The sequence below is a fragment of the Neisseria elongata subsp. elongata genome, from assembly GCF_900113545.1.
Lineage (GTDB): Bacteria > Pseudomonadota > Gammaproteobacteria > Burkholderiales > Neisseriaceae > Neisseria > Neisseria elongata.
In genome coordinates this window covers 57,672-112,950 of record NZ_FOPS01000007.1, presented here as the reverse complement: position 1 = coordinate 112,950, position 55,279 = coordinate 57,672, and the positions used below count along the sequence as shown (strand labels likewise).

The 55,279-nt window shown below is 56.8% G+C and carries 50 protein-coding genes and 1 pseudogene (1 of these 51 running past the window's edge); 25 read left to right on the top strand and 26 right to left on the bottom strand.

What is annotated here, in order from left to right; all coding sequences use genetic code 11:
• Positions 1–771, bottom strand: a pseudogene (locus tag BM261_RS08300) (transposase); the annotation flags it as partial.
• Positions 772–887: 116 nt separating this feature from the next.
• Here BM261_RS08300 and BM261_RS08290 point away from each other — a divergent pair.
• Positions 888–1,310, top strand: coding sequence for a DUF4279 domain-containing protein (locus BM261_RS08290; protein WP_074897328.1), 423 nt, complete (start codon positions 888–890; stop codon positions 1,308–1,310).
• Between the two features lie 211 nt (positions 1,311–1,521).
• Here BM261_RS08290 and rplS read toward each other — a convergent pair whose 3' ends face one another.
• The 14 genes from rplS to BM261_RS08220 form a co-directional block, all read right to left on the bottom strand.
• Complete coding sequence (rplS, locus tag BM261_RS08285) at positions 1,522–1,887, bottom strand: 50S ribosomal protein L19 (protein ID WP_003772301.1); 366 nt, start codon at positions 1,885–1,887, stop codon at positions 1,522–1,524.
• Entirely contained in the window at positions 1,884–2,654 is a 771-nt protein-coding gene (trmD, locus tag BM261_RS08280) for a tRNA (guanosine(37)-N1)-methyltransferase TrmD (RefSeq protein WP_074897326.1), read from the bottom strand. The genes rplS and trmD overlap by 4 nt, the downstream gene beginning before the upstream one ends.
• Complete coding sequence (gene rimM, locus BM261_RS08275) at positions 2,654–3,163, bottom strand: ribosome maturation factor RimM (protein ID WP_074897324.1); 510 nt, start codon at positions 3,161–3,163, stop codon at positions 2,654–2,656. Before rimM ends, trmD begins: the two co-directional genes overlap by 1 nt.
• Before the next feature lie 6 nt (positions 3,164–3,169).
• Entirely contained in the window at positions 3,170–3,418 is a 249-nt protein-coding gene (gene rpsP / locus BM261_RS08270) for a 30S ribosomal protein S16 (RefSeq protein ID WP_049253942.1), read from the bottom strand.
• A gap of 78 nt (positions 3,419–3,496) precedes the next feature.
• On the bottom strand, positions 3,497–5,683 hold the full coding sequence (locus tag BM261_RS08265) for a bifunctional acetate--CoA ligase family protein/GNAT family N-acetyltransferase (RefSeq protein ID WP_074897322.1): 2,187 nt from the start codon (positions 5,681–5,683) through the stop codon (positions 3,497–3,499).
• Positions 5,684–5,836: 153 nt separating this feature from the next.
• Positions 5,837–6,376, bottom strand: coding sequence for a hypothetical protein (locus tag BM261_RS12075; RefSeq protein ID WP_143095760.1), 540 nt, complete (start codon positions 6,374–6,376; stop codon positions 5,837–5,839).
• A 56-nt stretch (positions 6,377–6,432) separates the two neighbouring features.
• Positions 6,433–7,518, bottom strand: coding sequence for a 3-dehydroquinate synthase (aroB, locus tag BM261_RS08255; RefSeq protein WP_074897320.1), 1,086 nt, complete (start codon positions 7,516–7,518; stop codon positions 6,433–6,435).
• Positions 7,519–7,521: 3 nt separating this feature from the next.
• Complete coding sequence (locus BM261_RS08250) at positions 7,522–8,040, bottom strand: shikimate kinase (RefSeq protein WP_049253936.1); 519 nt, start codon at positions 8,038–8,040, stop codon at positions 7,522–7,524.
• Between the two features lie 201 nt (positions 8,041–8,241).
• Positions 8,242–8,808, bottom strand: a complete 567-nt coding sequence (locus tag BM261_RS08245) for a hypothetical protein (RefSeq protein ID WP_074897319.1) — start codon at positions 8,806–8,808, stop codon at positions 8,242–8,244.
• Positions 8,809–8,962: 154 nt separating this feature from the next.
• A complete protein-coding gene (locus tag BM261_RS08240; protein WP_074897316.1) occupies positions 8,963–9,616 on the bottom strand; it encodes a DedA family protein in 654 nt (217 codons plus the stop codon).
• Positions 9,617–9,761: 145 nt separating this feature from the next.
• Positions 9,762–11,102 (bottom strand): phosphoglucosamine mutase, encoded by a 1,341-nt coding sequence (gene glmM, locus BM261_RS08235; RefSeq protein ID WP_074897313.1) that lies wholly within the window; start codon positions 11,100–11,102, stop codon positions 9,762–9,764.
• A gap of 92 nt (positions 11,103–11,194) precedes the next feature.
• Positions 11,195–12,052 carry a dihydropteroate synthase gene (gene folP / locus BM261_RS08230; RefSeq protein ID WP_074897311.1) on the bottom strand — a complete coding sequence of 286 codons (858 nt, stop codon included), beginning with the start codon at positions 12,050–12,052 and terminating at the stop codon, positions 11,195–11,197.
• Between the two features lie 205 nt (positions 12,053–12,257).
• Positions 12,258–14,219: an ATP-dependent zinc metalloprotease FtsH gene (gene ftsH / locus BM261_RS08225; protein ID WP_370446640.1), complete on the bottom strand. Its 1,962-nt coding sequence runs from the start codon at positions 14,217–14,219 to the stop codon at positions 12,258–12,260.
• Positions 14,220–14,339: 120 nt separating this feature from the next.
• Positions 14,340–14,960 (bottom strand): RlmE family RNA methyltransferase, encoded by a 621-nt coding sequence (locus tag BM261_RS08220; protein WP_074897306.1) that lies wholly within the window; start codon positions 14,958–14,960, stop codon positions 14,340–14,342.
• Between the two features lie 125 nt (positions 14,961–15,085).
• On the opposite strand from BM261_RS08220, the gene yhbY reads away from it, so the two are divergent.
• Positions 15,086–15,370 (top strand): ribosome assembly RNA-binding protein YhbY, encoded by a 285-nt coding sequence (gene yhbY, locus BM261_RS08215; protein ID WP_107854064.1) that lies wholly within the window; start codon positions 15,086–15,088, stop codon positions 15,368–15,370.
• 60 nt (positions 15,371–15,430) lie between these two features.
• Here the strand turns inward: yhbY and BM261_RS08210 are convergent, their stop codons facing one another.
• Together BM261_RS08210 and BM261_RS08205 are read right to left on the bottom strand one after the other, a co-directional pair.
• Positions 15,431–16,090 (bottom strand): MarC family protein, encoded by a 660-nt coding sequence (locus tag BM261_RS08210; RefSeq protein WP_074897304.1) that lies wholly within the window; start codon positions 16,088–16,090, stop codon positions 15,431–15,433.
• A gap of 117 nt (positions 16,091–16,207) precedes the next feature.
• The gene (locus tag BM261_RS08205; RefSeq protein ID WP_074897302.1) at positions 16,208–17,728 is read right to left on the bottom strand and encodes an acetyl-CoA hydrolase/transferase family protein; all 1,521 of its coding nucleotides are present in this window, start codon (positions 17,726–17,728) and stop codon (positions 16,208–16,210) included.
• Between the two features lie 261 nt (positions 17,729–17,989).
• Here BM261_RS08205 and BM261_RS08200 point away from each other — a divergent pair, with 261 nt between their 5' ends.
• Together BM261_RS08200 and BM261_RS08195 are read left to right on the top strand one after the other, a co-directional pair.
• Positions 17,990–18,811, top strand: coding sequence for an FKBP-type peptidyl-prolyl cis-trans isomerase (locus BM261_RS08200; RefSeq protein ID WP_074897340.1), 822 nt, complete (start codon positions 17,990–17,992; stop codon positions 18,809–18,811).
• Positions 18,812–18,970: 159 nt separating this feature from the next.
• Entirely contained in the window at positions 18,971–19,981 is a 1,011-nt protein-coding gene (locus BM261_RS08195; protein WP_074897300.1) for a 2Fe-2S iron-sulfur cluster-binding protein, read from the top strand.
• 222 nt (positions 19,982–20,203) lie between these two features.
• On the opposite strand, the gene BM261_RS08190 is transcribed toward BM261_RS08195, so the two are convergent.
• Positions 20,204–22,174 carry a TonB-dependent copper receptor gene (locus BM261_RS08190; protein ID WP_074897298.1) on the bottom strand — a complete coding sequence of 657 codons (1,971 nt, stop codon included), beginning with the start codon at positions 22,172–22,174 and terminating at the stop codon, positions 20,204–20,206.
• A 471-nt stretch (positions 22,175–22,645) separates the two neighbouring features.
• On the opposite strand from BM261_RS08190, the gene BM261_RS08185 reads away from it, so the two are divergent.
• The 4 genes from BM261_RS08185 (at position 22,646) to rpoD (ending at position 28,102) form a co-directional block, all read left to right on the top strand.
• On the top strand, positions 22,646–24,181 hold the full coding sequence (locus BM261_RS08185; protein WP_074897295.1) for a helicase HerA-like domain-containing protein: 1,536 nt from the start codon (positions 22,646–22,648) through the stop codon (positions 24,179–24,181).
• A gap of 59 nt (positions 24,182–24,240) precedes the next feature.
• Positions 24,241–24,882 (top strand): DMP19 family protein, encoded by a 642-nt coding sequence (locus BM261_RS08180; RefSeq protein ID WP_074897293.1) that lies wholly within the window; start codon positions 24,241–24,243, stop codon positions 24,880–24,882.
• Between the two features lie 125 nt (positions 24,883–25,007).
• Complete coding sequence (gene serB / locus BM261_RS08175; RefSeq protein ID WP_074897291.1) at positions 25,008–25,847, top strand: phosphoserine phosphatase SerB; 840 nt, start codon at positions 25,008–25,010, stop codon at positions 25,845–25,847.
• A 317-nt stretch (positions 25,848–26,164) separates the two neighbouring features.
• The gene (gene rpoD, locus BM261_RS08170) at positions 26,165–28,102 is read left to right on the top strand and encodes an RNA polymerase sigma factor RpoD (protein WP_074897290.1); all 1,938 of its coding nucleotides are present in this window, start codon (positions 26,165–26,167) and stop codon (positions 28,100–28,102) included.
• Positions 28,103–28,641: 539 nt separating this feature from the next.
• Here rpoD and mutL read toward each other — a convergent pair.
• Positions 28,642–30,558 (bottom strand): DNA mismatch repair endonuclease MutL, encoded by a 1,917-nt coding sequence (gene mutL, locus BM261_RS08165; RefSeq protein ID WP_074897288.1) that lies wholly within the window; start codon positions 30,556–30,558, stop codon positions 28,642–28,644.
• Positions 30,559–30,657: 99 nt separating this feature from the next.
• Positions 30,658–31,284, bottom strand: coding sequence for a uracil phosphoribosyltransferase (gene upp / locus BM261_RS08160; protein ID WP_074897285.1), 627 nt, complete (start codon positions 31,282–31,284; stop codon positions 30,658–30,660).
• 96 nt (positions 31,285–31,380) lie between these two features.
• Here upp and BM261_RS08155 point away from each other — a divergent pair, with 96 nt between their 5' ends.
• The 3 genes from BM261_RS08155 to BM261_RS08145 all read left to right on the top strand — a co-directional run bounded on the left by BM261_RS08155 (position 31,381) and on the right by BM261_RS08145 (position 33,361).
• Positions 31,381–31,914, top strand: a complete 534-nt coding sequence (locus BM261_RS08155) for a GbsR/MarR family transcriptional regulator (protein WP_074897283.1) — start codon at positions 31,381–31,383, stop codon at positions 31,912–31,914.
• Positions 31,915–32,039: 125 nt separating this feature from the next.
• The gene (locus BM261_RS08150) at positions 32,040–32,654 is read left to right on the top strand and encodes a lytic transglycosylase domain-containing protein (RefSeq protein WP_074897281.1); all 615 of its coding nucleotides are present in this window, start codon (positions 32,040–32,042) and stop codon (positions 32,652–32,654) included.
• A gap of 29 nt (positions 32,655–32,683) precedes the next feature.
• On the top strand, positions 32,684–33,361 hold the full coding sequence (locus BM261_RS08145) for a DUF4190 domain-containing protein (RefSeq protein ID WP_074897279.1): 678 nt from the start codon (positions 32,684–32,686) through the stop codon (positions 33,359–33,361).
• Between the two features lie 91 nt (positions 33,362–33,452).
• On the opposite strand, the gene glcE is transcribed toward BM261_RS08145, so the two are convergent.
• Together glcE and BM261_RS08135 are read right to left on the bottom strand one after the other, a co-directional pair.
• Positions 33,453–34,535, bottom strand: a complete 1,083-nt coding sequence (gene glcE, locus BM261_RS08140; RefSeq protein WP_074897276.1) for a glycolate oxidase subunit GlcE — start codon at positions 34,533–34,535, stop codon at positions 33,453–33,455.
• A 420-nt stretch (positions 34,536–34,955) separates the two neighbouring features.
• Positions 34,956–38,381, bottom strand: a complete 3,426-nt coding sequence (locus tag BM261_RS08135) for a DNA translocase FtsK (RefSeq protein WP_240317868.1) — start codon at positions 38,379–38,381, stop codon at positions 34,956–34,958.
• Positions 38,382–38,406: 25 nt separating this feature from the next.
• Here BM261_RS08135 and BM261_RS08130 point away from each other — a divergent pair, with 25 nt between their 5' ends.
• The 6 genes from BM261_RS08130 to BM261_RS08105 all read left to right on the top strand — a co-directional run bounded on the left by BM261_RS08130 (position 38,407) and on the right by BM261_RS08105 (position 42,275).
• Positions 38,407–39,204 (top strand): energy-coupling factor ABC transporter permease, encoded by a 798-nt coding sequence (locus tag BM261_RS08130; RefSeq protein ID WP_240317867.1) that lies wholly within the window; start codon positions 38,407–38,409, stop codon positions 39,202–39,204.
• Entirely contained in the window at positions 39,201–39,602 is a 402-nt protein-coding gene (gene crcB / locus BM261_RS08125; protein ID WP_074897272.1) for a fluoride efflux transporter CrcB, read from the top strand. Before BM261_RS08130 ends, crcB begins: the two co-directional genes overlap by 4 nt.
• Before the next feature lie 117 nt (positions 39,603–39,719).
• Complete coding sequence (locus tag BM261_RS08120) at positions 39,720–39,926, top strand: (2Fe-2S)-binding protein (RefSeq protein WP_003772222.1); 207 nt, start codon at positions 39,720–39,722, stop codon at positions 39,924–39,926.
• 132 nt (positions 39,927–40,058) lie between these two features.
• A complete protein-coding gene (holB, locus tag BM261_RS08115) occupies positions 40,059–41,036 on the top strand; it encodes a DNA polymerase III subunit delta' (RefSeq protein ID WP_074897271.1) in 978 nt (325 codons plus the stop codon).
• A gap of 11 nt (positions 41,037–41,047) precedes the next feature.
• Positions 41,048–41,434, top strand: coding sequence for a PilZ domain-containing protein (locus BM261_RS08110; protein ID WP_074897269.1), 387 nt, complete (start codon positions 41,048–41,050; stop codon positions 41,432–41,434).
• 67 nt (positions 41,435–41,501) lie between these two features.
• Positions 41,502–42,275, top strand: coding sequence for a TatD family hydrolase (locus tag BM261_RS08105; protein WP_074897267.1), 774 nt, complete (start codon positions 41,502–41,504; stop codon positions 42,273–42,275).
• A 187-nt stretch (positions 42,276–42,462) separates the two neighbouring features.
• Here BM261_RS08105 and BM261_RS08100 read toward each other — a convergent pair whose 3' ends face one another.
• Both BM261_RS08100 and argS read right to left on the bottom strand, forming a co-directional pair.
• Positions 42,463–42,942, bottom strand: a complete 480-nt coding sequence (locus BM261_RS08100) for a hypothetical protein (RefSeq protein ID WP_074897265.1) — start codon at positions 42,940–42,942, stop codon at positions 42,463–42,465.
• 97 nt (positions 42,943–43,039) lie between these two features.
• Positions 43,040–44,758, bottom strand: a complete 1,719-nt coding sequence (argS, locus tag BM261_RS08095; protein ID WP_074897263.1) for an arginine--tRNA ligase — start codon at positions 44,756–44,758, stop codon at positions 43,040–43,042.
• A 194-nt stretch (positions 44,759–44,952) separates the two neighbouring features.
• Between argS and hemF the strand changes: the two genes are divergently transcribed.
• Positions 44,953–45,864 carry an oxygen-dependent coproporphyrinogen oxidase gene (gene hemF / locus BM261_RS08090; protein ID WP_074897260.1) on the top strand — a complete coding sequence of 304 codons (912 nt, stop codon included), beginning with the start codon at positions 44,953–44,955 and terminating at the stop codon, positions 45,862–45,864.
• Between the two features lie 208 nt (positions 45,865–46,072).
• Here the strand turns inward: hemF and BM261_RS08085 are convergent, their stop codons facing one another.
• The gene (locus BM261_RS08085; protein ID WP_074897258.1) at positions 46,073–47,626 is read right to left on the bottom strand and encodes a YdgA family protein; all 1,554 of its coding nucleotides are present in this window, start codon (positions 47,624–47,626) and stop codon (positions 46,073–46,075) included.
• Positions 47,627–47,776: 150 nt separating this feature from the next.
• Between BM261_RS08085 and BM261_RS08080 the strand changes: the two genes are divergently transcribed.
• Genes BM261_RS08080 through BM261_RS08070 form a run of 3 tightly spaced genes read left to right on the top strand, consistent with a single transcriptional unit; the run spans position 47,777 to position 49,360 of the window.
• The gene (locus BM261_RS08080) at positions 47,777–47,968 is read left to right on the top strand and encodes a DUF3460 family protein (protein WP_049249118.1); all 192 of its coding nucleotides are present in this window, start codon (positions 47,777–47,779) and stop codon (positions 47,966–47,968) included.
• 9 nt (positions 47,969–47,977) lie between these two features.
• Positions 47,978–48,646 carry a class I SAM-dependent methyltransferase gene (locus tag BM261_RS08075; RefSeq protein WP_074897256.1) on the top strand — a complete coding sequence of 223 codons (669 nt, stop codon included), beginning with the start codon at positions 47,978–47,980 and terminating at the stop codon, positions 48,644–48,646.
• A 36-nt stretch (positions 48,647–48,682) separates the two neighbouring features.
• On the top strand, positions 48,683–49,360 hold the full coding sequence (locus tag BM261_RS08070; protein WP_074897254.1) for a tetratricopeptide repeat protein: 678 nt from the start codon (positions 48,683–48,685) through the stop codon (positions 49,358–49,360).
• An 85-nt stretch (positions 49,361–49,445) separates the two neighbouring features.
• Here the strand turns inward: BM261_RS08070 and BM261_RS12680 are convergent, their stop codons facing one another.
• Entirely contained in the window at positions 49,446–49,592 is a 147-nt protein-coding gene (locus tag BM261_RS12680) for a hypothetical protein (RefSeq protein ID WP_167659715.1), read from the bottom strand.
• A gap of 197 nt (positions 49,593–49,789) precedes the next feature.
• Here BM261_RS12680 and glnD point away from each other — a divergent pair, with 197 nt between their 5' ends.
• From glnD to BM261_RS08045, 4 genes are all read left to right on the top strand, one after another.
• Complete coding sequence (glnD, locus tag BM261_RS08065) at positions 49,790–52,351, top strand: [protein-PII] uridylyltransferase (RefSeq protein WP_074897336.1); 2,562 nt, start codon at positions 49,790–49,792, stop codon at positions 52,349–52,351.
• Positions 52,352–52,431: 80 nt separating this feature from the next.
• Positions 52,432–53,385 carry a tetratricopeptide repeat protein gene (locus BM261_RS08060; protein ID WP_074897252.1) on the top strand — a complete coding sequence of 318 codons (954 nt, stop codon included), beginning with the start codon at positions 52,432–52,434 and terminating at the stop codon, positions 53,383–53,385.
• A gap of 434 nt (positions 53,386–53,819) precedes the next feature.
• Complete coding sequence (locus tag BM261_RS08050; protein WP_074897247.1) at positions 53,820–54,242, top strand: hypothetical protein; 423 nt, start codon at positions 53,820–53,822, stop codon at positions 54,240–54,242.
• A 154-nt stretch (positions 54,243–54,396) separates the two neighbouring features.
• Positions 54,397–55,279: the 5' portion of a potassium/proton antiporter gene (locus BM261_RS08045; RefSeq protein WP_074897245.1), read on the top strand. Its footprint extends 833 nt past the window's final position; the window shows 883 of its 1,716 coding nt (coding positions 1–883); it begins with the start codon at positions 54,397–54,399; its stop codon lies off the right edge, out of view.

Here is a 55,279-nt window from a genome sequence, read left to right as displayed (position 1 = left end):
TCACTTTAATCAGCCCGAAATAGGCTGCCCGGGCATAGCGGAATTTACGGTGCAGCGTACCGAAGCTTTGTTCGATCACATAACGGGTCTTCGACAAATATCGGTTGCGTTTGGTTTGCACTTCCGTCAGCGGACGGTTGCGGTGGGCTTTGCGCATAATGCCGTCTAACAACTGATGCTCTTTCAGATGTTGCCGATTTTCCTTACTGTCGTAGCCTTTGTCGGCATAGACGGTTGTGTCTTTGGCAATGCCTTCCGGCAAAGGCGACAGGTGGTTGCACTCATGGGTATTGGCGGGAGTGATGTGCAGTTTCCCGATATAGCCTTCCTCAATGGCGGCGTCGATGACGGCGGCGGATGCTTTCTCTATTTTTAGGCCTTTTTCGGTCAGTTGGCGGTTAATCAGTTTTAGCAGTTCGGACAGGGTGTCGTCTTGCGCCGCCGGTTGCGGTAGCGGCATAAGGTGCTGTAATCGGGGATGCTCAACTCGTCAAAACGGCAAAACAGGTTGAAATCGATGCAGGTGATGAGGCTGTGTTCGAGTTCGGGATCGGAGAGGCTGTGCCATTGTCCGGGCAGGACGGCTTTGAACATGGACAACAGGGGATAGGCGGGACGGCCGCGGTGGTCTCGGAGGTAACGGGTTCTTTGACGATTCAGGTATTGCTCGATCGGCTGCCAATCAATCACTTGATCCAACTTCAATAGTGGGAAGCGGTCGATGTGTTTGGCAATCATGGCTTGGGCGGTTTGTTGGAAGAAGATGCTCATGGGAAATCCCCTAAATGTCTTGGTGGGAATTTAGGGGATTTTTGGGGGATTTTGCAAAGGTCTCGGCCTGATTGATAATCAGCCAAGCAGCCGCTTTATCCCGAAACGACAGATAGATGGAAACAACCAATTTAAACGAATGCTACATTTACTTCGCACTGACAGGAAACGGCTTCGATCCCGATAAAATCAGCACCGCCCTCAACCTGAAGGCCACTAAAATCGTGCGTGAGGGCAGCCGCATTCCGGGAAAAATACCGGTATGCTCAAGCTGGAAATATGGCACACTCCTCTTAAGGAATGGCGATGTTTTCCGTTTGGGAGAAATTGCAGAAGAACTCATCATTCCTTTATTGCCATTACAGAAAAAAATAACGGAACTGATTAAAATCCATAACCTGTCGGCAATTTTCATGGTTGTCCTAACCATCAGCACCGATGAACAGGATTCCACCCCTGCCCTATGTTTCTCACCCGCCGTTATCGAATTTTGCCATTCGGTCGGCGCAAGCATCGAATTGGATTTATACCGCAGTTAGCCCGAAAACAAACATTGCATACCGATGAGCCGCACTTCATCGCAGATAGCTGCTTTTTCAAAGCAATATACGGCGTCATTCCTACACCGCATCAAAAGCATGTATCCATTTGCATAGAATAAATTTATACAAATCAATATCTCGAAAAGTTTAAATTTCTCAATACAAAAAAAACCTGCCGTTTAAACGGCAGGTTTTTACAGAAAAATCCTTAACCTTTACGGGCAGGCAGTTTTTCTTTAATACGGGCTGCTTTACCAGTCAGGCCACGCAGGTAGTACAGTTTCGCACGGCGTACATCACCACGGCGTTTCACTTCGATTTTTTCCACAGCCGGAGAATACAGTTGGAAAGTACGTTCCACACCTTCGCCGCTGGAAATTTTGCGCACGATAAAGTTGCTGTTCAAACCACGGTTGCGGCGGGAGATGACTACACCTTCATAAGCCTGCAAACGGCTGCGGTTGCCCTCAACTACACGGACATGCACGACAACGGTGTCGCCTGGCGCGAATTCAGGGATGGTTTTACCCAGGCGGGCAATTTCTTCTTGTTCCAATTGTTGAATCAGATTCATTGTTTATTTCCTAAGTCTAATGGGATTGCCTGTTGCTCTTGCTCTATCTCCTGCAAGAGGCGGGCTTCCTGTGGGATTAAACTGCGCCTGGCCAGCAAATCGGGCCGGCGCGCCAAAGTGCGTTGCAACGACTGTTTCAGCCGCCACCGCGCAATCAAACCATGATTTCCGGAACGTAACACCTCCGGAACAACCATGCCTTGAAATTCCAATGGTTTGGTGTAATGAGGACAATCCAGCAGGCCGTCTGAAAAAGAATCCTGCTCGGCAGACTGCATATCGCCCAACACACCCGGAACCAATCTTAATACTGCATCCATCAGCATCATGGCAGGCAATTCGCCGCCGGATACGACAAAATCGCCGATGCTGATTTCTTCATCTACGCTGCTTTGCAGCAAACGTTCGTCTATACCTTCATAACGGCCGCACAACAAAATCAAATCATCCAGACGAGCCAGTTCGGATACTTTGCCATGTGTCAGCGGGCTACCTTGCGGACTGAGATAAATCACCCGGCCGCGGCCGGATATGGTTTCAGCCTGTGCGGCATCAATCGCTGCCTTTAAGGGCGGCGCCATCATAATCATTCCGGGCCCGCCGCCGAAAGGCCGGTCGTCTATGTAGCCGAGTTTGTTATCTGCAAAACGGCGAGGATTGATGGCGGAAAATTGCCACACCCCCTGCTTGGCCGCCCTGCCGGTTACACCATAACCGGTAATGCTGTCGAACATTTCAGGGAACAGGGTAATCGCTTGGATTTTCATCAATAATCCAAGCCCCAATCGGCAATAATCGTTTTACTTTCCCGATTGACATCGTCAATAAACTGCCCGACGAAGGGAATCAGTTTCTGACCGTATTCACCCCGCACCACCAAAATATCGTGGGCACCGGTTTCCATCATATTATCGACAACGCCGAGGACGTTGCCTTCACGGTTGGTTACGGTCATGCCGACCAAATCGGCCCAGTAATATTCGTCTTCATCGGCGGGGGCAAAATCTTCCCGGCTGATTTCCACCGTATAGCCGCGCAACAGATGCGCCGCATCACGATCGTCTATTCCTGAGAATTTGACTTGGAGGCCGTCACCGTTCAGTTTGCCGCTTTCGACGGCAACGGTACGGACATCTTTGTCTTTACGCAAACGCCACTCCGGGTAGTCCAGCAGGCTGTCGCTGTATTCGGTATCTGCGGCTACTTTTACCCAGCCTTTTACGCCGAATGCGCCTTTGATGTAGCCCATGGCTACCCATTGAGTTTCGGGTTTCATAGGGAATTAAGCGGCTGCCTGTTGCTCTTTAACCAGTTTGGCAACGGATTCGCTCAACTGTGCGCCCTGCGCGATCCAGTGGTTCAGACGCTCGGCATCCAAGCGCACGCGTTCCTGTTTTTCGTTTGCAACAGGATTGTAAAAACCTACGCGTTCGATGAAACGGCCGTCGCGGCGGTTGCGGCGGTCAGTTGCCACAATGTTGTAAAAAGGACGTTTTTTTGAGCCGCCACGGGCCAAACGGATAACTACCATGTTCGATTTCCTTGATTAAAATTCGGATATACAGAAAACGGGCGATTTTAGGCCATTTTCCGCTAAGGATGCAAGTATTTATTTCGGCAGCCTGCGACGGCTTTCTTTTTGCCATGTCAGCACGGAAGTAAAAAGTTGATTGTCTTCCGCGGAAGGTTCGGATTGAAAGCCCAATTTGGCCGCCAAACCGAGCATGGCCGTGTTTTCTGCAAGGATTTCGGCACACATTGACCGGTAGCCCTGCTTTTTGGCGCAGGCAATCAATTCTTCCATCAGGTGTACCGCCAACCACTGCCCTTTCATGCTTTCCGACACGGTAATCGAAAATTCGCATGCATCGGGGAAACGGAGGCAGCCGTATTGCGCCCAGCCGACGATTTCCCCGCTGCCCGAACAGGCGGCCAAAGCGGTTTCCCGCGTGTAATCCGTCCGGCTGAACTGCGCCAGTTGGGCGGCGGACAATTCCTTAACCGCATTCATAAACCGGCTTTTCCGATCCGCATCGCTCAGGCTGCGGACAAATTGCTGCAATGCATCGGCATCTTCCGGCAGCAAGTGGCGGATCAGGAGGATTTCGCCGTTGCGCGCACTGAAAAAACGGCCGTCTGAAAACGGTGCTTCGGGCAGCAGCGGCAGGGGTTGGCTGGCACCGCCTTCACCCTCATTCCAAACGAAATCCTTGGTTTGCATTACCGCATTTTCGGAATCGACGCCGATACGCACAGCCCGCAAAGGCAACAACCGATAAGCGGTGTGGCTAAAGGAATACAGCACCTGTTCCAACGCCGCCGCCAATTTCCGCTGTCCGAACAGGCGGCACAAACGGCGCGCGTCGGCGGTATCGAAAGGCGGCAACAGTACCGACTGCTTGCTTCCGCATTCGGCATGCAATACCGCGCCGTAATGCGGTTCGACGGTGTAAGTCAGCAGACCGTCTGAAAAAAGGTTTTGCCCTTCTTGCGGCGGCAGGTGCAGTACGGCAAGGAAGTCGCGGCCGTTGCCCGCATACTGCCGCGCCTGCGGCAGATTCGGCGGAACAGGCGGAGAATGGGGCGGTTTGGCTGCGGTTTGCTGCCGCCGCCTCAGCCGTTGCCAGCTGTTTTGCGCCGCAACGGCGGCCAAGGCCTGTTGCGGACTTTTGAAACCGAAGAGGCCGTCTGAAAACGGGGAAACCAGATACAGCGGTGTTTCGCCCTGCTGCAACTGCATCAGCTGGGAAACGGTGTCGCGCCCGCCATCGGTCTGTACCAATAGGGCACGGCAATTTTCCTGCTGCAACGCGGCGGCGGCAGTGTCGCGCCACACCAAGGCGTTGGATTGTCGGCCGACGGCGGGAAGGCGGTGCACCTTCAGGCCGCTTTCCTCAGCCGCGTCGCACAGCCAACCTGCCTCGCTGTCCGACAGCACATGCAGGCTGCCGGAACGGAGTTTGCGCGGTATTTGCGCCGCCCAAACGGCTGCACGGAGTTCGTCGGGGGTAAACGCAGGCAAGGCACCGCTGCGCTCGGCCAAGTGGCGCGCAATCTGTTTCTCGCGTCCGCACATGCTCCGCCCCGTGTACAGAATGACGTTTTTCCGTTGCGCCGCCTGCCGCAAGGTGCTGAAAAAGGCGGCATCGGGTTGGGCCGGGTATTGGACAATCAAAATATGGCTGCCCGCATCTTCGCGAAACCAGTCCAGCCACGGCAACGGCGTTGCAAGCTGCCCGGTCAGGTTTACCGTAAAACTGTATCCGGCCGGCGAATCGCGAAGATATTGCATCACATCGCTGCAAAAGCCCGCCGCGAAACCGACGACGGCAATTTTCCCCGCCTCGGGAGCGTGTGAATATACGTTGGCATAAAGATTTTGCGCGGGCAGGTTGAAACCGTCGGCACTGCACAGGATAATCTGCGTCCTGCCCGAAGCGGCAGCCTTCTGCAGGCGTGCCAGCGATTCCCCGTCGTAACCGCCGTCGTCCGCAATGCACAATAAATGCGGGATACGCAGGCGGATACAGGCGGCGGCAATACCGGGGTGGGCGGAGGCATGGCAGACTGCAACCGCCGCATCAGGCTTGTCGTCAATCTGGCTGATTTGGGCATAGGCCTGCAAGCCGGCCACCGTCGGATGGCGCAAATTCACCGGCGTCAGCCGCCCTTGAAAGGAGTGATTCAGCATGGAGGCAAACACGCGGCCGCCTAAAGTTTCGGAACGCTGGCTGGCTCCGATAACGGCGATATGCCGTGCGGCAAACAGGGAATGCAGCGGATGCGGGGGCAGCATGACGGACTCCTTGCGTCGGGTTTGAGGTTTTCAGACGGCCTCATCGGGATTCGGGCCGTCTGAAAGCACGGGTTTGGCAAAACTGCAACTGTCAGGAAAAGGACGGATGCCGTTGAAATGTATATTCTGCGAAACAGGCGAAACAACGGCTAATCATGTTTTACCCCGCCGGGCAGCCGCCTGAATTTCCTTGTCGCGCCGCCAGAGGCGGTAAACCGGCGGTATCAGGGTCAGCAGCAGGGCGAACACGGCGCAGATCAATCCGGCAGCCATGCGTGCAAAAACCGAATCGGCGGTATAGGCCAAAGGTTTGGGACGGGCATTTTCAAGGCGGTAGCGGCTGATCTGCGTGCCGACAGGGTCCGTACGAACCAATTCGTACTCATCCGCACCGACCTTATCCAGACGGCAGATAACTTTCAATCGCTCGCAATAATCGCTCTCCAAAGTTTCCGTCCATACCCTGTCCCGGCCGGCGTCGAATTCTTCCCACCGTTTGACTGCCCAGCCGCTATCGTTATCGCTGCGGACGATGATGTGGAAGGAAAAGTTTACATTGTCCGCCGCACCGCCGTACTGCTCCTTCAAAGGCGGCAGCAGGTAAAACGCCGCCAGCCCGACCAGTGCGGACGCGGCCAACCGCCAGACAAGAAACCATATAACCCGCAGTATCAATCGGAATCGATGAGACATTTTACACCCTCCTTTTTTCAGACGGCCTCATCGCAACTGAGGCCGTCTGAAAAAGTTTATGCCGGCAAATAAGGCTGCAATACGCGATGCAGGATTTCCATATCGCTTATGGCGGTAATATTGGCGCGGCCGAGTTTGTCCAAACCGACAAACCGCATCACACCGTCGCTGACTTTTTTGTCGTGGCGCATATGCTCAATCCAACGTTCAAAAGGAAAGCGCGGCGGTTCGGCAGGCAGACCGGCCTGTTGCAGCAAGGCGGCGATTCGGGCGGTATCGGCCGCTTTCAGACGGCCTTCCTGTTCCGCCAAACGGCAGGCCAGCACCATGCCCGCCGCCACCGCTTCGCCGTGCAGCCACACGCCGTAACCCATTTCCGCTTCGATGGCATGGCCGAACGTATGCCCCAGGTTCAGCCAGGCGCGGATGCCGCGTTCGGTTTCGTCGGCAGCGACGATTTCGGCCTTCATCTTGCAGCAGTGATACACCGCCTGCGCCAGCAAATCGGGCTGTTGCGCCATCAGCCCGGCCATATTTCCTTCCAGCCAGTCCAAAAATTCGGCATCGCCCAACACGCCGTATTTGACCACTTCGGCCATGCCGGCGGCAAACTCGCGCGGCGGCAGTGTGGACAAAACATCCAAATCGGCAAACACCGCCTGCGGCTGGTAAAACGCGCCGATCATATTCTTGCCCAACGGATGATTGACGGCGGTTTTGCCGCCCACAGACGAATCGACCTGGCTCAACAATGTGGTCGGTATCTGGATAAAGGGCGCGCCGCGCTGGTAGGTGGCGGCGGCAAATCCGACCGTATCGCCGATTACGCCGCCGCCGAGCGCAATCAGCGTCGTGCCGCGTTCGGCCCGGTTTTCCAGCAATTTGTCGTAAATATGATTGAGCGACTGCCAATTTTTAAATTGCTCACCGTCGGGCAGGATGACGGCGAAATGTTCCGTCCCCAACTCGTCCAAGGCCGTCTGAACGGCGGCCAAATAGAGCGGCGCGACGGTTTCATTGGTAATGACGGCGGCTTTTTTGCCGATATACGGGCGGATGTGCCCGGCCAATCCGGCCAGCAGGTTTTGGCCGATGAAGATGGGGTAGCTGTGCGACGGTGCGGCAACGGTGAGCGTGTGCATGATTCAGTCCTGTAGCATGTGCAAAATGGCGGCGGCGGTTTTCTGACAATTGCCGCCGCCGGCTTCGACAACCAGATGTGCGGTTTGGCGGTAAAGCGGATCGCGGGCGGCATAGAGTGCTTCCAGTTTCGCCAGCGGATCGGCCACTTGCAGCAGCGGCCGGTTTTTATCGTAGCGCGTGCGCTCCAGCAGCACTTCCGGCTTGGCATGAAGGTAAACCACTGTGCCGCGCCCGCGCAGGCAGCGGCGGTTTTCCTCCCGCGTTACCGCGCCGCCGCCGGTAGCCAACACGATGCCCGATAAGGCGGTCATCTCGTCGATAACGGCGGTTTCGCGCAGTCGGAACCCCTCTTCGCCTTCCATTTCGAAAATGGTGGGTATCGATACGCCGGTGCGTTCGCAAATGATTTGATCACTGTCGTAAAACGGCCGCTCCAGCTGCTTGGCCAACTGCCGTCCCAGTGTGGTTTTGCCCGCCCCCATCAGGCCGACGAAAAAGATATTATGGGTTTTGGTATGCATCGGTTTGCCTTTTCGGTCGAAACCCCGCCTTCGGGGCGGAGGCATCGTGATTGTTTCGGGAAACACTGCTTCCCGGCCTGCTGCGGCACGGCAACTCATTTTAACCGAAAAATACAAAAACACGGCATTTCTGCCATACGGACGGCAACCGCATAGGAAAAAAGGTTTTCAGACGGCCGTCTGAAAACCTTTTTATGCCGCTTACCTGCCCGCCGTTTGACAAGGCCGGCGGAATATTTGCCTTGAAGTGCCTTCGGCGCGGTTGGTGTAAACCAGCCGGAAATCGCCGTTGGCCAGAAAACGGCTCTCCTGATAATCGAGCGTGGAAAGCGGCGTGGCGGTACGCATCATGTCTTTCGGCCGGACACTCAGGCGGACGGCGTTTTCAGGGTCGAACAGTTTGGCGAAAGCCAGCCGGCCTTTGTCATCCGTACCCAAATAGCAGCCGTCGGCTTCATTTAAGGCAACCAAATTGGAGGCGGTATAACGGCGGCGGCCGTCAGTAAATTCATCTATCGAAGAATAACTGCCGCCCGAAATACGCACCGAGGCGGTATTGCCGTGCCATTTGATTTCAGGCTCGCGGGGCGTGTCCGTCCATTCTTTCAGACGGCCTGCACGGTAGCGCGTATAAAGCATATAACTGCCATCGGATTGTTTTTGCAGGATTTCCAAATTACCGTCGGGGGATTGGGCGATTTTGACCGGTTCGGACGCTGCGGCGGCCGTGGCGGCAAACAGAAGGATAAAGAACAGTTTGTGCATCATATTCGGGCTTCCTCTATTGAGTGTTTATATATCGGATAAACGATGTTCATGGACGGTCGATAAAACCGTCGAGTACCGACCAGTCATAAAATCATAAAAAGCAGCCCGAACACGGAACATTCAGGCTGCTTTTTGTATAAGGTTTTATGCGTATTTAATTTCCCCCGCGCCGCCTGCTGCGGACTTCGGCAATTTTTTGGCGGAAAAAGCGGCTGCGCGTGCGTTTGCGCCACCAGAACCAGCCCAATATCACCGCACCGATGCCGATCAGGGCAAACAGTCCGTGCTGGAGCTGATGCACGGTCTTCATCAGCCATTCGCGGTTGGACGCGCCGTAATCGCCCAAATAAACCCACACAGGCACGGAAATCAGCGCAGCCAGCCCGTCCATCACGATGAAGCGCAAAACCGAGACTTTGCGGCTGATGCCGGCGGTCATAAAAATCGGCGTGCGCAAGCCGGGCAGGAAGCGGGCGACAAACAGCACCCAGTTGCCGTATTTTTCGAACTTCTGCTCCACCTGTGTGTAACGTTTCGGCGTCATTACGCGGGCAATGGGGCGGAATTTAAGGATATTGTCGCCCCAGATGCGGCCTGCGGCAAATACCAAACCGTCGCCGGCCAGCACTCCAAGCATGCCGACGACCACCATGATGTGCACGTCTGTATAACCCAAGCCCGAAATGATGCCTCCGGTAACCAAGGTAATGTCTTCGGGAATCGGAACGCCGAAACCGCAGGCAATCAATACCGCGAATACGGCTGCATACCCGTATTGGAGGAAAAAACTTTCTAACAGCGCGGCCATAAGCCCTGCTCTCTTCCGTGGTTTTGGTCAAATAAAAACACGCGGCTTGGATACCGCTCCGTCCAGGCCGTCTGAAAAACATGTTTCAGCCGTCTGAAAGCAGGCGGATTATACCTCATCCCACCGCCTTTCAGACGGCCTGAGACTATTTCTTAGCCGGATTTTGGATGGCGGCGGCAATCCGTTCCGCCCCTTGGCGCGCCCAATCCAGCTGGCGCGCTTCCACCATCACGCGGACGACGGGTTCGGTGCCCGAAGCGCGCAGTACCACGCGCCCCTTGCCTTCCAATTCTTTTTCCACTTCGGCCAACACGGCAGCCGACGCCGCCTGCCAATCTTGGCCTTTTTGGATACCGACGTTGATCATGGTTTGCGGAAAGGCTTTCCAATCCACCGCCGTTTCCAAATCCTGACCCAGCACTTGCAGCGCGGCAAACACTTGAAGGGCGGAAATGATGCCGTCGCCGGTATTGTGTTTGTCCATGCAGAGGATGTGGCCGGAAGCCTCGCCGCCAATCTGCCAGCCGCGCTCGTTTAATTGCTCCAACACATAGCGGTCGCCGACTTTGGCACGGGCGAAGGGGATGTTTTTCTCCGCCAAAGCCAGTTCCATCGCCATATTGGTCATCACGGTGCCGACCACGCCGCCGAAGGACTGCCCTTCTTTCGCCCGTGCTTTGGCAATCACGTAAATCAGCTTGTCGCCGTCGTAAACTTTGCCGTTTTTATCCACCATCATCAGGCGGTCGCCGTCGCCGTCCAGTGCCACGCCGTAATCGGCTTCGCTTTGCAGCACTGCCGCCTGCAAAGTTTTCGGATGGGTTGCACCGCATTTGTCGTTGATGTTGTAGCCGTTGGGTTCGTCGCCGATGCTCACGACTTCCGCCCCCAGCTCGTGAAACACTTTGGGCGCGACGCCGTAGCCTGCGCCGTTGGCGGTATCCACCACCAATTTCAGGCCGCGCAGGTCGAACTGGCTGGGGAAGGTGGATTTGCAAAATTCGATGTAGCGGTCGTCGGCACCGCTGATCCTACGCGCCCGACCCAGTTCGGACGAAGGTTTCGTCCGCATTTCTTTTTCCAACTCGGCTTCGATTTCCAATTCTATTTTGTCGCTCAATTTCACGCCGCCGGCGGCGAAGAATTTGATGCCGTTGTCGGCATACGCATTATGCGAGGCGGAAATCATCACGCCCGCCGCCAAACGCAGCGCACGGGTCAAATAGGCCACGCCGGGCGTGGGCAGCGGTCCGGTTTGGATAACGTTCACACCCGCCGCGGTAAATCCCGCCACCAGCGCGGCTTCCAGCATATAGCCAGAGATTCGGGTGTCTTTGCCGATAAGCACCGTAGGACGGCCTTTGCCGTCGTGATGCACCAGCACCCGTCCGGCCGCATAGCCCAGTTTCAATACAAATTCGGGCGTAATCGGAAACTGCCCTACTTCGCCGCGCATGCCGTCGGTGCCGAAATATTTTTTTGCCATTAACGTTCTCCAAGCCTTGACGGCTTATTTTCCAATCTTCCGTTTTCAGACGGCCCCATCGTTTGAGGCCGTCTGAAAACCCAATAATCCGTTTACTCAATCTCTCCGCCCAAAGCCTGCCAGACTTTCAGTGCGTCGGCAGTCGCCCTGACATCATGCACCCGCAGGATTTTCGCACCGCGCGCGGCAGCCGCCAAAGCAGCGGCCACGCTTCCGGCCACCCTTTCAGACGGCCTCTCCACGCCGCTCAATTCCCCTATCATCCGTTTGCGTGACACGCCGGCCAGCAGCGGCAGGCCGCACCTGTCTGCCAATCCGCGCAGATGGCGCATCAACAGGGTGTTGTGTTCCAGCGTTTTACCGAAGCCGAAACCCGGATCCAAAACCAAACGCTGCCGCGCAATCCCGGCCGCCGCGCACACTTCGACGCGGCCGTTCAGATAAGCCGCCACTTCCGCCACCACATCGTGATAACTCGGATTATCCTGCATCGATTGCGGCAAACCCTGCATATGCATCAGGCAGATACCGACAGAGGGATGCTGCGCCAACAATTCGGGCGCGCCTTCGTCTTCCAAAGCCTGCACATCGTTGATGATATCGGCCCAGCCATTTTCCAACAGGCGGCGCATAATGACCGTCCGCCGTGTATCGATGCTGAGCGGGACATTCCAAGCAACCAATTCGGGCAATACTGCGGCCAAACGCCGCCATTCCTCTTCCGGCGTCACAAAATCCGCCCCCGGGCGCGTGGACTCTCCGCCCAAATCCAAAATATCGGCACCCTGCCGCAACAACGTTTCGGCATGGCGCAGGGCATCCTGCCGGTTCGCGGAATAAGTCCCGCCGTCTGAAAACGAATCCGGCGTCAGATTGACTATGCCCATTATTTTGGGCTGCCGCAAATCCAATGCAAACCGCCCCGCCTGCCATACCGTATTGTCCGTCATTGCACACGCCGTTTGAAAAAACGGACATTATATAGCGAAGGCCGTCTGAAAGCACGAAACAGGCGGGCAGGATGTATTCGGTTTAAACATTCCGTCGCGCGTTATCATTGTTTCGGCAAGGGTTTTGACAAACCTCCCGCTTTCGCAAAACCGCCGAATAAAAAAACAGCCTGCATCGGCAGGCTGTTCGGTAAAGATACGGCTGTTAGGATTTGTTTTCCGGCTGATCGGCAGAAGACTCTTGTCCTTTACCGCCATTCTCGGAATCGGACGCAACCTCACCGCTTGAATGATCAGAAGGCTGCTCAGTCTGGCCTTCGGCAGACTGTTCCGCCTGTTCCTGTTCGGCAGGCTCTGCCGCTTCTTCCCCATCTTTGCGGATGTTGTGGCTGTAATCCTTGGGCGGGCTGGGCTGTTTGCCTTCCATAATTTCCAGCACCTGATCGCGTTCTATGGTTTCCCATTCAATCAGGGCGCGGGTCATGGTTTCCATCTTGTCGCGGTTTTCATCCAAGATTTTGTAGGCAATCGCATATTGCTCGTCCAAAATCCGACGGATTTCGGCATCCACATCCTGCTGGGTTTTCTCGGAAATATTTTGCGAACGTGTCACGCTGCGGCCCAAGAACACCTCGCCCTCGTTTTCGGCATACACCATCACACCCATTTTCTCGCTCATGCCGTAGCGGGTAACCATTTCCCGGGCAATTTGGGTGGCACGTTCAAAGTCGTTGGACGCGCCAGTGGAAATACGGCCGACAAACAAGTCTTCGGCAATGCGTCCGCCGAACAGAATCGAAATCTGGTTCAGCATTTGGTCTTTATACATGCTGATACGGTCGCGTTCCGGCAACTGCCATGTCAGACCCAAAGCACGGCCGCGCGGCATAATGGTTACCTTGTGCACCGGATCGGTACCTTCCAGGCTTTCCGCCACAATCGCATGGCCGGATTCATGGTAGGCAGTGGCGCGTTTTTCATCCTCGTGCATAACCATGCTGCGCCGTTCGGGACCCATGTAGATTTTGTCTTTGGCATCCTCAAAATCACTCTGATCCACTTTTAGCTTGTTGCGGCGGCCGGCAAACAGGGCGGCTTCATTGACCAAGTTGGCCAAGTCCGCACCGGAAAAACCCGGTGTACCGCGCGCCAACGAAGTCAAATCCACTGATTCGTCCAAAGGCACTTTTTTCGCATGCACTTTTAAAATCTGTTCGCGGCCGCGGATATCGGGCAACGGCACCACCACTTGGCGGTCGAAACGGCCCGGGCGCAACAGCGCGGGATCGAGTACGTCCGGACGGTTGGTTGCGGCAATCACAATGACGGTCTGATTGCTTTCAAAGCCGTCCATTTCCACCAAAAGCTGGTTCAAAGTCTGTTCGCGTTCGTCGTTACCGCCGCCCAAACCCGCACCGCGCTGGCGGCCGACGGCATCGATTTCGTCAATAAAGATGATGCACGGCGCATTTTTCTTTGCCTGCTCGAACATATCGCGCACACGGCTGGCACCTACGCCGACGAACATTTCGACAAAATCCGAACCGGAAATGCTGAAAAACGGCACACCGGCTTCACCGGCAATCGCTTTGGCCAAAAGGGTTTTACCCGTACCCGGGCTGCCCGCCAGCAAAATGCCGCGCGGCATCCGACCGCCCAAACTCTGATAGCGGTTCGGTGCTTTGAGATAGTCGACGATTTCCTGCACTTCTTCTTTGGACTCATCACAACCGGCCACATCGTCAAAGGTTACTTTATTGGAATCGCTTTCCAACAATTTGGCGCGGCTCTTGCCGAACGAAAACGCACCGCCTTTGCCGCCCCCACCAGTCTGCATCCGCATAAAGTAGAACCATGCGCCAATCAGCAGCAAGACGGGCAGCAGGCTGAAGAACAGGCTACTCAAAACACCCTGACGTTCTTCCGGCGTTACCTGGACACGGATGTTTTTCGCCAGAAGCCTGTCGGCCAGCTGGTAATCCATGGGCGCATTGGTGGAAAACTTGGTTTTGTCCGTGCGCTCGCCTTTAAGCGTATAGCCCGCCAGTGCGGAACCTTCTATCGTTACACTGGCGATTTCGCCTTTATTGACCTGTTGGACAAATTGGGAATACTCAATCTGCCGCGCCTCTTCCCTTTGCGTCTTAACGGCATTGAAAGCCGCCATCAACCCGACTATCAAGGCCGACCAAATCAACAGGTTTTTTACAATGCTCCTCACAAAAACGGACTCCCAAAAATAAATAAAGAAACAGGGGCGGCATTCTAATTCACCCCCGATAGCTTGTCAGCGTTTATTTCTACCTAGCAGGTAAATCTCGCTGGAACGGTTGCGCGAAGCACCGGGCTTACGCGTCTGCACCGAAGAAAAGGCGGTACGCATCTCCGCCAAAAATTCCGTGTAACCCGCACCCTGGAAGACTTTCACCAAAAAGTGGCCGTTCGTCTTCAAATGGTTGCGTGCGAAATCCAGTGCCAACTCGCATAAATAAAGGCTTTTGGCCTGGTCGGTTACCGCGTGGCCGCTCATATTGGGTGCCATATCGCAAATTACAAGATCCAGCAGCCTGTCGCCGAGCAAGGATTCGAATTGCGCCAAAACTTCATCTTCGCGGAAATCGCCCTGAATAAAGGAAACGCCCGCAATCGGCTCCATAGGCAGAATATCGAGTGCGAACACCGCCCCCTTCTCGCCCGCCAGCTCCGCAGCCACCTGCGACCAGCTTCCCGGCGCGCTGCCCAAATCGGCCAACACCGTCCCCGACTGAATCAAACGGTCTTTCCCGTTTATCTCCAGAAGCTTGTAAGCGGCACGTGCACGATAGCCGTCTTTCTGCGCCTGATGGACGTAATGGTCGTTGACGTGTTCGTTCAACCATGCTTTAGAAGATTTCGAGCGTGCCACCATTTCAGGTACCCACCGGTATTTGAATTCGTAAAAGCGGGCTATTCTACACGATTTCAGACGGCCTCCGAATGACGGAACCGATGCTTTCGCGTAGAATGCCGCTTTTTTCCGACAAGCATACCGACATGAGCAACAAACCAGACAGCAAACAGCTACTCGAACTGAAGGCACGTGCCCATCATCTCAACCCCGTGGTCATGATCGGCCAGCAAGGCCTGACCGAATCCGTTATCAAAGAAACCGATGCCGCCCTGACGGCGCACGAATTGATCAAAGTGCGCGTTTTGGGCGACGACCGCGCCGAGCGCATCGCGATGTGCGAAGCCTTGTGCGCCGCCACAGACGCGCAACTGGTGCAGCATATCGGCAAATTGTTGGTTTTATGGCGGGAAAATCCGGAAGAAGCCTGAGATTTTATTCCGATTACAGGATAAAGGCCGTCTGAAACTGTTTTCAGACGGCCTTTATCCTTACCCGGCCAATATGGGGAACGCCCCCTTCAAACCGGCCACCAGCATCTGTGTGCCGATGACGGCCAATATCAAACCCATCATCCGCGTGACCACGTTCATTACATTTTTCCCCAGCAGGCGCGTGATTTGCGCACCGAAGAGAAACAGCGTGTAAGTAATTAAACACAGCAGGGAAAATGCGCCGACCACAATCAAGGTTCCGGTCAGCGAATCGCCTGCAGACAAGTTCATCGCCGTGGCAATCGTACCCGGCCCGGCGAGCAGCGGCGTACCCAACGGCGAAATGGCCACATTCATTTTTTCCTGATACAACACGTTTCTGTCTTCCTGCGGTTCGGCGGAGGCAGGGGTGCGGTGCATAGGCGAACGGTTACCCTGCACCATATGAAAGCCGATCAGGAATACCAAAATCCCGCCCGCTATCCGCAATGCGGGCAACGTGATGCCGAACATTTCAAAGATAAAGCGGCCGGCGAAGGCAAACACCAGCACGATAATAAAGGCTATGATCAAACCTTTACGCGCCACCGCCCGCGCCATTTTTCTGTCGTCGCCGTCGGTCAGGCTGAGGTAGACAGGCAGGCTGGAGATAGGGTTCATAATGGCGAAAAAGGCCATGAACGCCAAGCCGAACTGATGCAGGTAAAATTCCAACATTCTTTTCAAACCAAGATAAAAACGGCCGATTATACCTTCTACCGGATTGCCTAATCAAAAAAGGCCGTCTGAAAAACATTTTCAGACGGCCTCTCCTAATAGCAAGGCTGTAAAGCCTTATTTCACACGCATATCGCCGGTTTCAACAAACCGCTGGTGCCACGATAAAGCCTCGTTCAGCAAATGCGGAGTGTGCAGGCCGCCTGCTTTTTCCGCACGGGCATAGTAGTCGCGCAATTGGTCGCGATAGTCGGGGTGCGAACAGTTTTCGATAATCAGTTTGGCACGTTCGCGCGGAGATTTGCCGCGTAAGTCGGCCAAGCCCTGTTCGGTTACCAACACCATCACGTCGTGCTCTGTGTGGTCGTGGTGGGAAACCATGGGCACGATACAGGAAATCGCACCGCCTTTGGCCACCGACGGCGAAACGAAGAACGACAGATAGGAGTTGCGCGCGAAATCACCCGAACCGCCGATACCGTTCATCATCTTCGTACCCATGATATGGGTAGAATTTACGTTGCCGTAAATGTCGGCCTCAATCATAGCGTTCATACCGATAATGCCGAGGCGGCGAATCAATTCGGGATTGTTGGTGATTTCCTGCGGCCGCAGGATGATTTTGCTGCGTAAAAAATCGATGTTTTCATTGAAACGGTCGAGCGCGTCCGGGCTGAACGACAATGCGGTTGCCGAAGCGGACAACATTTTTCCGCTCAGAATCAAATCCAACATCCCGTCTTGCAGCACTTCGGTAAAACCGGTCAGATTGTCGAACGGGCCGTCCTGCAAGCCGGCCAGCACGGCGTTTGCCACGTTGCCGACACCGGACTGCAAAGGCAGCAGGTTTTTTGGCAGCCTGCCCATTTTGACTTCGTGCGAGAAGAAATCGATGATTTGCGCGGCAATGCTTTTCGACATTTCGTCCGGCTCGGCAAACTTGCTGTTGCGGTCGGGCGCATCCGTCAGAACGATACCGGCGATTTTTTCCAAATCGCAGTGCATATAAGGCGTGGCGATACGGCTACCCGCCTCAGTCAGCGGGATAGGCTTGCGGAACGGAGCCAAGCCGACGCTGTCGTAAATATCGGCCATACCCTCCAATTTTTCATTTTGGCGGGCGTTCACTTCCAAAATAACTTTTTTCGCTTTCTGCAGCCAAGTTACATTGGTTCCGACGCCGAGGGAGGGAATCAGCTTGCCGTCTTCGGTAATACCGGCCACTTCGATAAGGGCCACGTCCATTTCGCCGAAAAAGCCCGCGCGAACCTGTTGCTCGATATGCGACAGATGGACATCCATATAGGCGGCGTCGCCCGCATTGATTTGATTACGCAAAGTGGGGTCGGATTGGAACGGGCTGCGGAATTCGATGGCGTTTGCACGCGCTAGCACACCGTCGCACTCGTCCGCGGTAGACGCACCGGTAATCATACGGATTTTAAAAGCCTCTCCCTTGGCGTGCGCGGCTTCCGCTTTGGCCGCTACCGCACCCGGCACGGCTTTGGGATAACCCGCCCCGGTAAAACCGCTGATGCCGACGGTCATCCCGTTTTGAATAAATTCGGCCGCCTGCTCGGCGGAAATGATTTTTTGACGCAAACCCTCGTGGCGCACGCGTCCTGCCGCATCGCTCATATGATTCTCCTTCGAATAAAATACCTTACAACAAGGCTGCAATTGAACAGTCCGGCCGAAACCCCAGCCGGTCGGACGGAATATATAGTAAAGCCCGTATAGTGTAAAGTTTCCTCCCTGCCTGGCGAAATTCCGCGTCCGTACATTAAAAAAGGCAAAAATATGCCGAACGGCAAAACAACATTTTCAGACGGCCTTCCCTTTGCCTCCCAAGCTTGTATAATCCGCTCCTTGTTTTACCGTTCCTTACAGAGAGCCATTATGAAACAAACTTTGAAACTCAGCCTGACCGCACTGGCCGCCGCATGCGCGCTGGCCGCCTGCAAACAGGAAACCTCCACTCCGGCAACATCTGCCGCTTCGGGCTCGGCCGCCAACACCGCCGCTTCTGCCACCACCAAAGACGCTTCGGCATTAGGCACGCCCGAACAGCAGGCCAGCTACGCGATGGGTATCGACATCGGCCGCAGCTTCAAGAAAATGAAAGAGCAAGGCACGGCCATCGACATCAAACTCTTCACACAAGCCATCGAAGACGTAGTGTCCGGCAAAGAAACCCGCATCAGCGAGCAGCAGGCCAACGAAATCATGATGGCCTTCCTGCAGAAAGAACAAGCCAAGGCACAAGCCGCCGCCGATAAAGATTCGCAAGCCGAATTGGCCAAAGCGCAAGCCTTCCTGAAAGAAAACGCCACCAAAGAAGGCGTGAAAACCACCGCCTCCGGCCTGCAATACAAAGTCATCAAAGAAGGTACCGGCAAAAATCCGAAACCCGATTCGATGGTCAGCGTAACCTACACCGGCAAACTGACCGACGGCACCGTATTCGACAGCAATGCCGACGCCAAAGAACCGATGGCCTTCCCGCTGCCCGTCATGATTAAAGGCTGGCAGGAAGCCCTGCCGATGATGAAGGAAGGTGCGGAATACACCCTCTACATCCCGCCCGAACTGGGTTATGGCAACGAACCTCCGCCCAACTCAAAAATCCCGAAAAACGCCGTGCTGATTTTTGACGTCAAACTGGCTGCCACAGGCGAAATGCCGAAAGACGCCATGGTCGGCCTGCCGCAAGGTCAATAATCAGGCCGTCTGAAACGGTGCAGGCAATCGCAGGCAATCAACGATACCCTACCGCCTTTCCGTTTCAAACATTTACGGCATTGATAAGGCCGTCTGAAAACCACCGCTTCCCTGAAGCGAAACTTTTCAGACGGCCTCAACACACCTAAAACCAACAACATGAAACACACAATTACCCTATCACCCGACAACGAAACCTTTGAAGCCGACGACGGCGAAAGCATCTTGGCCGCCGCGCGCCGCCAAGGATTCAACCTGCCCCACTCCTGCCAAAACGGCATCTGCGGCCAGTGCAAAGCCGAAATCGCCGCCGGAGAATTCGAACAGGGCGAACACGCGGAACAAGCCCTTCCCGCCGAAGAACTGGCGCAAAACAAAATCCTGATGTGCTGCTGCTATCCGCGCGGCGATATCCGGCTCAACGTCCCCGGCTACAACAGCAGCAAAATGCCGCCCGTCAAAACCCTGCCCGCACGCGTTGCTTCAGTGGAATACCTGCACAACACCGCCATCCTCAAACTCGACATGCCGAAAAAGCCGCCGTTCGTCTTCCTCGCCGGCCAATACATAGACATCCTGTTGAAAGACGGACACACCCGCAGCTATTCCCTCGCCGGCAGCCCCGCGCAGGCAGAACAGCTCGAACTGCACATCCGCAAACGCGACGGCGGCCTGTTCAGCGGTATGCTGTTCGGCAGCGACCCGCTGATTAAAGAAAAAACCATCATGCGCGTACGCGGCCCGATGGGGACGTTTACCCTGAACGAAGAAGAGACGCAGCCGATTATCCTATTGGCCACCGGCACCGGTTTCGCCCCCATCCAAAGCATCCTGCTCCGCTTAATCGAACAACAATCGCAGCGGCAGGTTCACCTTTATTGGGGCGGCCGCAACGAAGCCGAACTGTATTACGCCGAACAAGCCGCCGAACTGACAGGCCGTCTGAAAAACGGCCGCTTCACGCCCGTACTCTCGCGTGCGGACGAAAGCTGGAACGGCGCGCGGGGCTATGTCCAACAACAGGTGTTGCGCGACCATCCCGACCTGTCCGCCCATCAGGTATACGCCTGCGGCTCGCCGGCCATGATTACCGATGCGCAGGAAATACTAACGGGGCAAGGCCGTCTGAAAAACGACGCCTTCTTCTCCGACGCTTTTTCCCCCGCCTGATAAGTACGAACGGAAAATAAAAAATCGGCACCGCCGTGCCGAAAAAACCGCGCTGTTTGCGGAAGCAGATCTTACGTCGCCGACGATGCAGCTGAAACGCCAGTTATGGACTGCAGGGCGGGCAAAATCCGCTTCCGCAAACAGCGCGGAAAATTGTATAAACCTAATCACAGGCCGTCTGAAAAAACGGTTTGTTTTTTTCAGACGGCCTGACGGTTCGGATTAGAACTGCATCTGTAAACGCAACCAAGCCGTGCGGCCGGGCTCGTTTACGCGCGTGGTCTGCGTTCCGGCAGAAGGATCGCCGCCTTTGCTGACAAATTCGGCATAGGTTTTGTTGAACACGTTGTCCACGCCGCCTTGCAGGGTGGCGAATTTGGCGATGCGCCAGCCGGCATTGAGCGACAGTATGCCGAATCCGGCGGATGCGCCGACGTCTTGGCCGACAATATTACCTTGGCCGACGGCATAGCGTTTTTGCGCTGCCGCCACGCGCCAGAGTGCGCCCGCGCTGAATTTGCCGTTATCCCACGCCAGAGAATTGTTCCATTCCAGAGGCGGGGTTTGCGCCAACGGACGGCCGTCGGTGCGGTTTTTGCCGCGCGTGTAGGCCAGGTTGCTGCCGATTTCCCAGTTGGGGGCGAATTTCCATTTGATTTCGGCTTCGCCGCCGACGCGGTTGGCATCGATATTGCGGACGCTGGCCATCATGCCGCGTCTTTCGAGCAGGATGAAGTCATTGATGCGGCTGCCGAATACGGATACGGAAGCCTGTACGTTTTCGTTTTTCCAAATGATGCCCGCATCAAGCTGGCGGTTTTGCTCGGGACGAACGATTTTGTTTTCGGAATGCAGGCGTTCCCAGTAATCAGGTCCACGCTCTGCAATGCCGAATCCGGCGTAATATTTCAGGTTGCCGGCGGTTTGTTCCCAACGCAGGAAGCCGGAATTCAGATTGTATTTCTGATGTTTCAATACGGGGTCGGTAACGCGGTTGGTGTCGTAATGCGCTTTGACTTGGTCGTGGCGCAGGCCGGCTACCCATTTTTGGTTTTCGTTACGCTGCCATGCGGCTTCGGCAAACATACCCCATTGCTTGAAGCTCTGGTTTGGCATGAACGGTTTGTGGCGGTAACCGTCGCCGCCGCGCTCCATACGTGCAACGTGCACGTCATCCAGATAATCTATACCTGTTTGCAGATTAACCGTATCCCAGTCGAAGGTGGCTTTCAGACGGCCTGTATCGGTGTTACGTTTCGGGTTGTTGGCATTTTTAATCTGCATGCCGTGCGGATTGCGGATGGTGCGCAGGCTGTAGGTGTCCATAACGTGGTCGATTTCGCTTTGACCGTAGCGCAGTTCGAGTTCGCTGAACCAAGGCGTGATACTGCGTTGGCTGAAGCGGATGTTCCAAGCGTCGCGGTCGAATTTGCTGCCGTCCATCATACGGTCGGCGTAGGCGACTTTCGCGCGGCTGCGTTCGTATGTGCCGGCGATGGTGGTGTTTTCGGTCGGAGTGATACCGACTTGCAGCATTTGGCTGTCGCGTTTGAAGTTGGAATGAACGTGGTGGCCGGCACCGTCTTTATAGTCGTCCGCTTCGTTGTGCGAAATATTGGTGCGGACGTAAGCGTATTTGCCGCCGAATTCCGCTTCGAGCGAACCGTCGCGGCGGCCGTGGCTGCCGACTGTGGCGGACGTGTTTATATTGTAGGGTTTTTCAGTAAAATCAGGATTTTTGCGGACAAATTGAACGGAACCGCTCACCAAGCCCATGCCCTGCGTAACGGTTTGTGGGCCTTTGGTTACAATCACTTCGTCAAAACTGTTGGGATGGATGTACGCGGTCGGCGGGTCCATACGCATACCGCAGCCGCCGTAAATAAACTGGTCGTCCGCATTGACGGACAGGCGCGAACCGCCCAAACCGCGGAACAGCGGATCGCCCGAGCTGCCGCCTTTGCGGATGATGCTCATATTGGGCACGGACTGAAGCAAGTCCGCACCATCACCGGCCGGCATGGGCTGAATGGTGGCTTTCGGGTTGAATTTGACCGTATTGGCCTTTTGCTGCTGCGTGCCGGTAACGACCACGGGCGCAAGTGCGGAATCTTGTTCGACAGGTTCGTCGGCTGCCCAAACTTGGGTTAGGGCCAGCGTCAATGGCAGGAGTAAGAAGTGTTGGCGTTTCATAAGGAAATTAACTCCATTGTGATTTGTTATATTGAAATATTTCGGGTCTAAATCGCAAATTAAGTTTTTGCAATCAGTATGATTGTATCAATCAGTGATACGGAATAACATACAGGAATTTCCTGTTTTTTAAATTCTTTTGCCTTTTTTGATTTAACTCAATATTTCTTAACTTGCCCAAATCCGTCATCAGGCCGTCTGAAAACACATCGAAATATTTTCAGACGGCCTGATGAAAAATCTAAAAAACATTCCCTTCCCCGAATACCGCAGGCAAATCCCATGTCCGGCCCGATATGCCGCCCGATATGCCGTTTGACAAACTACGGCCTGAAATTGAAGGCCGTCTGAAAAAGCAGCATGACTCCCGGCTTCCTTTTCAGACGGCCGATTGTGTTATTTGAAGATGCCAAAAAGCAGGTATACCGTTAAAATGCCGCCTGTCTTTATCCGCTACGGAAGTTTGATTTTATGACTACTCTCACCATCGCCTTGAGCGGCGGCGGCCGCCAACCTTTGGAACTTATCGGCAAAATGGCCAACCGGCACGGCTTGATTGCCGGCGCGACGGGTACGGGCAAAACGGTTACGCTGCGCAAAATGGCAGAAAGTTTCAGCAATATCGGCGTGCCTGTGTTTTTGGTTGACGTAAAAGGCGATTTGTCCGGCATATGCCGTGCCGGGGACGGTGCGGGCAAGGTCGGCGAACGGATGGCGGAATTCGGTTTGGACGGCGCAGACTATCTGCAAGGCTTCCCCGTACGCTTTTGGGACGTATTCGGCGAAACGGGCATCCCCGTGCGCGTTACCGTATCCGAAATGGGGCCGATGCTGCTCTCGCGCCTGATGAATTTGAACGACACCCAGGAAGGCCTGCTCAACCTGGTATTCAAGGTTGCCGACGACAAAGGCTGGCATCTGATTGATTTGAAAGACCTGCGCGGGATGCTGCAATATGTGGCCGACCACGCCAAAGAATACCGCACCCAATACGGCAACGTTTCCGCCGCCAGCGTCGGCGCGATTCAGCGGCAGTTGCTGGTATTGGAGAAAGAAGGTGCGGAACAGTTTTTCGGCGAACCCGAACTAAACCTGCAGGACTGGCTGCAAAGCGAGGGTGGGAAAGGCGTCATCAACATCCTGAATTCGGAAAAACTGATGCGCTCCCCGCGCATGTACAGCGCGTTTTTGCTGTGGTTTCTGGCCGAACTGTTTGAAACCCTGCCCGAAGTCGGCGATGCCGACAAACCCAAATTCGTCATGTTCTTCGACGAAGCGCATTTAATGTTCGACAACGCCGCACCGGCCTTGGTAGAACAAGTCGAGCAAGTGGTGCGCCTCATCCGCTCCAAAGGCGTGGGCGTATATTTCGTTACCCAAAACCCGCTCGACCTGCCCGACAGCATCCTCGGCCAACTCGGCAACCGCGTGCAGCACGCCCTGCGCGCCTTCACCCCGCGCGACCAAAAAGCGGTAAAGGCCGCCGCCGAAACCTTCCGCAGCAATCCTAAGCTGAACGTGGCCGAAGCCATTATCGAACTGGGCGTGGGCGAGGCATTGGTGTCCTTCCTCGATGAAAAAGGCATGCCCGGCATCGTGGAACGCGCCTTCGTCCTGCCGCCGCAATCGCAGCTTGCCCCACTCTCGGCCGAAGAGCGCGGCCGCCTGTTCCAAAACGACATCCTCTACCGCCACTATAAAGACGCGGTGGACAATTTCTCTGCCTACGAAGCCCTGCAGCAGCTTGCGGCGGAACAAACCCAAGCGGAACAGGCTGCCGGTGCGGGAAAAGCCGCACAACAGGCGCAGGCACAGGCCGAAGCGGCGCAACCGGCCAAACCCGGACTGGTGGAAGGCTTCCTCGGCGGACTGTTCGGCGGACGGAAAAAGGCCAACCAAGGGCTGGGCTACAACGTTGCCGACAGCATCGGCAGCCAAATCAACCGCCAAGTCACCAACGCCATTTCGCGCAGTGTGATGGGCGTAATCAAAAACATGTTGAAATAAACGGCAGGCCGTCTGAAAACCCGTTACCCGGTTTTCAGACGGCCTCAAATGGAAAAAAGATGAAAAACGACGACTTCAACACCCTATTCGACGGCGAAGACTTCCAAAAAATGCTGGCACAGATGAGCGAGGAAGAACGTGCCGAATTCAAACGCGAATCGCAGCAACTGTTTGCCGAAGTATCCGAAATGTTTGCCGCCTTCGACAACCGCACCATCCATGAAAAACTGACCGCCGCCATCTTGGCGCAAACGCCCGACGAAGAGCTGGTACTGACCGTGTTCGACACCCTGGCCGTACAGGCACCCGAAGGCATGGGCGAAGAAGCATACCTGCAAACGCTCTCCCCCGCCCGCCGCGCCGTTTACGCGCTGTACATCTTGGCCGGAGAAGTGGACAACGGCGGTTTCAACCAGTATTACTACAACACCGGTGCCGAAGCCGCCGCCTACCTGCCCGAAGCCTGCGAACTCGTCGGCGCGCCCAAATATGCCGATCTCGTACGCCGCGCCAACGCCTGTTACGAACGCGAAAAACTGGCCGACCGCCAAGACGGTTCGCTGGAAGGTTTCTGCGCCTCGTATGAAAACAACCCGCTCGAAGCCTACGACGACGAATTCTACCTGCTGGAAAACTGCCAACCTCTGGACGGCCTGCTGGTACGTTTCATCCGCGAAAATCCCGAAGCGTTTACCGACTGACGAAAACGCCGCCCAAGGCCGGGTTTACATGAACGTACAACCCCGCCTCATTTTTCAGACGGCCTTTTGCAGCAAGAGGCCGTCTGAAAACACAACCGCCCAACCCAACCGAGGAAAAAATCCCCATGCCGCACCATTTGGTTTTACAACGTCCCGACATCGGGCGTTGCGACCTGTCCTTTCTCCCCCCTTTGCCGACAAGGCCGTCTAAAAACGGAAACGGCAGCATCCTGCGCTTTGAAGTGCCGGAAAACTTCGCCCTGCCGACCGAAGCCGCCGCCGAACTGGACAAGCTGAAAATCGACCACGCCGTATTGCCCGCCATCCCGTTCTCCGACCTCGGACTGATTGTCAGCGATATGGATTCGACACTGATTACCATAGAATGCGTGGACGAAATTGCCGCCGGAGTCGGACTGAAAGAACAAGTGGCGGCGATTACCGAACAATCCATGCGCGGCGAATTGGACTTCGAACAATCGCTGCGCAAACGCGTCGGCCTGTTGGCCGGATTACCGGAAAGCGTGCTGCAAGAAGTGTACGACCAAGTGCTGAAACTATCGCCCGGTGCGGAATATCTCTTGAGCGAATGCAAAAAGCACGGCGTGAAATTCATGCTGGTATCGGGCGGCTTCACCTTTTTCACCGACCGCCTGCAAACCCGCCTCGGCCTCGACTACACCCACGCCAACCTGCTCGACACCGATGACGGCCGCCTGACAGGCCGTCTGAACGGCCGCATCATCGACGCACAAGCCAAAGCCGACCTGCTGCGCGAATACCGCGCCAAACTCGGTTTGCGCCACGGGCAGGTTTTGGCCGTGGGCGACGGGGCCAACGACATCCCCATGCTGACAGAAGCCGGGTTCGGCATCGCCTACCATGCCAAACCCAAAGCCCGGCAGGCTGCCGACATATGCATCAACCATAACGGCTTGGAAGCCATACGCGGCTGTTTTTTATAGAGGATTCCGTTCAAACCGAAGCGGGAAAACACACCTTGCCCGCTGGAACGGAAACCGGCATATCGGGCCGCCCCCAAACCCTTCCCTGCCGCCTTTCGGCAGGCGGGGGATTTCAGTATAATCCCCGCTTTTTTGCCGACGGGGGCTTGTTTTCCCCCTTAGGCGGCACTATTTAGCGAAAATCCGATTTCGAGCCTGAAAGCCGAAGTGCTATTGCAGGCTGTTTCCAAACGGCGGGGCGCACCACACGCTGCAAGACAGGCAGAATCCCGAATATCCGTCCGCCCGCCGCATTATCCGAAAATACCGAGACCACAATGAGTAATCCGCAAGACTACGAAGAACAAGAAGACGACAACCGCCCGCTGACCGCAGAGGAACAGCGCGCCCGCCTGCGCCAGCTGATTCTGCAGGGCAAAGACCGCGGCTACATCACTTACGCCGAAATCAACGATGCCCTGCCGGACGACATGTCCGACGCCGAACAAATTGACAACATCGTCAACATGATTCAGGGTTTGGGTATTCAAGTAACCGAAGAAGCCCCCGATGCCGACAGCCTGCTGATGAACGACAGCGGTACCGGCATGACCGACGACGACGCGGTAGAAGAAGCGGAGGCCGCCCTTTCCAACGCCGACTCCGAATTCGGCCGCACCACCGACCCCGTGCGCATGTATATGCGCGAAATGGGGCAGGTGGAACTCCTGACGCGCGAAGACGAAATCATCATCGCCAAAAAAATCGAAAACGCCCTGAAAAACATGATTCAGGCCATTTCGGCCTGCCCGGGTTCGATTGCGGAAATCCTAGAATTGATTGAAAAAATCCGCAACGACGAAATCAAAATAGACGAAGTGGTCGAAGCGATTATCGACCCGAACGAAGTGCTGCTTAACGAACTGGGCCTAGGTCATTTGGAAACCGTACCGCCCGGCGCACGTCCCGGCGACCACGCCGAAGAAGAGTCCGAAGACGACGAAGATGAAGACGGCGAAGGCGATGCCGCCGATATGGGAAGCGTCAATCTGGAAGAATTGAAACGCGAAGTGCTGGAGCATTTTGCCGTTATCAAAGACAGTTACGGCCTGATGGTCGAGGCTTTGAATGCCAACGGCAGCAACCATCCAGAATACCTGAAACACCGCGACGCGATTGCCCACAAACTGCTGGAAGTCCGCTTTGCCACCCGTCAGATTGAAAGCCTGAGCAGCAGCCTGCGGCAGAAAGTGGACAACATCCGCAAACTGGAGCGCGAAATCCGCGACATCTGCCTCGACCGCGTCCAAATGGACCGCGACTACTTCATCAGCCAATTCCTGCCGAACATCACCGATTTGACTTGGCTGGAAAACGAAATTGCCAAACGCCGCGTATGGGCGAACGCCTTGGAGCGTTTCCAACACGCCATCCTGGAAAAACAGTCCGAAGTGGCGGAAATGGAAAAAACGGCGCAGATTTCCATCGAAGAACTGAAGGAAATCAATAAAAACATGCAAAGCAGCGAACGGGAAACCGCGCGTGCGAAAGAGGAAATGATACAGGCCAACCTGCGCCTGGTGATTTCCATCGCCAAAAAATACACCAACCGAGGCTTGCAGTTCCTTGATTTGATTCAGGAAGGCAACATCGGCCTGATGAAGGCGGTCGATAAATTCGAATACCGCCGCGGCTACAAATTCTCCACCTACGCGACATGGTGGATCCGTCAGGCAATCACCCGCTCGATTGCCGACCAGGCGCGCACCATCCGCATCCCGGTTCACATGATTGAAACCATCAACAAAATGAACCGCATCTCCCGCCAATACCTGCAGGAAACCGGAGAAGACCCCGATTCCGCCAAACTGGCCGAGCTGATGGAAATGCCGGAAGACAAAATCCGCAAAATCATGAAAATCGCCAAAGAGCCGATTTCGATGGAAACCCCGATCGGCGACGACGACGATTCGCACTTGGGCGACTTCATCGAAGACGTGAACAACGTCGCACCGGCGGATGCGGCCATGTATTCCAGCCTGCGCGAAGTTACCGCCGACGTACTGGAAAGCCTGACCCCGCGCGAAGCCAAGGTGTTGCGTATGCGTTTCGGCATCGACATGAACACCGACCACACGCTGGAAGAAGTCGGCAAGCAGTTTGACGTAACCCGCGAACGTATCCGCCAAATCGAAGCCAAAGCTCTGCGCAAACTGCGTCATCCGACCCGTAGCGACAGATTGAAAAGCTTCCTGGACAGCGAAGACAACAAATAGCCGTTTCACAGCAAGAGAGGCCGTCTGAAAAACCATTTTCAGACGGCCTCTTTATCATCGGAACATCAAACACCATCCAAACCCAAACACACAGCCGCAGTTTGTATGGCCAGCCATGGCATTACCGTTCTGTTGGGCGTCGGGTCGCCAATTCATCGCAAAACTGCAACAAATCATCCTGTCGCAGAAACACTTTTCAGACGGCCTCTTGCCGCCACGGACGACTTATCCTTACCCTTCCTGCGATAGAAGCTTGGAATGGCGGCATTCGGTTGCGGCACAGTAAATTCAAATAAGAACGCACATATCGCCATTCCCGCGCAGACGGAAATCCGTGTATCGGATTTTTAGGAATGCTTGGAGGCTGGCGCAAACCCAAATTTTTGGATTTCCGCCTGCGCGGGAATGGTGATGACTTGTACTTTTAAATGGGGCGTGGGTAGCCTAGAACTAATCCGCCCGACGGGAAGGAGTGTCGGCTTTATCCCAAAGACGATATATAGGTACTGTCTCGCAGATTGGTTTTTGAATCGCCACCCTCACTGGCCGCGCAAAAACAGCGCGTCCAATTCTTTCAGTGTGAGTTTGACCCATGTGGGACGGCCGTGGTTGCACTGATTGCTGCGCGGGGTTTGTTCCATATCGCGCAGGAGGGCGTTCATTTCCGGCAGGGTGAGTTTCCGTCCGGCGCGTATCGAACCGTGGCAGGACATGGTGGCGAGGATGCGGTTTTCCCGCGCTTCCACCGCCTGCGACGCGCCGACTTCGGCAAATTCGCGCAACATATCCCGCGCCAGTTGTTCCACGTCGGATTTGCCCAGCATTTGCGGTACGGCGCGCACGGCGATGCGGTTTTCACCGATGGGCGAGAGGTCCAGGCCGAAACGGCGCAGTTCGTCGCCGAAATCAGCAAGGGCGGCCATTTCGCCGTGCCCTGCGGAAAAGGTAACGGGAATGAGCAGCGACTGGCTGTTCAGATGGCCTTGTTCGCCGCGCTGGCGTTTCATTTTTTCGTAGTTCACGCGTTCGGCGGCGGCGTGCATGTCCACCAAAAGCAGGCTGTCTTCGGCTTGGGCAAGGATGTAGATGCCGAGCAGTTGGGCGATGGCGAAGCCGAGCGGGTAGGCGTTTCCGCCGCCTCCGCCGTGCGTTTCGTCCCGGCCGTCTGAAACGGCGGTTTGCGCTATTGCGCCGCCGAAGCGTTCGTGTTCGAGCTGTGCCAGTTCGTCGTCGCGCCGGTAGAGTTCGGCATAGGTGTCGATGGCGCGGCGGCTTTCGTTCAGGCTTAAGCTGCGCTGTTGCGGCATCCGGGCGGCAGAATAGGAAACTGGGGCAGTTTTGCCTACTTGGAGGCCGTCTGAAAACGGCGCATGGCTGCCGCCGTGGTTTTCAGACGGCCTTTCTTCAGCCAAACCCATCATTTTGTGCAGCACTTCGCCCGCATTGCCGACGCTTTCCGTCCGGTCGGCACGCGTGCCGGCCAGTGCTTTGTCGAGGGTGTGGAAAACGAGTTGGTGTACGGCCTGGCTGTCGCGGAAACGGATTTCGGTTTTGGTGGGATGGACGTTCACGTCCACGGCTTCGGGCGGCAGTTCGAGAAAGAGGACGAAGGCGGGCGCGAGGGCTTGGTGGAGCACGTCGCGGTAGGCCTGCTTGACGGCGTGCAGCATGACTTTGTCGCGCACGAAGCGGCGGTTGACGAAGTAATATTGTTGGCCAGTTTTGCCTTTGGCGAAGGTGGGTTTGGCAATCAGGCCGTAAAGCCGCATGCCGCCGCCCCCGCCTTCGACAGGCAATGAGGCCGTCTGAAAATCGCTGCCGAGTATGGCGGCCGCGCGTTCTTCGAGGCTTTGCGGCGGGTATTTGAAAACGGGTTTGCCGTCGCGTTTGAGGCTGAAGGCGGTTTCGGGATGGGCGAGCGCGAGGCGTTCAAGCATGGTGGCGCAGTGGGCGTATTCGGTGTTTTCGGATTTGAGGAATTTGCGCCGTGCGGGGGTGTTGAAAAACAGGTCGGCCACTTCCACGGTGGTGCCTTCGGGATGGGCGGCAGCGGCAACGGGCGACAGGATGCCGTCTTCGGCGCGGATTTCGTGGCCGTGCGCGCTGCCGGGAGTGCGGCTGATGAGGGTAAGCCGGCTGACGGAGGCGATGCTGGCCAGCCCTTCGCCGCGGAAACCCATGCTGGAAACGTGTTCTAAATCGGTAAGGCTGGCGATTTTGCTGGTGGCATGGCGGGAGAGCGCGAGCGGCAGGTCGTCGGCATGGATGCCGCCGCCGTTGTCGCGCACGAGCAGGCGTTTGATGCCGCCGCCGTCCAGTTCCACCTCGATTTCGGCCGCCCCCGCGTCTATGCTGTTTTCGACGATTTCTTTCAGGGCATTGGCGGGTCGTTCCACCACCTCTCCGGCGGCGATTTGGTTGACTAAATGGTCGGGCAGTGCGGCGATACGGGGCATGGCTTCGGACTCGTTTGAGGCTGTCTGTAAATGAGGCGGGCATTATAACAGGCCGTCTGAAATTTGTTTTTCAGACGGCCTGTGCTTGTTGGCGTTTGATTATTTAGTGCCGAAGATTTTATCGCCCGCGTCGCCCAAGCCCGGGATGATGTAGCCGTTTTCATTCAGATGGCTGTCGAGTGCGGCGGTGTAAATTTTCACATCGGGATGCGCCTCGTTCACCCGTTTTACGCCTTCAGGCGCGGCCACCAGCACCAAGGCCTTAATGTTGGTGCAGCCCTTGCTTTTCAGCAGGTCGATGGTGGCGACCATCGAACCGCCCGTGGCCAGCATCGGGTCGATGATGAGAGCAGGACGCTGGTCCATTTTGCTGACGAATTTTTCAAAATACGACACCGGTTCGAGTGTTTCCTCGTTGCGCTGCAGGCCGACCACGCTGATTTTCGCCGTCGGAATCAAATCCAGCACGCCGTCGAGCATGCCCAAACCGGCACGCAGGATAGGGACGACGGTCAGGGTTTTGCCTTTGATGCGCTCGCCTTCCATTTCGCCGCACCACCCCGCGAAGGAAAAGGTTTCGGTTTCGAAATCGCGGCTGGCTTCATATGCCAGCAGCCGCGCCAGTTCGTTGGTGAGCGTGCGGAATTTGTAGGTGCTGCAATCGGCTTCGCGCATCAGGGCGAGTTTGTGCTTGACTAAGGGGTGGTCGATGATATGGAGGTTCATGGGAAATATCTCTGCTTTTTTCAGACGGCCGCAATTATAGGCGAACCATGAATTTCTGTCTTGACGGAAATAATAGAAATAACCATAATAAGCCGTATGAAACTGAATCCGACCACTCAAAAATTCGTGCTCCACTGGGGCGAAATGGGCTCGAAATGGGGCGTAAACCGCACGGTGGCGCAAATCCACGCGCTGCTCTACATCATCGGCAAGCCGATGAATGCGGAGGAAATCAGCGAAACACTAGCCGTGGCGCGTTCCAACGTCAGCAACAGCATCCGCGAGCTGCAAGGCTTGAAACTGGTGCAAACCGTGCACCAGCTCGGCGACCGGCGCGATTATTTCACCACCTCCGACGATGTTTGGGTATTGGTGAAAACCATCGTCGAACAACGCCAACAGCGCGAAATCGAGCCGACGCTGCACTTCCTCAACGAACTGATTGCCACGCCCGAATTCGAACAGGAAAACGAACAGGTGCAAAAACGCATCCGCGACACACAGCAGTTTATGGACATTGCCACTAGCTGGACGAAGGAAATGCTCAAACTGCCCACCGGCACACTGGCGCAGGTTTTAAAACTCGGCACCAAAATCCAGCGTTTCCTGACCGGCGGCAAAAAAGACTGAATCCGCCGCACAATATCGAAAAAGCCGCACAGGCCGTCTGAAAACAGGCTTTCAGACGGCCTTTCCCTGTCTTTTGACTGCCGGATGGCATATAATCCGCCCACTCGAAACACTCTGCGGAAACTATGGAAAAAACGGTGCACAATCCCATGCGCCGCCGTCTGATGCTGGCCGGCGGCGCGCTGCTTTTGTCTTCCCGCCCGATCTGGGCCGGGGCGCAGCGCGAAGAAACCCTGTCGGACGACGTGGCCTCCGTCATGCGGACGTCGGTAAACAACGTCAACCCCGCCCGTTTGGTTTTCACCAACCCGCGCGACGGCGAACGCTGGCTGCGCGACATGTCGGCACGGCTCAGCCGTTTTGTGCCCGACGAACCGTCGCGCCGCCGCCTGCTTATCAATATCCAATACGAAACCACCCGCGCAGGCCTCGATACCCAGCTGATACTCGGCCTGATCGAAGTGGAAAGCGCGTTCCGCCAATACGCCATCAGCAACGTCGGCGCAAAAGGCCTGATGCAAGTCATGCCGTTCTGGCAGCGTTACATCGGTAAACCCGACCACAACCTGTTCGACATCCGCACCAACCTGCGCTACGGCTGCACCATCCTGCGCCACTACCTCAACGTCGAAAACGGCAACATCGTCCGCGCCCTCGCCCGTTTCAACGGCAGCCTCGGCAGCAACAAATACCCCAACGCCGTCATCGGTGCATGGCGCAACCGATGGCAATGGAATTGACCAACCCTGTTCATTTTTAAGGATAAACCATGCAAAACCAACAGAACGATTATCGACATCACGCACCGTCAAACAACGGACAATACTACCAACAGCAGCCCCAACCGATACAAGGCACCAATGCCCTGGCCATCTCCAGCCTGGTTTGCGGCATCATCGGCTGGATAATCCCGATACTCTTCGCCCTGCTGGCCATTATTTTCGGCCACGTCGCCCGCAGTCAGATTAAACGCAGCGGCCAGGGTGGTGCAGGTTTGGCCCTGGCCGGCCTGATTCTGGGTTATATCCAGTTCGTCATCATGTCTATCGGCATACTTGCCGCCATCGCCCTGCCCGCCTACCACGACTACGTTATCCGTTCCAAATGGGTGGAAGCCGATGTCTATCTGGTGCAGGCGCGCGACAAACTGGCCAAACGCATCGCCGCCGATAAAAACAACGCCATCATCATCAACATTCCCGCCGAAGAAATGAACATTCCCGGCATGGAAAAGCACTGGAACGAATTTACGGTGGAGAACGGCGTACTGCATGCCCAGCTCAACCCGAAAAGCCAACTGTACCCTTTGATTAAAAGCACAAACTTGAGCGTTACACCGCAAGTAATGAAAGACAGCATCGTTTGGGAGTGCCAATTCGAACAACAAATGAGACAAAGCCAGATGCCGAAATCATGCACAACCGACGGCAACATCACCTCTTTGTAAGCCGTCTGTAAAGCACCGTTCCAACAACACAGCCCAACCATAAAAAGGCCGTCTGAAAGTTTTCAGACGGCCTTTTCGCATCCTGCCCAAACTATGACAAACCGGGCATCCTTCCCCGATTCAGAATATTGTGCGGATCAAACAATTTTTTCAGCCGACGCTGGATACGAAGCACGTTTTCCTGCGGCAGGGTAAAAGCGGTTTCGCCGGCCCGCAGCGCACCGCGGAACAATGTGGCATGCCCGCCGGCTTCGGATGCGGCGGCACGGATTTCGTCTGCGGGCAGGCCGGTCTGGTACCAGCGCAGGCCGCCGCCCCATTCCATACAAAATGTTCCGTCCAATTCCAACTCGGGCGCGGTATCGGGCACGGATACGCGCCACAACCGTACATCTTCGTTTTCAGACGGCCTGAAGGCAGGCAGGAGCTGCTCGCGCACCGCCAGCCACAAATCGGCATTCGCCCGCCCGGCCAAGCGTTCCCCACCCAGGCGGATTGCTGCCGCCTCTACACCCGCCGCACTGCCGCCGAGACGGACGAATAGCGCGCCGTTGTCCCAAAAACCGGCCGTCAGCGGCAGCGGCTGCCCCATCCGGGCGTGAAGCATCCCGCGGGCGGCGGCAGCCGAACATTCAAACTGCAAGGTGATTTCACGTTCGGGCGCGGGCAGCACCTTCAGCGACACTTCCGCCAACACCCCCAAAGTACCCATTGCACCTGCCATGGTTTTATGGATGTCGTAACCGGCGACGTTTTTCACCACCCGTCCGCCGAAATCGAGCACCTGGCCGCATCCGTCTATCAAACGGCAGCCGAGGACGAAATCCCGTACCGCACCGAAATGCGCCCGCCCGGGCCCGGCCAAACCGCAGGCCACCGCGCCGCCCAAGGTTGCACCCGCACCGAAATGCGGCGGCTCAAACGGCAGGATTTGGCGGCGTTCGGCCAAAGCCGCTTCGATTACCGCCAAAGGCGTGCCCGCTTTGGCGGTGATGACCAACTCATCGGGATCGTAGGCGGTGATGCCGCTGTGGATGCGGGTATCGAGGATGGCGGCCGGACGCACAGGTTCGCCGTAAAAATCCTTGCTGCCGCCGCCCCGCACGGTCAGCGCGTATCCCTCGTCGGCCGCCTGTCGGATTTGTTGCCGCAAATATTGCAATGAAGTATCCATATCCTGCTTTCAGACGGCCTCTGCCTGTATTTTTCAGACGGCCTTAGGGTTATTCGGTCTTTTGATAGTATTTGACGTATTAGCTCGGCCAAATTTTCTGCGAAACAGATAAAAAGCCGATTACTGCAACAGCGGGCGGCGGCGATATTTTGATGGCGCACGGGCACAGGAGGTGGACGAAACGGCAGAACAGGCTTGGAGCGAAAGACAGAAAGAGCCGCCGCACTGTTCGGAAAACCTCACAGCCAGAGAAAACAATACGGCGATAACACGCCATTACCCGTACCATCCAAAGGCGGTTTGCACGCTGGCGAACCGGTGATTAAACAGATGCGTAATCAGATTAAGGATTAGGAAAAGGGCGGTAGGGAGAATCCGTTTTCAGATGGCATCTTATCTGCTTCTCGGCCTTCCCCCGCCTTATCCGTCCAAATGGCTGCTGTCGCGTGCCAACACGGTGCGTTTGCCGCCCGCATCGGCGGCGGAAATGATGCCGTCGGCCTCCATTTGTTCGATGAGGTTGGCGGCGCGGTTGTAGCCGATTTTCAGGTAACGCTGCACAGAGGAAATGGTGGCTTTGTTGGTTTTAATCACGCAGGACACGGCCTCGTCGTACAGCGGATCGCTGCCGCCTTCGTTGCTGCGGCCTTCGTTGGCATTGCTGAAGATGTCGTCGCTGCCGACGCCGCCGGTGAGCAGGTCTTCGACGTAATCGGGTTCGCCGAACTGTTTGAGGTATTCCACTACGCCGTGTACTTCTTCGTCGGAAGCGAACGCGCCGTGTACGCGTTGCGGATAGCCGGTGCCCGGCGGCAGGAACAGCATGTCGCCCTGACCGAGCAGGTTTTCCGCACCCATTTGGTCGAGGATGGTGCGGCTGTCGATTTTGCTCGACACTTGGAAGGCAATGCGGGTCGGAATATTGGCTTTAATCAGGCCGGTAATCACGTCCACGCTCGGCCGCTGGGTGGCCAAAATCAGGTGGATGCCCGCCGCGCGCGCCTTCTGTGTGATGCGGGCGATCAGTTCTTCGATTTTTTTACCCGCCGTCATCATCAGGTCGGCAAATTCGTCCACCACCACGACGATAAACGGCAGTTTTTCCAACGGTTCGGGATTGTCGGGCGTGAGGCTGAAGGGGTTGCCGATTTTGCGGCCGTATGCGGCCTCTTCGCGTATTTTCTGGTTATAGCCCGCGAGGTTGCGTACGCCCAAATGGCTCATCAGGCGGTAGCGTTTTTCCATTTCGTTCACACACCAAGTCAGCGCGTTGGCGGCCAGGCGCATGTCGGTTACCACCGGTGCGAGCAGGTGCGGGATGCCTTCGTAAATACTCAGTTCCAGCATTTTCGGGTCGATCATAATCATGCGCACGTCGTCGGGCGTGGCCTTGAACAGCATGGACAGAATCATGGCGTTCACGCCTACGGATTTGCCCGAACCGGTCGTACCGGCCACCAAGAGGTGCGGCGCGCGGGCAAGGTCGGTGACGACGGGCTGGCCGGTGATGTCCTGCCCCAACGCGAGCGTGAGCTTGGAGGGTGATTCGGCGAACGCGGGCGAATCGAAAATTTCGCTCAGGCGTATCATCTGACGTTTCGGATTGGGCAGTTCCAAGCCCATGCAGGTTTTGCCGGGGATGGTTTCCACCACGCGGATGGAGGCGACGCCGAGCGAGCGGGCAAGGTCTTTTTCCAAATTCAACACGGCATTGCCGCGCACGCCGACATCGGGTTCGATTTCGTAGCGGGTAATGACCGGCCCGGCATACGCTTCCAACACTTTGACTTTGACCTTGAACTCGGCCAGTTTTTCTTCGATGGTGATGCTGTTTTCCAGCAATGCTTCCTCACTCTGCGTCGCATCGGGATTGTAGCTGGCGGGTTTCAGCAGGTTGAGGCCGGGCAGCGGGTAGAGGCCGTCTGAAAACGGCGCGGGTTCGGAAAAACCGGCTTCGCTACCATATACCAAATCACTGTTTTCAGACGGTTCGTCATGTTCAGACGGCTTGTCGGCATAACCGCCGTATTCCGCTTGTTCGGGTTCGGACGGTGCAAATACGTCGTCCAGCCATTCCTGCGCGTCCGCCGCATCGGAATAAATGCCGCCGGCCGCTTCTTCGCCGGCAAACGCATATTCGGCCGCCCCGCCTTCATCCCACGGCTGGATCATTTCGGCTGAAAACGCCACTGATGCAGGCGGCGGGACATCCACGCTCAAAGGCGGTGTCGGCGGCACGGCCGGCGGTTCGACCACCGTGGCATCGGGCGGTGGCACTTCTGCCGGCTTGCTGTACGGATAAGGGGCGAAACGGTTGGCCAGGGCACTGTCTGCACGAAGCGGCTTGGCGGCGGGTTTCGGCTTGACCACTTCTCCGCCGTAATTGGAAATCCGCGCGGAAGCAGGCAGGATGCTGGCATTGTCCACCGTACTGATGCGACGCAGGCGGCGGGACGGGCGTTCCGTCCGGGCCAGGTTGGAGATGACTTCGTCGGCAGGAATGATGCGCGGGGCAATGTCGTTGCGGCGCGCACTTTGCCGCTGCCGCGCCATACGCCGCATCATCAAATTGGCGCGGATGTCGCTTTCCTCTATCGTTTCGGGCGCGTTGAAGCCTTTTTCAGACGGCCTTATTGCTTCTTGTACGGCGGGTTTCGCGGCAAGCGCGTTGAAATTTTGGTTTTTCCGTTCGAGGCGGCGTTGTGCCGCGCGTTCTTCCACGCGCAAAACGGAAGGGTCGCTGTAACTGATAACCGGCAGGCAGGCAGCCGGTGTATGCGGCGGCCTGCTGCCGAATCGTTGCTCTTCATAACGGCCTGGGCGGGGTTTGATTTCATGGGCACGGCTGCCTGCCGCAAGGTTGCGGGTGGCATCGGCCAAAGTAATGATTTCCGCATCGGGCGGCGGGACGTGTTCTTGTACTTCGGGGCTGAATTTTTCGATTAGGGCGGCAGCGGGCTCGCGGCGGAAACGCCCGACCTCGGCTTCGGTAATCACTTCCGCATCTGCAGCCGGTTTGGACGGCGTTCCTTCTATTTCGGCCGCTTCATCCGCCGGATCGCCGCGGTGGGTGTATTCGAACTCCTCCGCCATGATTTCCTGCACACTCTTGCGTTTGAAATGGCCGATTTCGTCGGCGGTAATCACTTCGGCATCGGGCGGCGGTGCGGTTTTGCGCACCTCGGCATCCGGCTCGGATTCGGCGTTTTCGATATCCGTTTCGGACTCCGCCGCATCATCCGCTGCTGCGGAATACACGGGAACGGCCTCGGCAGGCGTTTCCGGCTGCAACGCGGCTTCCTGTTCTGCTTCGGATTCTGCCTCGGGTGTTTGAACCGTTTCCGCAGTTTCCGCTTGAGAGGCCGTCTGAACATTTTCTTCGGCAGGCGGATTTTCCGCCTCTTCCGCCTCTTCCGCCTCTTCCGCCTCTTCCGCCTCTTCCGCCTCTTCCGCCTCTTCCGCCTCTTCCGCCTCTTCCGCCTCCTGCGGCTGCGAGGCGGCAAAAATCGGCAGGTCGTGGAAATGTTCGGTCTGCGGCGAACCTTCCGCATCGGCGGCATTCAGTTTGCGGTAGCGTTTGGGCGCGACTTCGCGCAGCTTTTCCACCGTGCGCTCGTAAACGGCACGGCTTTCGTCGGCATCGCGCCTGTTGTGCCGGCTGTTGTTCAGGTTCGGCTTGGCACCGTAAACGGCTTTGGCCTCTCCGCCGCTTTCCGGTGGCGGGGCGTTTTCGTGCCGGTTGAAATAGCGCAGTTCGCGCTGCCATTGGCGGTCGAGATAAAACCGCCAGCCGACCAAGGCGGCTACGGCAATCAATAACAAAATGCTGACGATAATCCAAAACATAAATTCCGGACGGCTTTCCGTAAGAATGCGTAAAGCCGCCATTTTAGCGTGTTTCGACGGCAAACAGAAACTTTCCGCCGTTTGCCATATAATGTGCGGCTTTCGTCTGAAACATTGCCGGATTATGGATTTCTTCACCGTATGGTTTGAAACGCCGTGGCTCTACGCCGCCTATATCGCTTTGCCCGCCTGCCTGCTGTTGTGCGCCAAACCCGCACTGAAGGCATGGCGGCAAAATCCGCAGGCGTTCGGTGTTTTGCTGTGTTTTTTCGCCGTCTTTTGGTCGTTGGGGGCAGGCTTGGACGGCGGACAGCTCGGCGGTTTGCGCTACCACCTGCTCGGCGTGGCACTGGGCAGCCTGATGATAGGTTCGGCAGCGGCATTTTGGCTGGCCGCCCTGTTTATGCTGCCGCATATACTGCTGACGGTCGGTGCGCAGAATCTGGCGGCCGCCCCGCTCAATGTCCTCGCCGTCACCCTGCCCGCATTGGCGGTGGCGGAATTGCTGCGTTACGCCGTACGCCGTTTCCTTCCACCCAATCTGTTCCTGTATATCTTTATCAACGGTTTCTTTTGCGCCGCCGCAGGCATGATGGCCACCGGCGCGGCAATTACCGCCCTGCTCTCGCAAAGCACCGTCTTTGCCGCCGTGGATTTATGGCAGCAGGCTTTCCCCGTTTTCTTCCTCATCAGCTGGGGAGAAGCCTTCCTGACCGGCATGTTTACCGCCATTTTCGTCGCCCTCAAACCCCAGTTTCTGCTGACTTTCGACGACGATTTCTACTTGAGCCGTCAAAACAACATTTGGCCGTCTGAATCATGAAACTTCCCTTTTTCGCCTCATTGTCGGCAGTAGTTTGCGGCGCGGCATTCGGTGCCGCCGCACGCTGGCTGCTCGCCCTTTGGCTCGACACGCCGGACCAGCCGTTTTCCCGCGCCACACTGTCGGCCAACTGGATAGGCGCGCTGCTTATCGGTTTGGCGGCCGGTTTGGCCGACAGCCTGCCGGACCTGCCGCCGTATTGGAAATTGTGGCTGATCACCGGCCTGCTCGGCAGCCTGACCACCTTTTCCGGTTTTTCACTCGAAATCGTTGCCATGCTGCAACAACAACGCTATTCCGCCGCCGTACTGACCATCCTGTTGCACCTTGGCGGCTCGCTGCTTTTCACTGCAGGAGGGCTGTCCCTCGTCCGCCTGCTCCACCACCCGGCCGTCTGAAAACAACCCCTTGCCCGCACTCCGTATTTTGCGCTTGCATTACGAAGCATTTGCATTTATATTTGCGAACACTATTGAATCCTATTTAACAAACCTCTCAGGGAAGGAATTACGATCATGTTTGTATGCATCTGCAACGCGATTACCGATCACCAAATCAAAGAAACCGTATCGGCCGGCGCTTCCACCTTGAGCGACCTGCAGGCACAGCTGGGCGTTGCCACATGCTGCGGTTGCTGCAAAGATTTGGCCTCCTCCTTCCTGACTGCCGGCAACAATCAGCAAAACAGCTCCGTAACCGCCGGCATCAACATCGGCAACTAACCTCACGACATCAAAGGCCGTCTGAAAACCAAAAAATGTTTTCAGACGGCCTTTTCACTCTTTCAGACGGCCACTGTTGCAAAAACGGGTGCGGCTATATAATGCGCCCGTCCGAACAACCCCCTCCCGCACATGATCTATCCCTGGCATCAATCCGACTGGCAACAGCTTGCCGCCCACTGGCGGCAGCTGCCCCACGCCCTGCTCTTTTCCGGCAGGGAAAATACCGGCAAAACCGCCTTCGCCCGCCATTTGGCCGCCACACTGCTGTGCGAACAAGCAACGGCAGACCGCCAACCCTGCGGGCAATGCCCCTCCTGCCACCTGTTCGCCCAAAACAGCCACCCCGACTTCTACGAACTCACCCCCGAAATACCCGAAGGCGAAACCGTCGGCCGCAAACTGCTGCAAATCAAAATCGATGCCGTACGCGGCCTGATCGAACACATCCAACTGACCTCCGTTCGCGGCGGCAAACGCGTCGTCCTCATCCATCCGGCCGAAAGCATGAACACCCAGGCAGCCAACGGCCTGCTGAAAATACTGGAAGAACCGCCGGCCGACGTCTCATTCCTGCTGGTTTCCCACGACCACGATCGCCTGCTACCCACCATCAAAAGCCGCTGCCGCCAAATGGTGCTTTCCGCCCCCGACCGGCAAACCGCACTGGAATACGTCCGCCAACAACACCCGGCCCACGCCGAAGAACTGCTGGCCTTCCACAGCGGCGCACCGCTCTTTGACGAAGACCCCGGCCAAACCGCCCTGCGCGGGGAACTGCTGCAACTTTTGGCCGCCCCCCGCCTGCTGGCCGTACTCGACTACGCCACCGCCTTCGACAAACAAAAACAGCCGCTGGCCGTTTTTCTCGACTGGCTGCAAAAATGGCTGCTCGACATCGGATTGGCACAACAAAACATGCCTCCGCTCTACTATCCCGCCAGCCGCGAACAATCGGCCGCAGTCGCCGGACGCACCACACCTGCCGCCCTATTCCGGCTAAACGGCCGTCTGAACGAACTCATCCCTTACGGCCGCCATACATTAAGTGTTAAAATGCAACTCGAATACCTGCTCACCGAATACCTGCACTTCTGGCAGAACAAATAGGAAACCGACATATGTCTTCAACCATTGATTACGACTTCAACAAACCCGCCGACATCCCGATTCCGGCAAAAATGATGAACCTCCACATCCCCGACCGGCAATCGCTTTACAACTGTTACATGCCCTTCCTCGAACACGGCGGCCTCTTCATTGCCACCAACGACAAATTCTCCCTCGGAGACGAAGTCCTGTTGGCGCTTTCCTTGGGCAACAGCCAAGAAAAAAAATTCCTGCGCACCAACGTCGCCTGGATTAACTTCGCAATATCCACCGCCGTGCGACCCAAAGGCATAGGCGTGGCTTTCGGCAAAGACGAAATTTGCATTAACATCAAAAACATGATTGAAAAACAACTGGGCACCGCACTCAGAAGCGAGCGCGCCACATTCACACTTTAACCAACCGGCATGAGGCCGTCTGAAAACTGTTTTTCAGACGGCCTCACCCCTTACAAAAACCACACACATGCAACTGATAGACTCACACTGCCACCTCAACTTCGACGGCCTGGCCGGCCGCCTGCCCGAAGTATTCGCCAACATGGCCGCCAACCAAGTTTCGCACGCCCTCGCCGTCAGCGTCAGCAGGCAAAGCTTCGACCAGGTTTTGGCCATCGCCGAACAACACGCGCACATCTACGCCAGCGTCGGCATCCACCCCGACGACCCTGAGGCGGAAGAATTCGGCACGGACGAACTCACGGCACACGCCCGCCACCCCAAAGTCGTCGCCATCGGCGAAACCGGCCTCGACTACCACTGGTGCAAAGGCGATTTGGCATGGCAGCACCGCCGCTTCGCCAACCACATCCTCGCCGCCAACGAAAGCGGCCTGCCGCTCATCGTCCACACCCGCGACGCGGCCGACGACACCATGCGGATGCTGCGCGAACACCGCGCGCACGGCGGCGTCATCCACTGTTTCACCGAAGACGTGCGCGTGGCCAAACTGGCCTTGGATTTGGGCTTCTACATCTCCTTCTCCGGCATCGTTACCTTCAAAAACGCCCAAAGCATTCAGGAAGCCGCACAATACGTCCCGCTCGACAGAATACTGGTGGAGACCGACGCCCCCTTCCTCGCCCCCGTTCCCAAACGCGGCAAACCGAACGAACCGGCCTACGTCCGCCATACCGCAGAATTTGTCGCCCAACTGCGCGGCGACAGCTTGGAAAACATCGCCGCCGCCACCACCGACAATTTTTTCAAACTATTCGACAAAATCCCCCGCCCGCAATAACCGCGACAAACAAACAGGCAAATTCAGAGGCCGTCTGAAACTTTCAGACGGCCTTTCTTGATTCAAGCGAAGCGGTAAGGGAAAAACGACAGCCGGCAATCCGTTTCAAGCCAAAACACCGCATCCATGCCGTCCGACTACCCTACCAATCCGCCGCCGCAGCCATTGTCCCGCATTGCCGCCAAACCTACTTCGGCTGACTGCCTCCGCCGGCTTTGGCATCCCAATAGTCGGCCTGCCGTTTATTCTCGGGCGTTTGTTCCGCAGAGAGTCTGTAATATCGCCACAGCCGTTCGGCGGCGGCCGTGTCGCCGTTTTCCGCTTTCTCCCGCAGCAGGTCGATTTGCTGCGGCCGGAGGTGGTAGATACTGCCGGTGGACACGGGGGCATCGGGATCGTAGCGTTCTTCGTCCAATACTTGTTGCAGGCGTGGCGGGAGGGTGATGCCCCGCCGTTTCAGTTCATATGCCCACGCGGCGGCATCGTGATAACGGTAGACGGCCAAGTGTTCTTCGGCATAGGCCAACAATTCTTCATTGGTCGGCACGGCATCGGAAGCCGTTGGTGGATATTCTTGGGAAGCGGGTCGGTTATCGGGCATGGCGGGACTTTCCCGGCAGGAGGTAAGGAGCAATAAGGCGGCAAAGATGGCCGGCAGGCGTTTCATGTTTTTCACTCCGATAAAAGGTTTGAAAAGACGGCAGGCGGAAGGAAGCCGATAAACGGAGGCCGTCTGAAAAACAGTTTTCAGACGGCCTTTTCATTTACATCACATCCAACACATCAATGCCCAGCAAATCCAAGCCTTGTTTCAGCGTGTCGCCGGTGAGCTTCGCCAGTTGCAGGCGGCTGTTGCGGGTTGCACCTTCGGCTTTGAGTATCGGGCAGGCTTCGTAGAAGCGGCTGAACAGGGTGGCGGTTTGGTAGAGGTAGGCGGCGAGGTAGTGCGGATACGCCGTGTCCGCCACGCTTTGCAGCACGTCTTCGAATTTTAGCAGCTCGGTAGCAAGCTGTTTTTCCAGCGGTTCGGTCAAAACGGTGGGCGCGGTTGCGTCCCATTCGCCGGCTTTGCGCAACACGCTTTGCACGCGGGTGTAGGCGTATTGCAGGTAGGGGGCGGTGTTGCCTTCAAACGAGAGCATGGCATCCCAGTCGAACACATAATCGCTGGTGCGGTTTTTGCTCAAATCGGCGTATTTGACCGCGCCGATACCGACGGTTTTGCCGATTTTCGCCACTTCGTCCGCGCCCAATTCGGGATTTTTTTCTTTCACCAAAGCGGTGGCGCGCTCGACGGCTTCGGTCAGCAGGTCAACCAGTTTTACGGTATCGCCGCTGCGTGTTTTGAACGGTTTGCCGTCTTTGCCCATCATGGTGCCGAAGCCGATAAACTCGGCTTTTGCATCTTCAGGCAGATAGCCTGCTTTGCGGGAAGTGGTGAAAAGTTGTTCGAAGTGCAGGGCTTGGCGGTGGTCGACGACGTAGAGCAGGCGGTCGGCTTTCAGACGACCTATGCGGTAGCGCAGGCACGCCAAATCGGTGGAAGCGTAAAGGAAGCCGCCGCCTTGTTTTTGCACGATAAATGCGGCGGGTTCGCCTTCTTTGTTTTTAAACTCGTCCAAGAACACGACTTTCGCGCCGTCGTCTTCGACCGCCAGACCTTTTTGAACCAAATCATCGACCACGGGCTGCAAATCGTCGTTGTATTTCGATTCGCCCGCCACGTCCTCAGGACGCAGTTTCAAGCCCAGCGTGTCGTAAACGACTTGGGCGTGCGAGAGCGAAATATCGACAAACTGTTTCCACAACGCCAACACGGTTTCATCGCCGCCTTGCAACTTCACAACGTATTCGCGCGCGGTGTCGGCAAAGGCGGTGTCTTCGTCAAAGCGCACTTTGGCTGCACGGTAAAACTGCTCCAAATCCGCCAGTTCAAACGCGGCATTGTCTTTTTGCTGCTCGACCAGATAAGCGACCAACATGCCGAACTGCGTACCCCAGTCGCCGACGTGGTTTTGGCGGATGACGGTGTTGCCGATAAATTCCAACACGCGCGAAATGCTGTCGCCGATGATGCTGGAACGCAGATGTCCGACGTGCATCTCTTTTGCCAGATTGGGCGAGGAATAGTCGATGACGACGGTTTGCGGCTGTTCGGTTTTGCGGATGCCCAAATGGCCGCTGTGCAGCGCGTGGGAAAGGCTTTGCGCCAAAAAGTCGGCGCGCAGGCGCAGGTTGATGAAACCCGGGCCGGCAACTTCCGCGCTTTCAATTACATGATTGCCCGACAGTTTGTCGGCCACCTGTTGCGCCAGTTCGCGCGGATTGCGGTTATGGCGTTTGGCGGCGGCCATCACGCCGTTGATTTGATAGTCGCCGTGTTCGGCGTTTTTAGTCGGCTGTAAAACAATCGGGCTTGAAGCCAGCCCGCAGGCGGCAAAGGCGGCTTCTACTTCGGCGGCAACGGCTTGGGAGAGTTTCATAACGTTCGGCTTTCTTGTTTTGAGGCCGTCTGAAAAACGGTTTTCAGACGGCATCTTTATCGTATAGGTGCAAAAGAAGGGAAACCCGCATTCTACCGCAGAGGCCGGATGCGATAAACCGTTTCCCGCCGCTTTAGGCCGTCTGAAAAGGCGTTATACTGTCGGCCATCGATATGACATCATCAGGAGAGGAAATGGATACTTTGGACGTTTTGGCGGTATTGCGGCAGTTGCAGGACAACATTTGTGCCGCATTGGAAGCGGAGGAAGACGGCGCGGCATTCGTTGCCGACCATTGGCAGAGCCATTTGGGAAGCGGCGAAAGCCGCGTATTGAAACAGGGCGCGGTGTTCGAACAGGCGGGCGTGAATTTTTCGCATGTGAAAGGTGCGTCCATGCCCGCCGCCGCCACGGCGCACCGCCCCGAGCTGGCCGGAGCGGCATTTGAAGCGATGGGCGTGTCGCTGGTCATCCATCCGCGCAACCCTTATGTGCCGACCAGCCACGCCAATGTGCGCTGTTTCATTGCCTATCCAAAAGATGCCGAACCGGTGTGGTGGTTCGGCGGCGGCTTCGACCTGACGCCGTTTTACCCTTTCGACGAAGACATCGTGCACTGGCATCAAACGGCAAAAAACTTGTGCGACCGTTTTTCAGACGGCCTCTACGATGAATACAAAGACTGGTGCGACCGCTATTTCTATCTCAAACACCGCGAAGAAACGCGCGGGGTCGGCGGCTTGTTTTTCGACGATTTGAACCGCTGGGATTTCGCCACCTGCCTGAACTTTATCCGCGAAACGGGCGAGGCCTATATCGAAGCCTACCGTCCCATCGTCGCCCGCCGCAAAAACACGCCCTACGGCGAACGCGAACGGCAGTTTCAGCTTTACCGCCGCGGCCGTTATGTCGAATTCAACCTGGTATTCGACCGCGGCACGCACTTCGGCCTGCAAAGCGGCGGGCGCACGGAAAGCATCCTGATGTCGATGCCGCCGCTGGTGCGCTTCGAATACGGCTACCGCCCCGAAGAAGGCAGCGACGAGGCGAAGCTGCAGGATTATCTGAAACCGCGCGACTGGCTGGGCAAATCAGAGAAAGCCTGAGCCGTTTAACGGGCAAAGCAATGCGCTTGATATGCCGTCATCTCGGAGAACGGCATCCTTCCGGTAAAGACTCCGCATCGGCGCGGAAAAGCGAAATCATCCGCTGCCCGGTTTCATGGCCGCCCCACATTTTTTCAGACGGCCTCTACGGCGGACAAAGAAAAGGCAGGCCTTTTGACAGGTCTGCCTTTTCTTTGCGCCAAACCGGCTATGGTGCCGCACCCTCGTCGTCAAACTCAGGCTCGGCTTCGGATTCGAACACCTTGCCGTTCAGCTTCAACTGCCCTTGGGCAATCTCCACCCGCGTGGCGACATTGTCGTCTTTCAAGGTCAGATAACCGTTGTCGGCCATCACATTGACCGTACTTTTCACCATCAGGCGCAAGGTTTCGTTGATGTCTTCCATGCTCGCCGTACCGGCCGCCTCGTCTTCTGGATTGACGGTAAACAGGCTGCGCGCCTGGCTGACGGCCATGTCTTCAAGCAAAGGCTCGGGCAGGTCGAATTTGAAATCGGCCCGGGTTTTTTTCAACATCAGGGAGACATCGTCCAAATCGGCTTTGCTCAGGCCGTTGAAAGAAAGTTGGCCGTCGGCATGGATTTTCCCCTTCGGCAGGGTGAAATCGAATGCGCGGACTTTGATAATCGGATTGCCGGTAAACAAACCCGAAGCCTCGTTGCGCGCGGTATGGAGCAAGGCTTTTTGAATTTCGTCCTCGCTCATGTTTTTCGAAGCGACTTCCGCCATTGTCCGCTTGATGGCCAACAGGGATTTCGCTTCCAGATGTTCGGCCGCGACATCGATGTCCAGCGGGCCGTAGTTTTCGTCGCCGTAGGCCAGGCGGTCGAAACGGAAGCGGCCTTCGGTATTCGCCCAGCCGCCCTCTTCGTTCATGCGCGTGTCGAATTGCAGCTTGCTGACGGTGATTTTAGACGGCGGCACGGTGCCGGTGGGATTGATGAACGCCCCGATTTGCAAATCGGTTACCAAATTCACCAATTCGTTCAATTTGATGTTGTAATCGATGCCTTCCTGCCATTGGAGCGACAGTTTGTCCAATTTGAAACTGCTGCTGCCGACGGCCAGCTTGCTCGGGCTGTCGTAGGTATCACTGCCGATTTGCAGGTTTTCCATCCGGATGTCGCCCTTGTCGGCAAGCTTGATGTGCAGCAGCGGGGCTTGGTAATTACTTTTAAAGCTGGCCCATCCGGAAGTGTAGGAAGTTTCTCCGCTCAAGCCTTTCCAATTCAGGGCGATGCCCGACAATTCCTCATAATCAAACGCGGGCACGGACAGGTTCAGACGGCCTCCTCCGCCCAAACCGATGGTATTGGTCAGCGTTACCGGTGCTTGTTCGCCGAAAAAGCGTTTCAACACTTTTCCCGCTTCGGGGCTATAGCGGAATTCGCTTTCAACCCGTGCGGCGGCAGGCTGCAAGCCGTCGGCAAACGGGCCGTGTTTGACATGGTTGATGACGGTAACCGGCTCGGACAGCACGGTTTTCAGATTATCGGGCAGATAATTGCCCGCATTGTTCAGCAATGACGGCTTCAGCCTGACTTCCAAAGTTTCCGTCGATTCGAACCAGCCGCGCTCGTAACGGCGCGATTCGACGGTGAGGAAACCGTTTTCCTGCAGCAGGCGGTATTGGTCTGCCAACACCTGCTCGGCCTGCCCGCCGAAATAATAAGGCGCACCTCCGAAAAACAAGGCGCCCGACGCCACCACGCCCGCAGATGCGGCAATCAGCTTTTTCTTCATCGTATTTCGCAACGCTTGGAATTCAAAGCGGCAAGCATAGCATCATTTACCCGCTTTGTCTTTTCAGACGGCCTTTTCCCGCATGAAAAAAGGCGTTTCCCACCACATGTTATCCGTTATAATGACTGCCTTCACGAAAGGAGCGACAACATGTACGACTACCAATCCGACGCCACCAAATTCCTCAACGAATACATCGAAAAACACCCCGAAGAAGCCGAACGCCGTCTGAAAAACCGCGACCTGCTCTGGGATGTCGAACTCAAAGCCGAAGAACAGGCCGCCTTTGCCGCCGCCAGCGTGGCCAAAAAGCCCTACACCTACTACTCCTACGACGACTAAACCGCCCAGATGAGCACCCGCACCACCGTCTTCACGCCCGAACTTTTAGACTACCTGCGCCGCATCGGCGAAGCCGAACCGCCCGTCTTGCAGCGTCTGCGGGAGCGTACCGCCGGGCACCGCATGGGCAAAATGGCCGTCGCGCCCGAACAGGCCGCCGTACTCTCTTGGCTCGTCCGCCTGACCGGTGCGGAAAAATACCTTGAAATCGGCGTATTTACCGGCTACAGCAGCACCGCCGTGGCCCTTGCACTGCCCGACCACGGCCGCATCACCGCCTGCGACATCAACGCCAGCTTTACCGAACACGCGCAACAGGCGTGGCGCGAAGCGGGCGTGGCGCACAAAATCAGCCTCCACCTCCAGCCCGCCCTATTCACCCTCGACGAACTGCTGGAAAACGGCGAAGCGGAAAGCTACGACATCGCCTTTATCGATGCCGACAAACCGCCCACCCCGCAATACTACGAACGCTGTCTGCAACTGGTGCGCAAAGGCGGCATCATCGCCATAGACAACCTCCTGCTCGGCGGCCGCATCCTGTCCGAAAACGATGCCGACGCCCCGCCGTCATTGTCTGTTTTGCAGGCATTCAACGCCTCCTTGCCCGGCGACCCGCGCGTGAACGCCATCACCCTTCCCGTCGGCGACGGGCTGACACTCCTCATTAAACAATAAGGCCGTCTGAAAAACGCCGCCGCATTTTTCCGCTGCATGACCATGAAACACCTCGCCTCCGCCACTTCCGTCCTGCTACTGGCCGCCTGCACCGCCGTTCCCCCGGCCGCCCCCAAGCTGCCGCCGGAACAGCCGCAGCCGCCTTCCGCAACAGAAAACGTCCCCTACCCCGTCCCAGACCTGCAAAGCCAGATCGACAACATGGGCATGGAAATCGCCAAGCTCCAAAATCAAATCGACACCCTGCAAACCCGTATCCGGCAGCTCGAACGCAACCGTCCGGCGCGCACTGCCGTAACCGTCCGCGACAATACCCGGCACAGCAGTGAAAAACCGTCCGCAGCCCCTGCCGACAGCCCGCTTGAATCCGCGCGCAAACAATACCGCAGCGGCAACTTCGCCGCCGCCGCCAAACTGCTGCAGGCCAGCGAAAGCGGCGGCAGCGGCAGCGAACACGACCGCCAAAGCATGTACCTGCTCATGCAGAGCCACCAACGCCTCGGCAACTGCGAATCCGTCATCAACATCGGCAACCGTTACATCTCGCGTTTCCGCAACAGTTCCGAAGCCGCCGACGCCATGTTCTCCATCGGCCAATGCCAGTGGAACATGCAGCAGCGCGACGTTGCCAGAGACACTTGGCGCAAGCTGATGCTCATTTACCCCGACAGTGCGGCGGCAAAAAAAGCCGCGAAACACGCGGACAAATATTGATGCCCTCCAGAAAACGGCAGGCCGTCTGAAAAAATAAAACGGCGCGGATTTCCGCGCCGTTTCCCATATCGACCGTTGCCAAAAATCAGCCGCCGCACACGCCGCAGCAGCCGCTTTCGGTGGTTTCGCCTTTGTTGTCGTCGATCACCGGCAGCTCGATTTCCTCTTTCGGCTGCTGGTTTTGTTCGTCGTCATAAGTATCTACTTTGATTTTGTTTTCTTCCTGGCTCATGATTCTGCCTTTCTTTAGGGGGTTGTAAAAGGGCGCATTGTAAAGCAAAGCCGCCGTTTTACCCACTATCGGCATTCCGTTTCGGATAGCCTGCCTCAAACGCGCCGCCCGCAGTGTTTTCAGACGGCCTCATCCGCCTTGTGCTTTGCCGCCGCGCACGGCACAATTCCCGCTTTCCCTTTTCCGCCGTACCCGCCATGCAAGCCGATATCCCCGCCCTCGCCCGCCGCCTGCAACAGCAGAAACAGCAGGCCGCCGAACGCTATCTCGCCAACCGCCGCCCCAACCTCTTTTTCCAGCAATACTGCCGGACAATCGACCGCACGCTGGCCGAATTATGGCCGTCGTTTTTCGATGACGGCCGCTTCTGCCTGCTGGCCGTCGGCGGCTACGGGCGCGGCGAAGTGTATCCCTATTCCGATACCGATTTGACACTGGTATCCGCCGCCCCGCTCGATGCCGGTGAAGAAGAGCGGATGGCCGGGCTGGTGCAAACCCTGTGGGACCTTGGCCTTGCGCCGTCCCTGAAAGCAGGCACGGCGGCGGAACTGTGCGAAAGCGCGCGCCAAGACCTGACGGCCGACACGGCCTTTCTCGAAGCCCGTTTTTTATGCGGCAACGCCGCTTTGGCCGGACAATTCATCCAAACTTTAAACGCCCAACGCCACCCCGCCGCCTTTATCGAAGGCAAACTGCTCGAAATGCAGCAGCGGCACGACAAACAGCAAGGCTCCGGCGCGCTGCTCGAACCGAACGTCAAAACCTGTCCCGGCGGCCTGCGCGACATCCACACCATGCTCTGGCTGGCCAAGGCGCAAGGCATCGATGCCGGTTTTGACGCACTTATCCGCCAACGCATCCTCACCCGCACCGAAGCCGGCATCCTCGCCAACAGCCACCGCGAACTGGCCGCCATCCGCATCGACCTGCACCTGGCCGCCGGCCGCGAAGAAGACCGCCTGATATTCGACCTGCAAACCCGTTTGGCGGAAAACATCCTGCCCGACGGCGAAGGAGGCCGTCTGAAAAGCGAAAAACTGATGCACCGCTTCTACCGCGCGGCCAAGGCGGTCAAACAGCTCAACGGCATCATCCTGCCGATGTTGAGCGGGCGCGTGTACACGCCGCTGCCGCGCGTGGAACGGGCCATCGACCGCCACTATTACCAAATCGGCAACCAAATCGCCGTCCGCGACAAAAACCTGTTCAAGCAACAGCCCGAACACATTTTCATCATCATCAAACTGCTGCAGCGGCACAGCGACCTGACCGCCATCGCACCGAAAACCCTGCGCGCCTGGTGGGCGGCGGCGCGGAAAATCAACTGCGCCTTCTACGAAAACGAAGCCAACCGCCGCCGCTTTATCGGCTTTTTCCGACACGGGCGCGGCCTGACCCGCACCATGCGCTTCCTCAACCTCTACGGCGTACTCGGCCGCTACCTGCCCGAATGGAACAAAATCGTCGGCCTGCTGCAACACGACCTGTTCCACATCTACCCCGTGGACGACCACATTCTCACCGTCCTGCGGAACATGCGCCGCCTGGCAATGGAACAGCACGTGCACGAACTGCCCTTCGCCTCCACCGTCATGAACGCCTTCGACAAAAAATACCTGCTCTACCTTGCCGCCCTCTTCCACGACATCGCCAAAGGGCGCGGCGGCGACCATGCCGTACAAGGCGTGGCCGACGCGCGCCGCTTCGCCGCCGACCACTTCCTGCCTGAAGAAGACGGCGAAATGCTCTGCTGGCTGGTGGAAAACCACCTGCTGATGTCGATGACCGCGCAAAAGGAAGACATCCAAGACCCCGACGTCGTCGCCCGCTTCTGCCGCCGCGTCGGCAACACGGAACGCCTGTCCGCCCTCTACCTCCTCACCGTCGCCGACATACGCGGCACCAACCCGAAAATCTGGAATTCATGGAAAGCCGGACTGCTGGAAAACCTCTTTCAGACGGCCTCCCGCCGTTTCAACGGCAACTCCGACAGCCGCGCCGCCGTTACCGGCCGCCGACAGGCCGCCGCCATCGCCGCCCTCACCGCCGCCGGCATCGGCGAAAAAGAACAGCGCAGACTGTGGCAGGCACTCGGCGCGGCCTATTTCGTCCACCATCAGGAAAGCGAAATCCTCTGGCACACCGCCCATCTGGTTCACCATCCCGAACAGGCCTGCGCCCGCATCCGCCCGCATCCGGCCAACGGCAATATGCTGCAAGTCATGGTTTACCTACCCAATGCCGACCGCCTGTTTGCCAACCTCTGCCGCATTTTCAGCCGCCACAACCTCGACATCGCCGCCGCACGCGCCTTCATCACCGCCCATGACTACGTCCTCGACACCTTCGCCGTCCGGCCGCCCGAAGGCAGCACCGATACCGACCGGCAGCGGATAGAAAACGCCCTGTCGGCGGAACTGCAAGACTTCCTGCACGGCAAAATCCGCAACGGCTCGTTTTCAGACGGCATCCGCAGCCGCCGCGCCCGCCACCAGCCGATTGTGCCGGTTGTCGAAATCCGCGCCGAAGAAGAACAGCCCGGCTGGTTTACCCTGAGCCTGATTGCAGTAAACCGCCCCTACCTGCTCGCCAATGCCGCCGAAGTGTTCAACCGCCACGGCATCAGCCTGCGCTATGCCCAAATCAGCACCACGGACGACCGCGTGGAAGACAGCTTCTTACTTTACAGCCCCGGCCTGGCCGACCCCAACCGCCAAGTCGCCCTGAAAAAAGACCTGTCCGCCGTATTGGCCGTCTGAAAACACCGTACGGCACCGATACAAATACAAAGCAACTCAGCAAACCGACGTTTCCAACCCGCCCTGCCCGATAAAAAAACATGTTCCGAAAAAACCACCGCCAACACAAAAAACTGCACAACCAAGCCTACCTGGCCTTCGATGCGGGCGACCTGCAAACCGCCGCCGACAAATTCGCCCAACTGGCCAAAGCGCATCCCGACAATGCCCAATACCGCTACATGCTCGGACTTGCCGCCAAATACCGCATGGACTGGGCATTGTCGCTGCAAGCCAACCTCGCCGCCATCGCCTGCGCCCCCGAGTTTGACGAAGCCGCCCATTGGAATGCCGCCATCGCCGCCACCGCCCTGCACGACTGGCAGACAGCGCGGCAACTGTGGGCGGCCTGCAGCATCCCCCTGCCCGAAGACGAAGGCGAAATCGAAGCCGATTTCGGCACCGCCGTATTACGGCTGAATCCTTGGGCAGGCGGCGAGTGCGTCTATGCCCGCCGAATCGACCCCTGCCGCTCCCGCATCATCAACGTCCCCCTGCCAGAAAGCGGCTACCGCATGGGCGACATCGTACTGCACGACGGCGCATCCACCGGCAGGCGCGCCGACGGCCAAGGCGGCGAAGTCTTGGTATTCAACGCATTGGAACGTTGGCGGCAGTCGCCCCGCCAAACCTACGCCGCTTTCGTACGATGCCCGTCTGAAGCCGACTCTCACGCACTGTCCGAACAATCGCTGCACACCGACACCTACACCGAAGATTGGACAAGCAGCATCAGCTTCATCTGCCTGCGCTGCAGCTACGGCACGCCGCACAATCACGAACATCACGCATCTGCCGAACCGGGCGCATGGCAGGCCGAACGCAGCTTCGGCATCGCCGCCCGAAGTTTGGCCGACGCACAAGCACTGCTGGATGACTGGGCGGCACAGGCAGACGGCCGGGCGGTTTGGGAAATCGTCCCGCAGGATTACCCCCTGCCTCGGCATCCCGAAAGCGGCATCTGGTGGAAAAACTACGATGAAGACGACGAATAGGCACGCGAAACGCCGCGGCATACCGCCGTCCGCTTAAACCCGAAACCCCAAAGTTTTCAGACGGCCTCCATAGACCGAGGCCGTCTGAAAAGACATTTAGCCGCCAAATCAACCATGTGGGGCAAACAGTCCGCACGTCTGCCGGACAAACGCATAAACGGCAGGCCTAAAAGTTTGCCGAAGGGAAACATCCGCCCTGTCCGCATAAAGGCCGACCTGCCGCAATATCCAGCCGAATCGCACCGTCCGTTTGCCCAAACTGCTCCAATCCCGCCGAACTACTTTCAGACGGCCTTGGGTAACAATATTGAGGCCGTCTGAAAACCGAATAACGCATGTCCGCTTCACATCCCATCCGTGCTATTGGGGGAATATATACAACACTCAAACCGTGAGGCCGTCTGAAAAATCATCCCGCCCCCAAAAGATAAACAATGAGCGATATTTCCAATTTTGCACGCCACAATGCCGTGAGCGTGGTTGAATTTGCCGACTACCTGCGCGAGTGCCTGCCGCCCGTACAATGGCCCGAAGCGGAGGCAGAACGAGATACATGGCGGCAGCGGCTGCCTTACAGTCTGGTGGTAAAGCTGTTCTACCCGCAGCTCGATTTTGCCGAACGCTGGTGCTGGCTGACATTTGGCGAGTGTTTCGGCGAATGCCTCCAGCAGCAATCTGAATATCCCTCTTGCTTCGAACCGCTGCCGCATTGCCACAACGGACGTTGGCGCGCCCGCTGGCTGGCGAAGACCGGTTACGATTTCGGCTATTGCGAATGGCTGTTTGCCGAGGAAGAGGCCTTTCGCCGGTTTGCAGCCTTCATACCGGAAATCGGATTCGGCGAAAATTACGGCTGAAGAGACCGTCTGAAACACCGCTTTCACCCGATACGCAATCACCGCCCAGCCGCCGTTTTCAGACGGCCAAACAGCGGGAAACACGGCGTTCTATGATAAAATCCGTCGGTTTTTCCGTATCTTCCATCATCCATTTTTAAGAAAGCCGGCCGCTTTGGACTCGCTCAACACTTTCTTCCTCATCATCGCCCTGCTGTTGTTCATCAGCGTCATCGCATCGCGTATTTCCTCTCGTTTCGGCATGCCCCTGTTGCTGGTTTTCCTTATCGTCGGCATGTTGGCGGGCGATGAAGGGGTGGGCGGCATCAAATTCGACAACTTCGCCTTTGCCAACATGGTCGGCCAACTCGCCTTGGCCATCATCCTGCTCGACGGCGGCCTGCGTACCAAATTCAACAGTTTCCGCATCGCCCTCAAACCCGCCGCCGTTTTAGCCAGCTGGGGCGTAATTGCCACCGTCGCCCTGCTCGGCGTCTTTACCACCTTCTTTCTCGGCATCGACTGGAAATTGGGCGTATTGATGGCCGCCATTGTCGGCTCGACCGATGCGGCAGCGGTTTTCTCGCTGTTGCGCAGCAGCGGCGTGCGCCTCAATTCGCGTATTTCCGCTACTTTGGAGTTAGAAAGCGGCTGCAACGATCCGATGGCCATCCTGCTGGTCAGTGCCTTTATCGGCCTCATCATGAACCCTGCCGAAACCGATTCCGCCTCCATGCTGACACTGCTGGCCACCCAGCTCGGACTGGGACTGTTTTCCGGCTATGCGGCAGGCAAATTACTGGCGAAAATATTGGAACGCATCAGCCTGGCCGAAGGGCTGTACGCCATCTTAATCGCCTCGGGCGGCCTGCTGGTGTTCGCCGTTACCAACCTGCTCGGCGGCAGCGGCTTTCTGGCGGTTTACTTGGCAGGCGTGTTCATCGGCAACTCGCGCAACAGCTCCACCGAACACGTTTTGAATGTGATGGACGGCCTGGCCTGGCTGGCCCAGGCATCGATGTTCCTCGTCCTCGGCCTGCTGGTCAGCCCCGCCAGAC

Excerpts from the sequence above, each read along its gene's own strand:
- BM261_RS08265 (WP_074897322.1), bottom strand. The coding sequence starts at position 5,683 with ATGCTGCCCCCGCATCCGCTGCATTCCCTGTTTGCCGCACGGCATATC.
- BM261_RS08195 (WP_074897300.1), top strand. The coding sequence starts at position 18,971 with ATGAAACACACAATTACCCTATCACCCGACAACGAAACCTTTGAAGCC.
- BM261_RS08060 (WP_074897252.1), top strand. The coding sequence starts at position 52,432 with ATGTTCCGAAAAAACCACCGCCAACACAAAAAACTGCACAACCAAGCC.
- BM261_RS08075 (WP_074897256.1), top strand. The coding sequence starts at position 47,978 with ATGAGCACCCGCACCACCGTCTTCACGCCCGAACTTTTAGACTACCTG.
- rpoD (WP_074897290.1), top strand. The coding sequence starts at position 26,165 with ATGAGTAATCCGCAAGACTACGAAGAACAAGAAGACGACAACCGCCCG.
- BM261_RS08085 (WP_074897258.1), bottom strand. The coding sequence starts at position 47,626 with ATGAAGAAAAAGCTGATTGCCGCATCTGCGGGCGTGGTGGCGTCGGGC.
- argS (WP_074897263.1), bottom strand. The coding sequence starts at position 44,758 with ATGAAACTCTCCCAAGCCGTTGCCGCCGAAGTAGAAGCCGCCTTTGCC.
- rpsP (WP_049253942.1), bottom strand. The coding sequence starts at position 3,418 with ATGGTAGTTATCCGTTTGGCCCGTGGCGGCTCAAAAAAACGTCCTTTT.
- BM261_RS08245 (WP_074897319.1), bottom strand. The coding sequence starts at position 8,808 with ATGATGCACAAACTGTTCTTTATCCTTCTGTTTGCCGCCACGGCCGCC.
- yhbY (WP_107854064.1), top strand. The coding sequence starts at position 15,086 with ATGAGCAACAAACCAGACAGCAAACAGCTACTCGAACTGAAGGCACGT.
- BM261_RS12075 (WP_143095760.1), bottom strand. The coding sequence starts at position 6,376 with ATGTCTCATCGATTCCGATTGATACTGCGGGTTATATGGTTTCTTGTC.
- crcB (WP_074897272.1), top strand. The coding sequence starts at position 39,201 with ATGAAACTTCCCTTTTTCGCCTCATTGTCGGCAGTAGTTTGCGGCGCG.
- BM261_RS08120 (WP_003772222.1), top strand. The coding sequence starts at position 39,720 with ATGTTTGTATGCATCTGCAACGCGATTACCGATCACCAAATCAAAGAA.
- BM261_RS08290 (WP_074897328.1), top strand. The coding sequence starts at position 888 with ATGGAAACAACCAATTTAAACGAATGCTACATTTACTTCGCACTGACA.
- BM261_RS08180 (WP_074897293.1), top strand. The coding sequence starts at position 24,241 with ATGAAAAACGACGACTTCAACACCCTATTCGACGGCGAAGACTTCCAA.
- serB (WP_074897291.1), top strand. The coding sequence starts at position 25,008 with ATGCCGCACCATTTGGTTTTACAACGTCCCGACATCGGGCGTTGCGAC.
- BM261_RS08070 (WP_074897254.1), top strand. The coding sequence starts at position 48,683 with ATGACCATGAAACACCTCGCCTCCGCCACTTCCGTCCTGCTACTGGCC.
- glmM (WP_074897313.1), bottom strand. The coding sequence starts at position 11,102 with ATGGCAAAAAAATATTTCGGCACCGACGGCATGCGCGGCGAAGTAGGG.
- BM261_RS08050 (WP_074897247.1), top strand. The coding sequence starts at position 53,820 with ATGAGCGATATTTCCAATTTTGCACGCCACAATGCCGTGAGCGTGGTT.
- BM261_RS08185 (WP_074897295.1), top strand. The coding sequence starts at position 22,646 with ATGACTACTCTCACCATCGCCTTGAGCGGCGGCGGCCGCCAACCTTTG.
- trmD (WP_074897326.1), bottom strand. The coding sequence starts at position 2,654 with ATGAAAATCCAAGCGATTACCCTGTTCCCTGAAATGTTCGACAGCATT.
- BM261_RS08080 (WP_049249118.1), top strand. The coding sequence starts at position 47,777 with ATGTACGACTACCAATCCGACGCCACCAAATTCCTCAACGAATACATC.
- BM261_RS08200 (WP_074897340.1), top strand. The coding sequence starts at position 17,990 with ATGAAACAAACTTTGAAACTCAGCCTGACCGCACTGGCCGCCGCATGC.
- BM261_RS08110 (WP_074897269.1), top strand. The coding sequence starts at position 41,048 with ATGTCTTCAACCATTGATTACGACTTCAACAAACCCGCCGACATCCCG.
- BM261_RS08220 (WP_074897306.1), bottom strand. The coding sequence starts at position 14,960 with ATGGTGGCACGCTCGAAATCTTCTAAAGCATGGTTGAACGAACACGTC.
- BM261_RS08150 (WP_074897281.1), top strand. The coding sequence starts at position 32,040 with ATGGAAAAAACGGTGCACAATCCCATGCGCCGCCGTCTGATGCTGGCC.
- BM261_RS08145 (WP_074897279.1), top strand. The coding sequence starts at position 32,684 with ATGCAAAACCAACAGAACGATTATCGACATCACGCACCGTCAAACAAC.
- upp (WP_074897285.1), bottom strand. The coding sequence starts at position 31,284 with ATGAACCTCCATATCATCGACCACCCCTTAGTCAAGCACAAACTCGCC.
- mutL (WP_074897288.1), bottom strand. The coding sequence starts at position 30,558 with ATGCCCCGTATCGCCGCACTGCCCGACCATTTAGTCAACCAAATCGCC.
- BM261_RS08190 (WP_074897298.1), bottom strand. The coding sequence starts at position 22,174 with ATGAAACGCCAACACTTCTTACTCCTGCCATTGACGCTGGCCCTAACC.
- glcE (WP_074897276.1), bottom strand. The coding sequence starts at position 34,535 with ATGGATACTTCATTGCAATATTTGCGGCAACAAATCCGACAGGCGGCC.
- BM261_RS08250 (WP_049253936.1), bottom strand. The coding sequence starts at position 8,040 with ATGCATACCAAAACCCATAATATCTTTTTCGTCGGCCTGATGGGGGCG.
- BM261_RS08135 (WP_240317868.1), bottom strand. The coding sequence starts at position 38,381 with ATGTTTTGGATTATCGTCAGCATTTTGTTATTGATTGCCGTAGCCGCC.
- BM261_RS12680 (WP_167659715.1), bottom strand. The coding sequence starts at position 49,592 with ATGAGCCAGGAAGAAAACAAAATCAAAGTAGATACTTATGACGACGAA.
- BM261_RS08130 (WP_240317867.1), top strand. The coding sequence starts at position 38,407 with ATGCGTAAAGCCGCCATTTTAGCGTGTTTCGACGGCAAACAGAAACTT.
- hemF (WP_074897260.1), top strand. The coding sequence starts at position 44,953 with ATGGATACTTTGGACGTTTTGGCGGTATTGCGGCAGTTGCAGGACAAC.
- BM261_RS08155 (WP_074897283.1), top strand. The coding sequence starts at position 31,381 with ATGAAACTGAATCCGACCACTCAAAAATTCGTGCTCCACTGGGGCGAA.
- BM261_RS08240 (WP_074897316.1), bottom strand. The coding sequence starts at position 9,616 with ATGGCCGCGCTGTTAGAAAGTTTTTTCCTCCAATACGGGTATGCAGCC.
- BM261_RS08100 (WP_074897265.1), bottom strand. The coding sequence starts at position 42,942 with ATGAAACGCCTGCCGGCCATCTTTGCCGCCTTATTGCTCCTTACCTCC.
- glnD (WP_074897336.1), top strand. The coding sequence starts at position 49,790 with ATGCAAGCCGATATCCCCGCCCTCGCCCGCCGCCTGCAACAGCAGAAA.
- rimM (WP_074897324.1), bottom strand. The coding sequence starts at position 3,163 with ATGAAACCCGAAACTCAATGGGTAGCCATGGGCTACATCAAAGGCGCA.
- BM261_RS08205 (WP_074897302.1), bottom strand. The coding sequence starts at position 17,728 with ATGAGCGATGCGGCAGGACGCGTGCGCCACGAGGGTTTGCGTCAAAAA.
- folP (WP_074897311.1), bottom strand. The coding sequence starts at position 12,052 with ATGACGGACAATACGGTATGGCAGGCGGGGCGGTTTGCATTGGATTTG.
- BM261_RS08105 (WP_074897267.1), top strand. The coding sequence starts at position 41,502 with ATGCAACTGATAGACTCACACTGCCACCTCAACTTCGACGGCCTGGCC.
- holB (WP_074897271.1), top strand. The coding sequence starts at position 40,059 with ATGATCTATCCCTGGCATCAATCCGACTGGCAACAGCTTGCCGCCCAC.
- BM261_RS08210 (WP_074897304.1), bottom strand. The coding sequence starts at position 16,090 with ATGTTGGAATTTTACCTGCATCAGTTCGGCTTGGCGTTCATGGCCTTT.
- aroB (WP_074897320.1), bottom strand. The coding sequence starts at position 7,518 with ATGCACACGCTCACCGTTGCCGCACCGTCGCACAGCTACCCCATCTTC.
- rplS (WP_003772301.1), bottom strand. The coding sequence starts at position 1,887 with ATGAATCTGATTCAACAATTGGAACAAGAAGAAATTGCCCGCCTGGGT.
- ftsH (WP_370446640.1), bottom strand. The coding sequence starts at position 14,219 with ATGGCGGCTTTCAATGCCGTTAAGACGCAAAGGGAAGAGGCGCGGCAG.